Origin of the sequence: Xanthomonas translucens pv. cerealis (assembly GCF_006838285.1) — a bacterium.
Lineage (GTDB): Bacteria > Pseudomonadota > Gammaproteobacteria > Xanthomonadales > Xanthomonadaceae > Xanthomonas_A > Xanthomonas_A cerealis.
Genome location: NZ_CP038228.1, coordinates 742882 through 798126, shown reverse-complemented (window position 1 = coordinate 798126; position 55245 = coordinate 742882). Strand labels below are relative to the sequence as shown.

General features: G+C 68.8%; 58 protein-coding genes and 1 pseudogene (2 of these 59 cut by a window edge). 37 read left to right on the top strand and 22 right to left on the bottom strand.

Features of this window, described 5'->3' with window-relative positions:
- Both E4A48_RS03470 and E4A48_RS20400 read left to right on the top strand, forming a co-directional pair.
- On the top strand, nt 1 holds a 1-nt sliver of the coding sequence (locus E4A48_RS03470; RefSeq protein ID WP_312845575.1) for a phosphotransferase. The gene continues 236 nt to the left of window position 1, outside the view; a 1-nt sliver of its 237-nt coding sequence is all that appears in the window; the start codon falls outside the window, past its left edge; only part of the stop codon is in view: it crosses the left edge, with 1 base visible at nt 1.
- A 3-nt stretch (nt 2-4) separates the two neighbouring features.
- Nucleotides 5-163, top strand: coding sequence for a hypothetical protein (locus E4A48_RS20400; protein ID WP_155521924.1), 159 nt, complete (start codon nt 5-7; stop codon nt 161-163).
- A gap of 179 nt (nt 164-342) precedes the next feature.
- Here E4A48_RS20400 and E4A48_RS03465 read toward each other — a convergent pair whose 3' ends face one another.
- The 3 genes from E4A48_RS03465 to E4A48_RS03455 all read right to left on the bottom strand — a co-directional run bounded on the left by E4A48_RS03465 (nt 343) and on the right by E4A48_RS03455 (nt 2655).
- A complete protein-coding gene (locus E4A48_RS03465; protein ID WP_230812606.1) occupies nt 343-1053 on the bottom strand; it encodes a response regulator transcription factor in 711 nt (236 codons plus the stop codon).
- Nucleotides 1054-1173: 120 nt separating this feature from the next.
- Nucleotides 1174-1770 carry a HutD/Ves family protein gene (locus tag E4A48_RS03460; RefSeq protein WP_058196400.1) on the bottom strand — a complete coding sequence of 199 codons (597 nt, stop codon included), beginning with the start codon at nt 1768-1770 and terminating at the stop codon, nt 1174-1176.
- A gap of 477 nt (nt 1771-2247) precedes the next feature.
- Nucleotides 2248-2655 carry a ComEA family DNA-binding protein gene (locus tag E4A48_RS03455; RefSeq protein ID WP_170874286.1) on the bottom strand — a complete coding sequence of 136 codons (408 nt, stop codon included), beginning with the start codon at nt 2653-2655 and terminating at the stop codon, nt 2248-2250.
- A 133-nt stretch (nt 2656-2788) separates the two neighbouring features.
- On the opposite strand from E4A48_RS03455, the gene E4A48_RS03450 reads away from it, so the two are divergent.
- From E4A48_RS03450 to murU, 4 genes are all read left to right on the top strand, one after another.
- On the top strand, nt 2789-4279 hold the full coding sequence (locus tag E4A48_RS03450) for a M20 family metallopeptidase (protein ID WP_039005469.1): 1491 nt from the start codon (nt 2789-2791) through the stop codon (nt 4277-4279).
- A 191-nt stretch (nt 4280-4470) separates the two neighbouring features.
- A complete protein-coding gene (locus E4A48_RS03445) occupies nt 4471-4740 on the top strand; it encodes a GlsB/YeaQ/YmgE family stress response membrane protein (RefSeq protein ID WP_039005470.1) in 270 nt (89 codons plus the stop codon).
- Nucleotides 4741-4822: 82 nt separating this feature from the next.
- Nucleotides 4823-5851, top strand: coding sequence for an aminoglycoside phosphotransferase family protein (locus E4A48_RS03440; protein ID WP_142741899.1), 1029 nt, complete (start codon nt 4823-4825; stop codon nt 5849-5851).
- A complete protein-coding gene (gene murU, locus E4A48_RS03435; RefSeq protein WP_142741898.1) occupies nt 5848-6597 on the top strand; it encodes an N-acetylmuramate alpha-1-phosphate uridylyltransferase MurU in 750 nt (249 codons plus the stop codon). The genes E4A48_RS03440 and murU overlap by 4 nt, the downstream gene beginning before the upstream one ends.
- A gap of 85 nt (nt 6598-6682) precedes the next feature.
- Here murU and hda read toward each other — a convergent pair whose 3' ends face one another.
- From hda to E4A48_RS03420, 3 genes are read right to left on the bottom strand one after another with little or no spacing between them, the layout of a single operon-like run.
- On the bottom strand, nt 6683-7408 hold the full coding sequence (hda, locus tag E4A48_RS03430) for a DnaA regulatory inactivator Hda (RefSeq protein WP_039005474.1): 726 nt from the start codon (nt 7406-7408) through the stop codon (nt 6683-6685).
- Nucleotides 7405-8574, bottom strand: a complete 1170-nt coding sequence (locus E4A48_RS03425; RefSeq protein ID WP_039005476.1) for an AI-2E family transporter — start codon at nt 8572-8574, stop codon at nt 7405-7407. The genes hda and E4A48_RS03425 overlap by 4 nt, the downstream gene beginning before the upstream one ends.
- Complete coding sequence (locus tag E4A48_RS03420; RefSeq protein ID WP_039005477.1) at nt 8571-9689, bottom strand: DUF2066 domain-containing protein; 1119 nt, start codon at nt 9687-9689, stop codon at nt 8571-8573. The genes E4A48_RS03425 and E4A48_RS03420 overlap by 4 nt, the downstream gene beginning before the upstream one ends.
- A 127-nt stretch (nt 9690-9816) precedes the next feature.
- Here E4A48_RS03420 and purM point away from each other — a divergent pair, with 127 nt between their 5' ends.
- The 5 genes from purM to E4A48_RS03395 all read left to right on the top strand — a co-directional run bounded on the left by purM (nt 9817) and on the right by E4A48_RS03395 (nt 13608).
- Nucleotides 9817-10842 carry a phosphoribosylformylglycinamidine cyclo-ligase gene (gene purM, locus E4A48_RS03415; RefSeq protein ID WP_142741897.1) on the top strand — a complete coding sequence of 342 codons (1026 nt, stop codon included), beginning with the start codon at nt 9817-9819 and terminating at the stop codon, nt 10840-10842.
- A gap of 107 nt (nt 10843-10949) precedes the next feature.
- On the top strand, nt 10950-11357 hold the full coding sequence (locus E4A48_RS03410) for a hypothetical protein (protein ID WP_237655818.1): 408 nt from the start codon (nt 10950-10952) through the stop codon (nt 11355-11357).
- A complete protein-coding gene (gene purN / locus E4A48_RS03405; protein WP_039005480.1) occupies nt 11354-12007 on the top strand; it encodes a phosphoribosylglycinamide formyltransferase in 654 nt (217 codons plus the stop codon). The genes E4A48_RS03410 and purN overlap by 4 nt, the downstream gene beginning before the upstream one ends.
- 66 nt (nt 12008-12073) lie before the next feature.
- Complete coding sequence (locus E4A48_RS03400; protein ID WP_142741895.1) at nt 12074-12922, top strand: DUF3108 domain-containing protein; 849 nt, start codon at nt 12074-12076, stop codon at nt 12920-12922.
- Nucleotides 12923-12924: 2 nt separating this feature from the next.
- Nucleotides 12925-13608 carry a DUF3108 domain-containing protein gene (locus E4A48_RS03395; RefSeq protein WP_142741894.1) on the top strand — a complete coding sequence of 228 codons (684 nt, stop codon included), beginning with the start codon at nt 12925-12927 and terminating at the stop codon, nt 13606-13608.
- Nucleotides 13609-13617: 9 nt separating this feature from the next.
- Here E4A48_RS03395 and E4A48_RS03390 read toward each other — a convergent pair whose 3' ends face one another.
- Nucleotides 13618-13833, bottom strand: a complete 216-nt coding sequence (locus tag E4A48_RS03390) for a hypothetical protein (protein ID WP_142741893.1) — start codon at nt 13831-13833, stop codon at nt 13618-13620.
- Nucleotides 13834-14232: 399 nt separating this feature from the next.
- Here E4A48_RS03390 and E4A48_RS03385 point away from each other — a divergent pair, with 399 nt between their 5' ends.
- A complete protein-coding gene (locus E4A48_RS03385) occupies nt 14233-14916 on the top strand; it encodes a DUF3108 domain-containing protein (protein ID WP_039005484.1) in 684 nt (227 codons plus the stop codon).
- 106 nt (nt 14917-15022) lie between these two features.
- Here E4A48_RS03385 and E4A48_RS03380 read toward each other — a convergent pair whose 3' ends face one another.
- Genes E4A48_RS03380 through E4A48_RS03370 form a run of 3 tightly spaced genes read right to left on the bottom strand, consistent with a single transcriptional unit; the run spans nt 15023 to nt 16907 of the window.
- The gene (locus tag E4A48_RS03380; protein ID WP_039005485.1) at nt 15023-15352 is read right to left on the bottom strand and encodes a hypothetical protein; all 330 of its coding nucleotides are present in this window, start codon (nt 15350-15352) and stop codon (nt 15023-15025) included.
- Complete coding sequence (gene murA, locus E4A48_RS03375) at nt 15349-16623, bottom strand: UDP-N-acetylglucosamine 1-carboxyvinyltransferase (RefSeq protein ID WP_142741892.1); 1275 nt, start codon at nt 16621-16623, stop codon at nt 15349-15351. The genes E4A48_RS03380 and murA overlap by 4 nt, the downstream gene beginning before the upstream one ends.
- Before the next feature lie 53 nt (nt 16624-16676).
- A complete protein-coding gene (locus E4A48_RS03370; RefSeq protein WP_003478139.1) occupies nt 16677-16907 on the bottom strand; it encodes a BolA family protein in 231 nt (76 codons plus the stop codon).
- 52 nt (nt 16908-16959) lie between these two features.
- On the opposite strand from E4A48_RS03370, the gene E4A48_RS03365 reads away from it, so the two are divergent.
- From E4A48_RS03365 to E4A48_RS03285, 17 genes are all read left to right on the top strand, one after another.
- Nucleotides 16960-17961 (top strand): KpsF/GutQ family sugar-phosphate isomerase, encoded by a 1002-nt coding sequence (locus tag E4A48_RS03365; protein WP_058196689.1) that lies wholly within the window; start codon nt 16960-16962, stop codon nt 17959-17961.
- Between the two features lie 91 nt (nt 17962-18052).
- On the top strand, nt 18053-18601 hold the full coding sequence (locus E4A48_RS03360; protein ID WP_039005488.1) for a KdsC family phosphatase: 549 nt from the start codon (nt 18053-18055) through the stop codon (nt 18599-18601).
- Entirely contained in the window at nt 18598-19164 is a 567-nt protein-coding gene (lptC, locus tag E4A48_RS03355; RefSeq protein WP_039005489.1) for an LPS export ABC transporter periplasmic protein LptC, read from the top strand. Before E4A48_RS03360 ends, lptC begins: the two co-directional genes overlap by 4 nt.
- Nucleotides 19142-19741 carry a lipopolysaccharide transport periplasmic protein LptA gene (lptA, locus tag E4A48_RS03350; RefSeq protein ID WP_039005490.1) on the top strand — a complete coding sequence of 200 codons (600 nt, stop codon included), beginning with the start codon at nt 19142-19144 and terminating at the stop codon, nt 19739-19741. Before lptC ends, lptA begins: the two co-directional genes overlap by 23 nt.
- Entirely contained in the window at nt 19741-20460 is a 720-nt protein-coding gene (gene lptB / locus E4A48_RS03345) for an LPS export ABC transporter ATP-binding protein (RefSeq protein WP_064538881.1), read from the top strand. The genes lptA and lptB overlap by 1 nt, the downstream gene beginning before the upstream one ends.
- Nucleotides 20461-20503: 43 nt before the next feature.
- The gene (locus E4A48_RS03340; protein ID WP_142741891.1) at nt 20504-21952 is read left to right on the top strand and encodes an RNA polymerase factor sigma-54; all 1449 of its coding nucleotides are present in this window, start codon (nt 20504-20506) and stop codon (nt 21950-21952) included.
- A 57-nt stretch (nt 21953-22009) separates the two neighbouring features.
- Entirely contained in the window at nt 22010-22327 is a 318-nt protein-coding gene (hpf, locus tag E4A48_RS03335) for a ribosome hibernation-promoting factor, HPF/YfiA family (RefSeq protein WP_003478125.1), read from the top strand.
- 39 nt (nt 22328-22366) lie between these two features.
- Complete coding sequence (locus E4A48_RS03330; protein WP_039005493.1) at nt 22367-22822, top strand: PTS sugar transporter subunit IIA; 456 nt, start codon at nt 22367-22369, stop codon at nt 22820-22822.
- Complete coding sequence (hprK, locus tag E4A48_RS03325) at nt 22819-23769, top strand: HPr(Ser) kinase/phosphatase (RefSeq protein WP_039005494.1); 951 nt, start codon at nt 22819-22821, stop codon at nt 23767-23769. The genes E4A48_RS03330 and hprK overlap by 4 nt, the downstream gene beginning before the upstream one ends.
- Nucleotides 23766-24644, top strand: coding sequence for an RNase adapter RapZ (gene rapZ, locus E4A48_RS03320; RefSeq protein WP_039005495.1), 879 nt, complete (start codon nt 23766-23768; stop codon nt 24642-24644). The genes hprK and rapZ overlap by 4 nt, the downstream gene beginning before the upstream one ends.
- A gap of 214 nt (nt 24645-24858) precedes the next feature.
- The gene (locus tag E4A48_RS03315; RefSeq protein WP_039005496.1) at nt 24859-25251 is read left to right on the top strand and encodes a PTS sugar transporter subunit IIA; all 393 of its coding nucleotides are present in this window, start codon (nt 24859-24861) and stop codon (nt 25249-25251) included.
- Nucleotides 25244-25513 (top strand): HPr family phosphocarrier protein, encoded by a 270-nt coding sequence (locus tag E4A48_RS03310; RefSeq protein WP_003478115.1) that lies wholly within the window; start codon nt 25244-25246, stop codon nt 25511-25513. Before E4A48_RS03315 ends, E4A48_RS03310 begins: the two co-directional genes overlap by 8 nt.
- Nucleotides 25514-25571: 58 nt before the next feature.
- A complete protein-coding gene (gene ptsP, locus E4A48_RS03305) occupies nt 25572-27281 on the top strand; it encodes a phosphoenolpyruvate--protein phosphotransferase (protein WP_039008820.1) in 1710 nt (569 codons plus the stop codon).
- Between the two features lie 278 nt (nt 27282-27559).
- Entirely contained in the window at nt 27560-28918 is a 1359-nt protein-coding gene (gene mgtE / locus E4A48_RS03300) for a magnesium transporter (RefSeq protein WP_003478109.1), read from the top strand.
- A gap of 242 nt (nt 28919-29160) precedes the next feature.
- Nucleotides 29161-29994, top strand: a complete 834-nt coding sequence (locus E4A48_RS03295; RefSeq protein ID WP_039005498.1) for a carboxylesterase family protein — start codon at nt 29161-29163, stop codon at nt 29992-29994.
- A gap of 178 nt (nt 29995-30172) precedes the next feature.
- Nucleotides 30173-30622 (top strand): hypothetical protein, encoded by a 450-nt coding sequence (locus tag E4A48_RS03290; RefSeq protein ID WP_039008822.1) that lies wholly within the window; start codon nt 30173-30175, stop codon nt 30620-30622.
- Nucleotides 30623-30934: 312 nt separating this feature from the next.
- A complete protein-coding gene (locus E4A48_RS03285) occupies nt 30935-32197 on the top strand; it encodes an arsenic transporter (RefSeq protein ID WP_176717083.1) in 1263 nt (420 codons plus the stop codon).
- Between the two features lie 389 nt (nt 32198-32586).
- Here the strand turns inward: E4A48_RS03285 and E4A48_RS03280 are convergent, their stop codons facing one another.
- Nucleotides 32587-33972 carry an amino acid permease gene (locus E4A48_RS03280; protein ID WP_039005499.1) on the bottom strand — a complete coding sequence of 462 codons (1386 nt, stop codon included), beginning with the start codon at nt 33970-33972 and terminating at the stop codon, nt 32587-32589.
- Between the two features lie 664 nt (nt 33973-34636).
- Between E4A48_RS03280 and E4A48_RS03275 the strand changes: the two genes are divergently transcribed.
- Complete coding sequence (locus E4A48_RS03275; RefSeq protein WP_039005500.1) at nt 34637-35119, top strand: hypothetical protein; 483 nt, start codon at nt 34637-34639, stop codon at nt 35117-35119.
- Nucleotides 35120-35387: 268 nt separating this feature from the next.
- Here the strand turns inward: E4A48_RS03275 and E4A48_RS03270 are convergent, their stop codons facing one another.
- From E4A48_RS03270 to E4A48_RS03245, 6 genes and pseudogenes are all read right to left on the bottom strand, one after another.
- The gene (locus tag E4A48_RS03270; RefSeq protein ID WP_039005501.1) at nt 35388-37634 is read right to left on the bottom strand and encodes a methyl-accepting chemotaxis protein; all 2247 of its coding nucleotides are present in this window, start codon (nt 37632-37634) and stop codon (nt 35388-35390) included.
- Nucleotides 37635-38161: 527 nt separating this feature from the next.
- Nucleotides 38162-38805 (bottom strand): annotated as a pseudogene (locus tag E4A48_RS03265) (pectate lyase family protein); the annotation flags it as partial.
- A gap of 56 nt (nt 38806-38861) precedes the next feature.
- Complete coding sequence (locus E4A48_RS03260; RefSeq protein WP_142741890.1) at nt 38862-40865, bottom strand: M1 family metallopeptidase; 2004 nt, start codon at nt 40863-40865, stop codon at nt 38862-38864.
- A gap of 116 nt (nt 40866-40981) precedes the next feature.
- The gene (locus tag E4A48_RS03255) at nt 40982-41929 is read right to left on the bottom strand and encodes an aspartate carbamoyltransferase catalytic subunit (RefSeq protein ID WP_003478088.1); all 948 of its coding nucleotides are present in this window, start codon (nt 41927-41929) and stop codon (nt 40982-40984) included.
- Nucleotides 41930-41948: 19 nt separating this feature from the next.
- Entirely contained in the window at nt 41949-42446 is a 498-nt protein-coding gene (gene ruvX / locus E4A48_RS03250) for a Holliday junction resolvase RuvX (RefSeq protein WP_052234971.1), read from the bottom strand.
- On the bottom strand, nt 42439-43005 hold the full coding sequence (locus E4A48_RS03245) for a YqgE/AlgH family protein (RefSeq protein WP_039005503.1): 567 nt from the start codon (nt 43003-43005) through the stop codon (nt 42439-42441). Before E4A48_RS03245 ends, ruvX begins: the two co-directional genes overlap by 8 nt.
- A gap of 107 nt (nt 43006-43112) precedes the next feature.
- Between E4A48_RS03245 and E4A48_RS03240 the strand changes: the two genes are divergently transcribed.
- Both E4A48_RS03240 and E4A48_RS03235 read left to right on the top strand, forming a co-directional pair.
- Complete coding sequence (locus tag E4A48_RS03240; protein WP_142741889.1) at nt 43113-44918, top strand: DUF4153 domain-containing protein; 1806 nt, start codon at nt 43113-43115, stop codon at nt 44916-44918.
- 15 nt (nt 44919-44933) lie between these two features.
- Nucleotides 44934-45473, top strand: coding sequence for a DNA-3-methyladenine glycosylase I (locus E4A48_RS03235; protein WP_039005504.1), 540 nt, complete (start codon nt 44934-44936; stop codon nt 45471-45473).
- A 426-nt stretch (nt 45474-45899) separates the two neighbouring features.
- Here E4A48_RS03235 and E4A48_RS03230 read toward each other — a convergent pair whose 3' ends face one another.
- Together E4A48_RS03230 and E4A48_RS03225 are read right to left on the bottom strand one after the other, a co-directional pair.
- Complete coding sequence (locus tag E4A48_RS03230) at nt 45900-47030, bottom strand: PilT/PilU family type 4a pilus ATPase (RefSeq protein ID WP_039005505.1); 1131 nt, start codon at nt 47028-47030, stop codon at nt 45900-45902.
- A 160-nt stretch (nt 47031-47190) separates the two neighbouring features.
- Entirely contained in the window at nt 47191-48228 is a 1038-nt protein-coding gene (locus tag E4A48_RS03225; RefSeq protein ID WP_003471666.1) for a type IV pilus twitching motility protein PilT, read from the bottom strand.
- A 126-nt stretch (nt 48229-48354) separates the two neighbouring features.
- Between E4A48_RS03225 and E4A48_RS03220 the strand changes: the two genes are divergently transcribed.
- The 4 genes from E4A48_RS03220 (at nt 48355) to E4A48_RS03205 (ending at nt 51974) form a co-directional block, all read left to right on the top strand.
- Nucleotides 48355-49005: a YggS family pyridoxal phosphate-dependent enzyme gene (locus E4A48_RS03220; RefSeq protein WP_039008830.1), complete on the top strand. Its 651-nt coding sequence runs from the start codon at nt 48355-48357 to the stop codon at nt 49003-49005.
- Between the two features lie 474 nt (nt 49006-49479).
- A complete protein-coding gene (locus E4A48_RS03215; RefSeq protein WP_230812424.1) occupies nt 49480-50532 on the top strand; it encodes a hypothetical protein in 1053 nt (350 codons plus the stop codon).
- Nucleotides 50533-50661: 129 nt separating this feature from the next.
- Nucleotides 50662-51504, top strand: a complete 843-nt coding sequence (gene proC / locus E4A48_RS03210; RefSeq protein ID WP_039005509.1) for a pyrroline-5-carboxylate reductase — start codon at nt 50662-50664, stop codon at nt 51502-51504.
- A 14-nt stretch (nt 51505-51518) separates the two neighbouring features.
- A complete protein-coding gene (locus E4A48_RS03205) occupies nt 51519-51974 on the top strand; it encodes a DUF4426 domain-containing protein (protein WP_039005510.1) in 456 nt (151 codons plus the stop codon).
- A 132-nt stretch (nt 51975-52106) separates the two neighbouring features.
- Here E4A48_RS03205 and soxR read toward each other — a convergent pair whose 3' ends face one another.
- Nucleotides 52107-52544: a redox-sensitive transcriptional activator SoxR gene (soxR, locus tag E4A48_RS03200; protein WP_058195935.1), complete on the bottom strand. Its 438-nt coding sequence runs from the start codon at nt 52542-52544 to the stop codon at nt 52107-52109.
- A gap of 105 nt (nt 52545-52649) precedes the next feature.
- Here soxR and E4A48_RS03195 point away from each other — a divergent pair, with 105 nt between their 5' ends.
- Nucleotides 52650-54074 carry an MFS transporter gene (locus tag E4A48_RS03195; RefSeq protein ID WP_039005513.1) on the top strand — a complete coding sequence of 475 codons (1425 nt, stop codon included), beginning with the start codon at nt 52650-52652 and terminating at the stop codon, nt 54072-54074.
- 16 nt (nt 54075-54090) lie between these two features.
- Here E4A48_RS03195 and E4A48_RS03190 read toward each other — a convergent pair whose 3' ends face one another.
- Entirely contained in the window at nt 54091-54882 is a 792-nt protein-coding gene (locus E4A48_RS03190; protein ID WP_142741888.1) for an ABC transporter substrate-binding protein, read from the bottom strand.
- A gap of 1 nt (nt 54883) precedes the next feature.
- Nucleotides 54884-55245, bottom strand: the 3' portion of a protein-coding gene (gene aac(6'), locus E4A48_RS03185; protein ID WP_039005515.1) for an aminoglycoside 6'-N-acetyltransferase. It continues 91 nt past the right edge of the window; the window shows 362 of its 453 coding nt (coding positions 92-453); the start codon falls outside the window, past its right edge; the stop codon is at nt 54884-54886.

Below are 55245 nucleotides of genomic sequence, written 5' to 3'. Positions count from 1 at the left end.
AGGCTTGCGCGACGGCGACGACGCGCCGACCCTGCGGCGCCAGCTCATGGTCGCCGCATTGATCAGGCCCGATTGCGATCTCGGCGTGTGCATGCAGCAGGCTCCGGTCAGCGGACCGCGCGCCACATGGGAACAGATCGCCTTGCAGATGTTCCGCGTGTGAGGCGCCGCCGCAGGTGAAATCGCATGCAGGGCGATCGCTGGCGATGCGAGTGACAACACGCCCCCGCAAGCGGCGCCGACAGACGACGCCACCGAAACCATGGCCGAGCGTGCAGGCTCGGCTCACAGCCATCCACACCGCTTGCCGCACGGCGCGATGCGATGCGATGCGATGCGGGATCAGCGTGCGGCGGGCATTCCCAGCCGATGCGGCTCGAACAGGTAGCCCTTGCCGCGCACGGTGCGGATCCATTGCGGCACCAGCGGATCGTCGCCCAGTTTCTGCCGCAGCCGCGAGACCTGCAGGTCGATGCCGCGACCACCCTGGGGAGCACTGCCGTCGCTGTCGCCGATCGCCGCCCGCAGGTCTTCGCGGCTGAGCACGTTGCCGGGCTGGTCGAGGAACACCGCCATCAGCCGCAGTTCGCTAGGCGACAACGGGATCGCGCGGCCGTCCGGGGTCACCGCCTGGTGACGATAGGCATCGACCTGCCACTGGCCGTCTTGCGCCGGGGCCGGCGACGGCGCCACGCGGGTACGCCGCAGCACCGCGTTGAGCCGCGCCACCAGTTCGCGCAAGTCCAGCGGCCGGGTCAGGTAATCGTCCGCACCCAGGTCCAGGCCGATCACGCGGTCCACCGGCTCGGCCTGATCGGCCATCATCACGATCGCGATGCCGCCGCCGTCGCGCAGCTGCCGGCACAGGTTCAGCCCTTCGCCGCCGCTGAGGCCGGCATTGAGCAACACTGCGTCGTAGCGATCGGCCGCCAGCTGCGCGTAAAGCTGCGGGCCGTTTTCGGCATCGTGCACCTGCAAATTGAAACGGGCCAGATAATCGCGAATCCGGTCGCGCAAGGCCGCGTCTTCGTCCACCACCACTACTTTCGCCAACCACCTACTGTTGTCCGAGGCCACCTTTCGTTCCGCTCCACGGCTCCGGGATAGCCGCGTCCGCGCATTGGACGCGGTTGGTGCCGACGCCGCAAGCGCCGCGCGCGCGCTGCCGACAGTTCAGTCGGCGGGTGTCGGCAGCGGTTCGATGCGGATCGCCAGCAGCTCGCCACCACCGCGCAAAGCGAAGCGCTGCCTGGCGTTGGCGCTCAACCAGGCGCTGTCGCCGGCAGCTAGCGGCGGCAATCCGCAGTCCGTATCGAACCGCGCCTGCCCTGCCAGAAGATGAACGACCCAACCGATTCCCGGTTCGGCGAAGAACAGCATCGGCCCAACCAGCGGCCTGTGCAGCAGTTGCGTGCGCAGGCGATCGCGGCGCCACATCAGGTTGAAGTCGTGGGTGGGGCCGTCGAGCAGTTCGCCGTGCAGCGGCCGCTCGCCGGCGAAGCGCAGCCGCGCGTACGGCGGCTCAAGCAGATGCACCGCGCCGTCGTCGAAGCGCAGGCGCAGGCCTGCGCCGCGCAGCAGCACCAGCTCCCGGTCGATGCCGGGGAAGCTGGAAAAGGCCGCGTCCTGCTCGATCTCGGCGATAGACAAGCGCAGCAGCCAGTCGTCGTTGCCGGGCTGCGGCAGGCGCAGGATCTCCCGGGTCCAACCCAGTCCGTTGCGCCAGCGCTCGCGGCGATAGTCGGTGGCGGGGATCACCCGCGAAGGCATGTGGCACCAATCCATCGGCGCATTCTGCACGATCGGGTGCGGAAACACGCATCGAGGCTGGCGGCCGTTGCCTCGTGCCCATCCGCTCGGCGGTGCGTGGGCGCAATCGGCACGCACGCAGCGCCACCCCGACACCTTGCGCGCATCGCGACTCGCCATCGGTGTCCGCCGCCAAGGCGACGGCGCACGCCGGCAAACGGGCGCACCGGCAAGTTGCGCCGGCAATCACGACGGGAGCGATGTCGGCGCGAGCACCCGGCAGGGCACTCAACAGAAACCATCGCCCATAAAAAACGTCGCCCGGCTGCACGTCACTGTGCAACACCGGGCGACGATGTACGTCCCTGTCGGCTTCCTGCCTCCCCCCCTGGGCATCCTGCTCAAGGAGGTCGCGACCGCGCGTCCTGCGCCAGCCGTATCCTTTGTCCTTATCAAATCCCTTTAATGCCTTTAAATCCTTTTAATCCTTAAATCCTTTTAACGCCTTTCCACCGGTTTGGCGGCTGCCGTCCTGGCTACCGTCGGCGTGGTCGCCTTCGTGGCTCCCACTTCGATCCGGTCGTGGTTCCGTTCGACCGTCTTGAGTCCGATTCCCTTCACCAGCGCCAGGTCCTCGACGCTTTTGAATGGCCCGTGTGCCTGCCGGTAGTCGACGATCGCCTGTGCCTTGGAGGCACCCACGTTCAACAACACCCGGTCGATTTCCGCGGCGCTGGCTGAATTGATGTTGACCTTGTCCGCGGCGAGCGCGGAACCGGTCAGCAGCAAGGCCAGCACCAGAGACTTCAGGACCACGATAAAAGACTGCATGGCAACACTCCTTGTGACTTGGATGGGGACTTCACCGGCCTCTCCTGCCGGTGTCGAAAGCATCCCTCGCCACATGGGTAAAGCCTATCGCCAACGCCCTCTGAAAACAGCAGGTAAACGGCGCGTCAACGTGTAGGAAAAACCCTACACGGGGCCGCGGCGTAGAATGGGCGCCATTGCTATTAGTGCAACAATTCCGGAGCGTTCCATGGACAGTGCCAAGATCGACCGTTTCCTCAGCGCGAAGTGGGACGAGGACATCGTCCCGCAGCTGGTCGATTACATCCGCATCCCCAACAAGTCGCCGATGTTCGATGCCGATTGGGTCGCCCACGGCTACATGGACGATGCGGTGAAGCTGATGGAGCGCTGGGCACGCGCGCAGGCGATCCCCGGGCTGCAGGTCGAGGTGGTGCAACTGGAAGGACGCACCCCGCTGATCTATCTGGACGTGCCGGCCACCGGCGCCGAGACCGGCGCGGACACGGTGCTGCTGTACGGCCACCTGGACAAGCAGCCGGAAATGACCGGCTGGGACGCCGAGCTGGGTCCGTGGACGCCGGTGCTCAAGGGCGACCGCCTGTACGGCCGCGGCGGCGCCGACGACGGCTATGCGCTGTTCGGCTCGCTGGCCGCGATCCTGGCGCTGCAGGACCAGGGCATCGCACATGCGCGCTGCGTGATCCTGATCGAGGCCTGCGAGGAATCGGGCAGCTACGACCTGCCCGCCTACGTCGATCACCTGGCCGAGCGCATCGGCAAGCCGTCGCTGGTGGTGTGCCTGGATTCGGGCTGCGGCAACTACGAGCAGTTGTGGTGCACGACCTCGCTGCGCGGCCTGGCCGGCGGCAACTTCAGCGTCAAGGTGCTCAGCGAAGGCGTGCATTCGGGCGATGCCTCCGGCGTGGTGCCGTCCAGCTTCCGTGTGCTGCGCGAGTTGCTGTCGCGGCTGGAGGACGAGGCCACCGGCAAGATCAGGGTCGAGGGCCTGTACGCGGAGATTCCGGAAGAACGCCTGGCGCAGGCGCGCAAGGTCGCCGAGGTGCTCGGCGACGAGGTCTACAGCAAGTTCCCGTTCCTGCCGGGGATGACCCCGATGGATGAGGATCTGACCGAGCTGGTGCTCAACCGCACCTGGCGCCCGGCGCTGTCGGTGACCGGCGCCGACGGCCTGCCGCCGTTGGCCTCGGCCGGCAACGTGCTGCGCCCGCAGACCGCGGTGAAGCTGTCGCTGCGCCTGCCGCCGACCCTGGACGGCAAGCACGCCGGCGAGCTGCTCAAAGACGTGCTGCTGCGCGATCCGCCTTACGGCGCGCAGGTGTCGCTGGCGCTGGAGAAGTCGTCCTCGGGCTGGAACGCGCCGGCGCAGTCGCCGTGGCTGACCGATGCGATCGAGGCTGCCTCGCAGGCCGCGTTCGGCAAGCCGGCGATGTACATGGGCGAAGGCGGCTCGATCCCGTTCATGGGCATGCTCGGCGAGAAGTTCCCCGGCGCGCAGTTCATGATCACCGGCGTGCTCGGCCCGCATTCCAACGCGCACGGGCCGAACGAGTTTCTGCACATCCCGATGGGCAAGCGGGTGACCGCCTGCGTGTCGAAAGTGATCGCCGAGCACCATGCCGCCAGCGTGCGCGGCGAGACCACTGGCAGCGCCGCGGTGGCCGGCGGCGAGCAGCACGGCGCGCACGGCTGCTGCTGAGCGAGCGACGGCCGTCGCGATGACGGCCGCTATGCGCTGGGCGCTGCCAGATCCGGCGCGTGGCCTCGGCGCATGTGCGAGCCGCGCCTGCACGGCCGCTTAAAGGTCGTCGCCGGGCACGCTTGCATGTACGCCGCAGCGCGACCGAATCTGGCACGATCCGCTTCCCTTCCACGTTCCGGTACGCCCCCATGCACACCCTGTTCGGCAGCGACAGCTGGCTGTACGTCATCCTGGTCGGGTTCGTGGTCGGCCTGCTGGCGCGTTTCCTGGGTCCGAGCAGCGGCCGCTCCGGCTGCCTGTTCACCGTGCTGCTCGGCATCGCAGGCGCGCTGGTGGCCGGCTGGTTCGGCCACTACATGGGCTGGTACAGCCGCGGCGAGCCGGCCGGTTTCCTCGGCGCGCTGCTCGGCGCCATCGCCCTGCTCGCACTGCTGCGGCTGTTCATCGGCAAACGCTGAGCCGCACTGCGGCGTCGGCACGGCTCGCCATGCCGACGCCGCACGTTTACGCTGTGCGGCCTGTTTCCGCCGCGGCGCGCCGATGAGTTCCAGCCCCGATCTTCCCGATGCCCCAGACCTGCGCGCCGCGCAGCGTCTGCAATGGGCCCGCGCCGCGCTGGACGACGCGCAGGCGACGCTGCAGCGCGCGTCGATCGACGCCGGCTGGCGCAGCTACTGGCGCAGCCACGGCATGGGCGCCAGCCGCGTGCTGATGGATTCGCCGCCCGGCCTGGAGGACGTGCGCCCGTGGCTGCGCATGCACGCGCTGTTGCAGCATGGCGGCGTGCGCGTGCCGGCGATCCTGGCGCAGGATGCGGAGGCCGGCTTCCTGCTGCTGGAAGACCTGGGCGGGCCGACCCTGGCGCAGATGCTGGACGACGCGTCGGCCGATGTGCACTTCGACGCTGCGCTCGGGCAGTTGCTGCGGCTGCAGGCGATCGCGCCGCCGCCGGAACTGGGCGTGTTCGGCGAGGCGCTGCTGCAGCGCGATGCCGGCTTGTTCGAGGAGTGGTTCCTGCAGCGCCATCTGCAGCTGACGCTGGACGCCGCCGAACGCGAGGCGCTGCACGCGGTGCAACGCCAGCTGGTGCACAATGCGCTGGCGCAGCCGCGGGTGCTGGTGCACCGCGACTTCATGCCACGCAACCTGATGCCGGTGGCCGATGGCCCGGCGGTGCTGGACTTCCAGGACTGCGTGCTCGGCCCGGTCGCCTACGATCCGGTCAGCCTGTTCAAGGACACCACGGTGAGCTGGCCGCTGGCGCGGGTCGATGCGTGGCTGGCGCGCTACCACGCGCGTGCGCTGCAGGCCGGGATCGCGCTGCCGCCGCTGGCGCAGTTCCTGCGCGATGCGGACTGGATGGGCGTGCAGCGGCACCTGAAGAACCTTGGCATCTTCGCGCGGCTGCACTACCGCGACGGCAAGGCCTGGTACCTGGACAACGTGCCGCGCTTCATCGGCTACCTCGACGAAGTGTTGCCGCGGCACCCGCAGCTGCAACCGCTGGCGCAGCTGCTGCAGGCGCTAATCAAGCCGGCGTTGGCGCAGCGCGCGGCGGCCGGCGCATGAAGGCGCTGATCTTCGCCGCCGGCTTCGGCGAGCGCATGCGGCCACTGACCGAACGCACGCCCAAACCGCTGCTGGCGGTAGGCGGCACACCGCTGATCGTGTGGCACCTGCGCAAGCTGGCGGCGCTGGGCGTGCGCGAGGTGGTGATCAATACTTCGTGGTTGGCCGAACAGTTCCCGCAGGCGCTCGGCGACGGCAGCGCGTTCGGCCTGCGCATCGCCTATTCCTACGAAGGCGCCACGCCGCTGGAAACCGGCGGCGGCATGCTGCACGCGTTGCCGCTGCTGGAGCCGGCGCCATTCCTGCTGGTCAACGGCGACATCTGGACCGATTTCGATTTCGCGCGGCTGGCGCCGGAACCGACCGGACTGGCGCAGCTGTTACTGGTCGATCCGCCGGCCTACGCCGCGCATGGCGATTTCGCATTGCAGGCCGATGCCACGCTGCGCAGCGACGGCACGCCGCTGCTGACCTACGCCGGCGTGGGCGTCTATCGGCCGGAACTGCTGCGCGACTGGCAGGCGGCGTTAGACCGGCCGCCCGCCGACCACGGCACGCCGCCGCGCTTCGCGCTGGTGCCGATCCTGCGGGCGCAGATGCGCCAGGGCCGGATCCACGGCCTGCACCATCGCGGCCGCTGGACCGATGTGGGGACGCCACAGCGGTTGGCGGAGTTGGATGACGCGCTGGCCGCGGGACCGGGGACCGGGGACCGGGGACCGGGGGAAGGCCAAATCGGTCAGTAGCTGCGTTACGCACAGCGCGGCGGGCGATCCGATTCGGTGTGACGCGCGCCCGTCGTCAGCCAAGGCATACTCACGCCAGCGCAGCTCAGCTTTTCCCGGGTCCCCGGTCCCCGGTCCCCGGTCCCCCCACCACCCGCCGCAAAAACGGCACCGTGACCCGCCGCTGCGCCGCCAACGATTCGCGATCCAGCCGTTCCAGCAGCACGACCAGGCCGGCCAGGTCGCGGCCGGCATGGGTCAGCAGCCAGTCGATCGCCGCATCTTCCAGCACCAGGCCGCGGCGTTGCGCGCGCTCGCGCAGCACCGCGGCGCGGCCGGCGTCGTCCAGCGGCGACAGCGCGATGCGCGTGCATTGCGCCAGCCGCGAGCGCAGGTCCGGCAGGGTCAGCGCCAGGCCGTCGGGCATCGCCTGCGCGGTGTACAGCAGGGTCACCCCGGCGCTGCGCGCGCGGTTGTGGAAATCGAACAGCGCCACTTCGTCCTCGCGCTGCCCGGCGCTCGCTTCCAGCCCGTCCAGCGCGACCAGGTGGCGGCCTTCCAGCGCTTCCAGCGCGTCGCCCAGGCGCCCTGACGCGGCCTGCAGCGGCAGGTAGGCGGCGCTACGCCCGGCCTGCTCGGCCGCCGCGCACAGTGCCAGCGCCAGGTGCGTCTTGCCGGTGCCGGCGGGACCGGACAGATAGATCCAGTCCACGTCGCGGCCGTCGGCGACGGCCTGCAATTGCGCCAGCAGGCCGGCCGGGGCGCCGACATAGCGGTCCAGGCGCTGTTCCGGCGGATAGCGCAACGCCAACGGCAGCTGCGGCACGCTCACGGCTGCTCGGGGCCACGCGGCGGCGGTTCGATCAGCGGCGCGCGCTCGGCGCTGCCGTCGAGCAGGATCGCCGACTTGTCGCCGGCATACAGCTCGCTCTGCCGGTACTGCTCATGCAGGTAATGCAGCAGCACGTTGGCCACCGCCGCCACCGGCAGCGCCAGCAGCATGCCGAGGAAGCCGAACAGCTGGCCGCCGGCCATCACCGCGAAGATCACCGCCACCGGATGCAGGCCGATCTTGTCGCCGACGATGCGCGGGGTCAGCACGTAGCTTTCCAGCAACTGGCCGACGGTGAACACCACGCCGACCAGGATCATCAGTTGCAGGTCGAAGCCCTTGGATTGCACCAGCGCCGCCAGGATCGCCAGCAGGATGCCGGTGGTCGCGCCCAAGTAGGGGATGAAGCTGATCAGGCCGGCGACGATGCCGATCAAAAGGCCCAGATTGAGCCCGACCAGGCTCAGCCCGCCAGCGTAGATCACCCCCAGCGCCAGCATCACCAGGAACTGGCCGCGGATGAACGCGCCCAGCACGTCGTTGGACTCGCGCGCCAGGCGACCGACGGTGGCGACGTGGTTGCGCGGGATGGTGGCGGCCACGCGTTCGACCAGGATGTCCCAGTCGCGCAGGAAGTAAAAGGTCAGGATCGGCAGCAGCACCAGGTTCACCACCCAGGTGACCATGGCGAAACCCGAGCGCGACAGGTAGCCGAAGAAAGTCGCGGCGACGCCGCCGGCCTGCTGCCAGTGGCCGCGGATCCATTCGATCAGCCGCTCCGGATCCAGCCAGGCCATCAGCTGCAACCCAGTCTTCTGCTCGGCCCAGGGGATCGCGGTACTGGTGAACCAGTCGCGCGCCTGCGGCAGCACGTCGATGAAGGTGACGATCTGCCGCTCCAGCATCGGCACCAGGATCAGTAGCGCCAGCACCAGCAGCAACAGCATCAGCACGAATACCAGGGTCACCGCCATGTTGCGCGAACGGCCGGCGCGCTCCAGGCGATCGACCAGCGGGTCGCCGAGCCAGCCCAGCAGCAGCGCCAGCGCGAACGGGGTGAGGATCGGCGCCAGCAGCGCCACCACCCACAGCACGCCCAGGATCACCGCCGCCCATTTCAGGCGGCGCAGGAACTGGGCGATTTCCGCTTCGGGGGACAGTGTCACTTGAGCCGGTACTCGGTGCGCTCGGTGTTGAGGATGATCGGCCCGCCCTCGACCGGCACCGTCACCGGCTGCAGCGGACTGTCGGGGCCGAGCATGCGATTCAGGCCGGACACGCCGCTGAGCAGGTCCAGGTCCAGTTCCAGGCGGTCGCCGCTGGCCTGGATCGGCACGATGCGCCGCACCACCGAGGTGTTCTGCAGCGCCGCGGACACGCGCAGGTAGTCGTCTGCGCTGCCGATGCCGCTGATCAGCACCCGATACACGCCGGCCGGGCCGGTACTGGCGGCCTTGGCGTAGCGCTTGACCAACGCATCGGCGGCACCGTCGGCGCCGGCGGCCATCGCGCGGCGCGCGTCGGCGTCGCTGGCCGACCAGCTCGACAGCGCCTTGCCACTGTCGACGAACACCCAATCGGCGGTCCAGCCGCCGGACTTGCCGCGGTACATTTTGCCGATCAGCTGCATCGGCGGGCTGTAGCGCGAGGAGGCGCTGGCCACCGCGGCAGTGTCCTGGCGCCAGATCGCGCCGACCAGGGCCTGCTCGGCGGCGCTACCGGTGGGCAGGCCGAGCCGGTAGCCGCGCTCGATCGCCCGGTCCAGCACGCTGCGCGCGGCATTGGACTGCTGCACGCCGACCAGGCGCGGGCCACTGCCATCGTCGATCGCCAGCCACAGCACCGGCTTGGGCCGCGGCTGCGGCCACAGCGGCAGGCCCAGCGCCGCGGCCAGGCCATCCACGTCGCTCTGCCGGAAGCGCGCGATCAAGGTGGTGCGGAAGGTCGGCGCGCCGCTCGGCGAGGTGCCCTGGTCCTGGCGGTAGTCGTAGCTGTCGACGAAATTCTTGGCGCTGCGCAGCGCCTGGGCCACTCCCGGGCGCGACATCACCGCGCGGTCGCCGGAGATCTTGCCCAGCACCACGCCCAGCGCGCGTGCCACCGCACCGTTGCGGTCGGCCTCGCTCTGGCTGTTGACCGGGACCTCGGCGTCGTAGGGGCTCTGCGCGCCGGCGACGTCGCCTTCGGTGCGCAGACCGGCCTGGGCCAGGGCGGCCGCGGCGGGCAGGCACAGCGCGAAAGACAGGAGTAAGGCAAGGCTGCGGCGCATCGAAGGTTCCATTGCTCGGCGTATCCGGGGCGAATTGTTGCCCGAATGCGGGCCTGGCGCCAATGCGGCCTGTTAAAATCGCCGTCTTTCCGCCGACGCCACCGCCCGTGACCACTCCCAAGACCCCGCCGCCGCCCCGTTGACCTACCGCGACGCCGGCGTCGACATCGATGCCGGCAATGCCGTCGTCGAACGCATCAAACCCTTGGTCAAGCGCAGTTTCCGCCCCGAAGTGATGGGCGGGCTGGGCGGTTTCGGCGCGCTGTTCGACCTGTCCGGCAAGTACCGCGAGCCGGTGCTGGTGTCCGGCACGGACGGCGTCGGCACCAAGCTGAAGCTGGCGCAACAGCTGGGCCGGCACGACAGCATCGGCATCGATCTGGTCGGCATGTGCGTCAACGACGTGCTGGTGCAGGGCGCCGAGCCGCTGTTCTTCCTGGACTACTTCGCCACCGGCAAGCTCAACGTGGAGACCACGGTGGCGGTGGTCGGCGGCATCGCCCGCGGCTGCGAACTGGCCGGCTGCGCGCTGATCGGCGGCGAGACCGCGGAAATGCCCGACATGTACCCGCCGGGCGAGTACGACCTGGCCGGCTTCACCGTCGGCGCGGTGGAGAAGTCGCAGTTGCTCGACGGTGCCAAGGTGCGCCAGGGCGACGTGCTGATCGGCATCGCCTCCTCCGGCCCGCACTCCAACGGCTATTCGCTGATCCGCCGCATCTACGACCGCGCCGGGCGTCCGGCCGCGCTGCAGCTCGGCGGCACCCCCCTGGCCGACGCGCTGATGGCGCCAACCGCGCTGTACGTCAAGCCGATCCTGTCGCTGCTGCGCGGCGAGCATGCCGACGGCATCCACGCGATGGCGCACATCACCGGCGGCGGCCTGACCGAGAACATCATCCGCGTGATCCCCGACGGCCTGGGCCTGGACATCCGCGCCAGCGCCTGGCCCCTGCCGCCGGTGTTCCAATGGCTGCAGCGCGAAGGCGCGGTCGCCGACAGCGAGATGTGGCGCACCTTCAACTGCGGCATCGGCTTCGTGCTGGTGGCCGCGCCCGACCAGGTCGCCGCGCTGGAGCGCAGCCTGGACGCGCTGGGCCTGGCGCATTGGCAGATCGGCGCGGTGGTGGCGGCCGGCGCCGGCGAACGCGTGCACATCGGCTGAGCCGGACCGCAACCTGCGCCGGCCATGGCGGCCGCGGCGCCGGTCGCTGTCGTCGCGCCTGAGACGCTCCGATGCCACTGCCTCCGCCCCTGCCCGTTCCCGGCGCCGTGTCGCCCGCGCTGCGCACCGAATCGGACCTGCGCACCCTCGCCACCCTGCACGCGGTGATGGCTTGGCCGCACGCGGCGGCGCTTGTGCTGCTGGCGGCCTTCCTCGCCTTCGGCATCCGCTACGAGGCCGCCAAGAACGCGGCCGGGCAGGCTGCGGCGCGGGCCAGCAGCGGCCAGGCGGCGATCGTCGTGTCCTCGGTATTGCTGGCGCTGGGCCCGCTCGCCTTCAACGGAAACGTGATCGCCGCGCGATGTCTGCGTCGACGCCACCGGCGGGGCCTGTGCCAGCTCGGCGCCGCGCTGGCGGCGCTGGCCTTCCCGCTCGGCACGCTGCTGAGCGCGTGGACCCTACTGGTGCTGCAGCGCCCGGCCGCTGTCGCCCTGTTCCGGAACCGCGCCCGATGACGCTCCGCCTCGCCGTGCTCGCCTCAGGCCGCGGTTCCAATCTGCAGGCCCTGCTCGATGCGATCGCCGCCGGCGCGCTGGACGCGCAGGTGGTCGGGGTGTTCAGCGACCGCGCACAGGCGCCGGCGCTGGCAAAGGTGGCGCCGGCGCAGCGCTGGTCGGCGGCGCCGAGCGGCTTCCCCGACCGCGCCGCGTTCGACCAGGCGCTGGGCGACGCAGTCGCCGCCGTGCAGCCGGACTGGATCGTCTGCGCCGGCTACATGCGCATCCTCGGCACCGGCTTCGTGCAGCGCTTCGCCGGCCGCTTGCTCAACATCCACCCATCGCTGCTGCCCAAGTACCGCGGCCTGCATACGCATGCGCAGGCGCTGGCCGCCGGCGACACCGAACACGGCGCCAGCGTGCACTTCGTCGTGCCGGAACTGGATGCCGGCGCGGTGGTTGCACAGGCACGGGTGCCGGTGCAGGCCGGCGACCGCCCGGAAGACCTGGCGCAGCGCCTGCTGCCGCGCGAGCACCAGCTGCTGTGCGCGGTGCTGCAACTGGCCACGGCCGGACGCCTGGCTGAACGGGATGGCAGCGTCTGGCTCGACGGTCAGTGCCGGTTTAGTCCGCTGCGCCTAGATTGCCAGGGCATGCTGATTCCCTGAATACGCCGCAGCCCGATTCTGCTGCGCTGCTTCCGCGCCCAACTCCCCTCCCTCGCAGCCGATCCCATGAAGCCCCTCCCGCGTCAGTTCGCTGTTATCGCCGTGGCCTGCCTCGGCCTGCTGGCGCCGGCCGTCGGCGTGCTCGCGCAGCCCCCTCCGCCGCCGGCAACCGCGCAGACGACAACCGCGCAAGCGCCGGCCGTGCCTGCCGCTCCCGCCGCAGCGGCGGCCGCGCCAGTGCTGCAGGCCGCGCCGTGGACGCCACCGCCGCTGCAGCCGTTCGTTGCCACCTACCAGGCGCTGTACAAGGGCAAGCAGGCCGGCGATGCGCGCATGGAGGTCAGCCACGGCAGTGGCGACGAATGGCGCGTGGACCTGGCCGTGCAGGGCCGCAGCGGCTTTGCCAGCATCCTCGGCCTCAACATCGAACAGAGCACGGTGTTCCGCACCCAGGATGGGCGCTACGTGCCGCGGAGCCAGAGCACGGTCAAGAAGGCGATGTTCTTCTGCAAGAAGGTCACCGGTGTCTACGACTGGGACAAGGGCGTGGCGCGCTGGGACGGCGACCTGAAGAAGGACCGGCAGCAGCCGATCCCGTTGCAGCCCGGCGACCAGAGCGCGCTGCTGATCAACCTGTCGATCATGCGCGACGCGCAGCCCGGCAAGACCATGAGCTACCGCTTCGTCGATGTCGGCCGGGTCCGCGAACATGTCTATCATGCCGCCGAGCAGACCGAGATGGTGCAGGTCGGCGATATCAGCTACGACGCGCTGCGCGTGTCGCGCACCAATGGCGGCAAGAATGAGACCATTCTGTGGATCGCCAACGGTGTGCCGACGCCGGTGCGCATCCTGCAGCGCGAGGACGGCGAAGACCGCATCGACCTGCGCCTGACCGAATACCAAGGAGTCTGACCATGACACGCATCGCCCGCCCGCTATCCGCCCTCTCCGCCGCACTGCTGGCCATGGCCAGCCTGCCTGCCCTGGCACTGGAGCCGTTCAAGGCCGACTACCAGGCCAGCTACATGGGCATGCAGGCCAACGGCTTGATGATCCTGGCCAGCGAAGGCAACAACCGCTGGCGCTACAGCCTGTCGATCAAGAACCAGGTCGCCGACCTGAGCCAGAGCACCGTGTTCGAGGAAAAAGGCGGACAACTGCGCCCGCTCAGCAGCGACGACCGCTCGCTGTTCCTGATCAAGAAGAAGGCGGTGACCGCCAACTACGACTGGGGCACCGCGCAGGCGACCTGGGCCGGCGACGTCAAGCCCGACCGCCGCGGCCCGGTGAAGCTGCAGTCCGGCGACATGGACGCGCTGCTGATCAACCTGGCGATCGCGCGCGACGTCAACGCCGGCAAGACGCCGAGCTACCGCATGGTCGACGAAGGCCGTGCCAAGCCGATGACCTACAAGGTGGCCGGCAAGGAAACCATCACCGTCAACGGCAAGAGCGAACAGGCGACCAAGGTCAGCCGCAGCGACGGCGCCAAGGAAATCATCGCCTGGATCGTGCCGGACATGCCGGTGCCGGTGCGCATCCTGCAGCGCGAGAACGGCCAGGACGCGCTGGACCTGACCATCAAGACGCTGCGCTGAGCCGCGGCGTCACGCAAAAAGGCGGGCCGCAGGCCCGCCTTGCATCAGTAACGCCGACACGTACAGGTCGGTGATCGGCGGCGGCGGCGTGCTACGCCGCCCGCCACGCGGCAGGGCATGATCGCGGCATGCCGCACCGAATGTCCATGCCCCGGCCCAGCGCTTCATCGGCGCCGACGAAAACCCGATCGAAGAGTTCATCACGCTCGCGCCATCGAGCGCCATGAACCGTGCCTGCGCCAAGCTGTCATGAAGCCTGCACATTCGAAGAGTGAAGAGGCCGCCACGCGACCACTGAACATCTAGCGCACCTCCATCAAGAAAGAAAAATGCGCGCTATCACTTTTCGCAAAAATGGACAGCGCACGAACCAGAACCCACATTGACATCAAACCTGGTTCAGCAGCATGTTTATCGCCCCGCCCAAAATGGCATGCAATTAATTAAATACCAAGCATGGAGCATCTCAGGCACGACGCGCTTTGCGTTTCACGGATAGTTGGCGGCAGAAACGCATCGCTGCAGAGTACTAATGGCATAGCAATACCGGCACGCCGTTTGCACGCATGAAGGCGGTCAAGCACCGCATCGATCTGCTTAAACCAACATAAGAGGAGTATAAAGATGTCACGCATCTCAGGTCCTTTGTCCGCCCTAACGGCCGCAGTACTGAGTCTGGCAAGCGTATCAGCCATGGCAATCGAGCCATTCCAAGCAAAATACCAAGCCAATTACCTGGGTGCGCAAGCCGCGGGCACCATGACCCTGACCAAAAATGGCAGCGACCAGTGGACCTATAACCTCGATGTCAAAAATATTTTTATCCAACTCAACCAAACCACTGTATTCGATACAGCGACTGGTCGTTTACGCCCACTCTCCAGCGATGATGTATTGAAGACCTTGGGCAACAAGAGCGAAGCGCTTGGCCAATACGACTGGAACAGCCTGCAAGCGACCTGGTCGGGCAACGTCACATCCGAGCAAAGTGTTCCGGTGCCACTGACGATTGGCGACCTGAACCCGTTGCTGGTGAATCTGGCGATCGTAAGCGACGTCAACGCAGGCAATCCTCTGAGCTACAACATCGTGAACCTGGGCAAGACGCAACAGACGACCTATGAGGTGGTCGGCACCGAAGCGGTCAGCTTCAATGGCAAGATCGAGAATGCGACCAAAATCAGCTACACCAATGGCAGCAAGCAGACCCTGGCCTGGATCGTGCCAGACGCACCGGCTCCTGTACGCGTCCAGCAAACCGACAACGGCAAACAAACCCTGCTTCTGGTCATGACCTCACTGAACTAAACAAGCAGCCATCACGGAAAAGGCGGGCCGCATGGCCCGCCTTTTTCTTTTCCCCTACTCGGGTAAGCAGCGCGCGATGCGCGGACAGCGCCAACGCACGGATGGCTCATGGCGTCTTTGTCGCCTGCGGCTGCTTGCCCGCCGGCACGAAGTTGGTGCGGCAATCCACCCGGATCTGCGCGCCGCTGTTGCGCCAGTAGAAGGTGCTGCACTGGCGCGGGCCGTCCTGGGTGCGGGTCACGCCGACCGCGTAGAACGCCTGCGCGACCTCGCTGCGGCTGACCTGGCCGTCGCCGTTCCAGTCCATGTCGCGCTGTTCGATGCCCTGGGTGATGGCGATGCCCGCGTACCAGGCATAGCCGACCCAGGCCAGCACCAGGATCACCACCGCCAGCAGCACCTTGCGCCGGCGGGTGAAGCGGCCGCTGAGGATCATGCGATGCGCCGGATCGACGCGCCCAGCGCCCCCAGCTTCTCCTCGATGTTCTCGTAGCCACGGTCCAGGTGGTAGATGCGGTCGATGGTGGTGTCGCCGTCGGCGACCAACCCGGCCAGGATCAGCGAGGCCGAGGCGCGCAGATCGGTGGCCATCACCGGCGCGCCGCTGAGCCGCTCGGTGCCGCGCACGATCGCGGTATGGCCTTCGACCTGGATGTCCGCGCCCAGGCGCAGCAGCTCGTTGACGTGCATGAAGCGGTTTTCGAAGATCGTCTCGTTGATCACGCCGACGCCGTCGGCCACGCAATTGAGCGCCATGAATTGCGCCTGCATGTCGGTCGGGAACGCCGGGTACGGCGCGGTGGTCAGGCTGACCGCGCGCGGGCGCTTGCCGTGCATGTCCAGGCGGATCCAGTCCGGGCCGGTCTCGATGCTGGCGCCGGCCTCGCTCAGCTTGTCGAGCACCGCGTCGAGCGTGTCGGCGCGCGCGCGGCGCACGGTGACGCTGCCGCCGGTCATCGCCGCGGCGACCAGGAAGGTGCCGGTCTCGATGCGGTCGGGCAGCACCGCGTGGCGGCCGCCGGACAGGCGCTCCACGCCGTGCACCACGATGCGCGAGGTGCCGGCGCCTTCGATCCTGGCGCCGAGCGCGATCAGGCAGTCGGCCAGGTCGGTGACTTCCGGCTCCATCGCCGCGTTTTCCAGCACCGTGGTGCCGTCGGCCAGGGTCGCGGCCATCAGCACGTTCTCGGTGCCGGTGACGCTGACCATGTCGAACACGTAGCGGCCGCCCTTCAGCCGGCCGTTGCTGGTGGCCTTGATGTAGCCGTTCTCGACGCTGATCTCCGCGCCCAGCGCCTGCAGACCCTTGATGTGCTGGTCCACCGGCCGCGAGCCGATCGCGCAGCCGCCGGGCAGCGACACTTCGGCCGCGCCGAACTTGGCCAGCAGCGGCCCCAGCACCAGGATCGAGGCGCGCATGGTGCGCACCAGCTCGTACGGCGCCACGTGCTGGTCGACCTTGCGCGGATCCACGGTGATCGCGCTGCCGCGCGCCAGGGTGCCTTCGTCGATGGTGACTTCGGCGCCCAGTTCGACGAGCAGCTTCACCGTGGTGATCACGTCGTGCAGCTGCGGCACGTTGGTGATCTCCACCGGCGCATCGGCCAGCAGGGTCGCGCACAGGATCGGCAGTACCGCATTCTTGGCGCCGGAAATGTTCACTTCACCGTGCAGCGCATTGCCGCCGGTCACTACGATTTTGGCCATGGGTCTCGTGGGATTGGAAAATGAAGAAACGGAACGGAACGCGGGGATGCAGCTCAGCCGGCCTGCTCGGGGGTCAGCGTGGTCAGCGCCAGCGCATGGATCGCCCCGCCCATCAGCTCGCCCAGCGTCGCGTAGACCATGCGGTGGCGGGCCAGCGGCAGCTTGCCGGCAAACGCGGCGCTGACCACGGTGGCCTCGAAGTGCACGCCGTCGTCGCCCTGCACCTGCACGCGCGCGCCGGGCAAGCCGGCCTCGATCAGTTTACGGATGGTTTCGGCGTCCAACGGGCTTTCCTAATAAAATGATCGGCCATTCTACCCTCCGACCGGCATCCGCATGGCTGCATCGCCCCTGTCCCCCGCCGCGATCGACGACGCCAGCCTGGTCGCCAGCGGCCGCCGCGTGGTCGAGATCGAGCAGGCCGCGCTGGGCGCGGTCGGCGCGCGCATCGGCGCCGCGTTCGCCGCCGCCTGCCGGCTGATCCTGGCCTCGCGCGGACGCGTGGTCGCCACCGGCATGGGCAAGTCCGGGCACGTGGCGCGCAAGATCGCCGCCACCCTCGCCTCCACCGGCACCCCGGCGTTCTATGTGCATCCGGGCGAGGCCGGGCACGGCGACCTGGGCATGATCACCGATGCCGACGTGGTCCTGGCGCTGTCCTATTCCGGCGAATCCGACGAGATCCTGATGCTGCTGCCGGTGCTCAAGCGCCAGGGCAACGCGGTGATCGCGATGACCGGCCGCGCCCAGTCCACGCTGGCGCGCGAGGCCGACCTGCACCTGGACATCAGCGTGCCGGCCGAAGCCTGCCCGCTGGATCTGGCGCCGACCTCCAGCACCACCGCCTCGCTGGCGCTGGGCGATGCGCTGGCGGTGGCGCTGCTGGACGCGCGCGGCTTCACCGCCGACGATTTCGCCCGCTCGCACCCGGCCGGCAGCCTGGGCCGGCGCCTGTTGCTGCACATCACCGACGTGATGCACGGCGGCGACGAACTGCCGCGGGTACGCGAGGACGCCAGCCTCAGCGAAGCGCTGGTGGAGATGAGCCGCAAGCGCCTGGGCATGACCGCCGTGGTCGATGGCGACGGGCGCCTGCTCGGCCTGTTCACCGACGGCGACCTGCGCCGCACCCTGGACAGCGCGCTGGACGTGCGCCAGACCCGCATCGCTGAGGTGATGACCCGGCAGCCGCGCACGATCGGCGCCGACCAGCTCGCCGCCGAGGCCGCACGGCTGATGGAAACCCACAAGATCAACGGCTTGATCGTGGTCGATGGCGCCGGCCGCGCGGTCGGCGCGCTCAACATTCACGACCTGTTGCGCGCCAGAGTGGTTTAACAGCCTGAACTTGTTCACCGCCTGCCGGCGCCCTGCGCCGCTGGCCCTGGCCTGCTGGAAAGCCGGCCTTCCCGCCCCGATATAGTGAACCATGTCCTATTCCCCGCTGGCCGACCTTTCCGCCGACTTGATCGACCGCGCCGCCCGCATCCGCCTGGCGTGCTTCGACGTGGACGGCACGCTGACCGACGGCCGCCTGTACTACGACCGCGACGGCAACGAGAGCAAGGCGTTCAACGTGCTCGACGGCCAGGGCCTGGTGCAGCTGCGTCGGCACGGCATCGAGGTGGCGCTGATCACCGCGCGGCCCAGCCTGGCGGCGGAGAAGCGCGGCCAGGAACTCGGCCTGCTGGTGCAGATCGGGGTCAAGGACAAGCGCGCCGGGGTGCAGGCGCTGTGCGACGCACGCGGGCTGAGCCTGGAGCAGGTGTGCTTCATGGGCGACGACCTGCCGGATCTGGCGCCGCTGCGCGTGGTCGGCCTGGCGGTGGCACCGGCCAATGCACACCCGTGGACCGCCGAACACGCGCACTGGCTGACCCGCGCCCGCGGCGGCGAAGGCGCCGCGCGCGAGCTGTGCGACGTGCTGCTGGCCGCGCAAGGCCACGTCCCCTCCCTGCTGCAGGAGCATGGCGCATGAACTGGCGCACCGTTCTCGGCGGCCTGTTGCTGGTCGCAGCGCTGGTCAGTGGCTGGTCGGCCTGGCACCAGCGCAGCAAGCGCGTACCGAGCACCGACGCCGAGGCCCGTTCGGACTACATCGCGCACGATTTCCAGATCGTCGCGCTGGACAAGCAGGGCAAGGAGTCGATGACCCTGCGCGCGCCGCAGATGGAACGCAGCCGCGCCGACCAGACCATGGCGATCGAGACCCCGCTGTTCCTGCTGCCGGACGCCAATGGCCAGCACTGGGAAATGCGCAGCAAGACCGGCTGGGTCAGCGCCGACGGCAACGAACTGCGCCTGCGCGGCGACGTCGCCGGCGACAGCCCCAAGGTGCCCAGCATCCCGCCCACCACCTTCCGTACCCAGAGCCTGGACGTCTTCCCGCAGACCAGCACCGCGCGCACCGCCGAACCGGTCACCATGACCCGGCCCGGTATGATGCAATCCGGCGTCGGCTTCGAGGTCGACTTGAAGTCCCGGCAGTACAAGCTCCTTTCACAGGTCAAGACCCGCTATGAACCGAACGCTGCCCGCTAAGCTCGCGCTGCTCGCCCTGCTGCTGCCCGCACTGGCGATGGCCAAGTCGACTGATCGCAATCAGCCGATGGACATCAACTCCAACGCCAGCGATTGCAACCTGATCGACGACAACGGCAAATGCCACCTTTCCGGCAACGTGGTCATCATCCAGGGCACGCTGGAAGTGCATGCCGACACCGCCGACATCTTCCGCAAGAACGGCGACATCGACCGCGTGCTGTTCAAGGGCAAGCAGGCGACGCTGAAGCAGGAAATGGATGACGGCTCGCCGATGGACGGCGTCGCCGACAACATCGATTACACCATGTCGAACGACACGGTGATCCTCACCGGCAACTACCGCATGACCTCGCCCAAGGGCACCAATGCCGGCCAGCGCATGGTCTACAACACCAAGACCGGCGACATGCAGGGCGGCGGCGACGGCACCCGCGTGCACACGGTGATCCAGCCGAAGAACGCGGCGCCAGCAGGCGCCCCGGCTGCCGGCGCCAAGCCGGCCGCCAAACCCGCTGCCAAGCCCGCCGCGACGCCGGCCAAGCCCACCACGCCGGCCAAGCAAGGAGGCCAGTGATGCTGCTCGCCGAAGGCCTGCGCAAGCGCTACAAGCAGCGCGAGGTCGTGCGCGAGTTCGCACTGACCCTGGACGCGGGCGAAGTGGTCGGCCTGCTGGGCCCCAACGGCGCCGGCAAGACCACCTGCTTCTACATGATCGTCGGCCTGGTCGAGGCCGATGCCGGGCGCATCGTGCTTGACGGCAACGACATCACCGCGCTGCCGATGTACAAGCGCGCCAAGCTCGGCGTCGGCTACCTGCCGCAGGAGCCGTCGGTGTTCCGCAAGCTCAGCGTGGCCGACAACATCCGCCTGGTGCTGGAACTGCGCGAAGACCTGGACGACGCCGGCCGCGAGCGCGAACTGTCCTCGCTGCTGGACGAACTGCAGATCGGCCACGTCGCCGAGCAGCTCGGCGCCAGCCTGTCCGGCGGCGAGCGGCGCCGCTGCGAGATCGCCCGCGCGCTGGCCGCCAAGCCGCGGCTAATGCTGCTCGACGAACCCTTCGCCGGCGTCGATCCGATCTCGGTCGGCGAAATCCAGCGCATCGTCACTCACCTCAAGCAACGCGGCATCGGCGTGCTCATCACCGACCACAACGTGCGCGAAACCTTGGGAATCTGCGACCGGGCGTATATCCTCAACGAGGGCAGCGTGCTGGCGCAGGGGGCGCCGGAAGCATTGCTGGCCGATAGCGACGTGCGCCGCGTCTACCTCGGGGAAACCTTCAGGCTGTGACCGCGCGGGCGTCGCGCCACGCCCTTTCCCGTTCGACACAGGCATGAAAGCACGGCTGCAGACATCGCTGGGACAGCATCTGGTCATGACGCCGCAGTTGCGGCAGGCGATCAAGCTGTTGCAGATGTCCAGCGCCGAACTGGAAGTGGAGATCGCCGAGGCGGTGGAGAGCAATCCGCTGCTGGAATGGTCCGAAGACGCCGCGCCCACGCTCGATGTCGCCGGCGCCGGCCGCGCCGAAGGCGAGGCCGAGGTCGCGCCGCCGGCCGGTGATACGCTGGACAACGTGCCGCAGCACGACGGCGACGACTGGTCCGATGCCGAGCCGGTCTGGAGCAGCGGCAGCGCTGGCTCGTTCGACGACGACGACGACATGGGCAGCGCCGCCGAGCGGGTCGCCGAACCCGATACGCTGATCGACCACTTGCTGTGGCAGCTGCACCTGTCGCACCTGTCGCCGCGCGACCGCAGCATCGGCGCGGCGCTGATCGACGCGCTCGACGACGACGGCTACCTGCGCGAACCGCTGGCCACGATCGCCGAGACCTTGCAGCCGGACATCGTCGCCGAGGAGGAGGAAATCGGCACCGTGCTGCACCAGATCCAGCGCTTCGACCCGGTCGGCATCGCCGCGCGTACGCTGGGCGAATGCCTGAATTTGCAGCTGAACGTGCTGCCGGCGGACACGCCCGGGCTGGAGCTGGCGCGCACGATTGCCAACGGCCCGCTGGAGAAGCTGCCGCGCAGCGGCATCGCCGGCATCGCCCACGAACTCAAGCGCCCGGCCTCGGCGGTGGAGACCGCGGTCACTCTGCTGCGCTCGCTGGACCCGCGCCCGGGCAAGCAGATCGGCGAACTCAGCGCCGACACCTACGTAGTGCCCGACTGCGTGGTATGGCGCCAGCGCGGCGTCTGGCATGCGGCGCTGGCCGGGCACGCGCGTCCCAAGGTCACCATCCACCGCGGCTACGAACAGCTGATCCGCCAATGCAGCGAAAGCGACGCCGGCTACCTGCGCGGCCAGCTGCAGGAAGCGCGCTGGCTGCTGAAGAGCCTGGAGGCGCGCGGCGAGACCCTGCTCAAGGTGACCCGCTGCCTGCTGCGCCAGCAGGCCGGCTTCCTCGAATTCGGCGAACAGGCGCTGCGCCCGCTGACCCTGCGCGAGATCGCCGGCGAACTGGGCCTGCACGAGAGCACCATCTCCCGCGCCATCGCCCGCAAGTACGTGCGCACCCCGCGCGGCACCATCGCGCTGCGCGCCTTCTTCGCCTCGGGCATCGACACCGACAGCGGCGGCGAAGCCTCCAGCACCGCCATTCAGGCGATGATCCGGCGCCTGATCGAGGCCGAGAACCCGCGCAAGCCGCTTTCTGACGCCAAGCTGGCCGACCTGCTGAAAGCCGCCGGCGTGCCTGTAGCGCGGCGCACGGTTGCGAAGTATCGTGAGGCCATGAACATTTCCGCTTCCCACGAACGCGTCCGCATCGGTTGAGCGTCGGCGGCAAGCGGCAATGGTTCATAAGCTGAATCCCGAACCAAGGAGTATCCGATGCGTATCGAGACCTACGGCCAGCAGATCGAAGTCACCCCCGCCTTGCGCGAGTACGTGGAGACCAAGCTGCAGCGGCTGAAGCGGCATTACGAGGAAACCATCGAGGTCCGCGCCCAGCTGGCGCTGCGCAAGCCCGACCATCACGTCGAGGCCACCGTCAACGTTCCCGGCCGCACCCTGCATGCCGATGCCAGCGCGCAGACCATGTACGCGGCGATCGACCTGCTCGCCGACAAGCTCGACCGGCTGATCATCAAGCACAAGGAAAAGAAACAGGACCACCACGCCGCCGAGGTGCGCGACAATATCGTGTGATCCCGCACACGTTCCTCCCGCCATGCCCTTGAGCGATCCATGCCTCTGACCGAGCTGTTAGCGGCCGTCCGCACCCAGGTGCTGCCGGCCGCCGATCGCGACACCCTGCTGCGCACCGCCGCCGGCCTGCTGGCCTGTCCGCAAGCCGGCTTCGAGGAACTCTTCGCCAGCCTGCGCGAGCGCGAACGGCTCGGCAGCACCGCCATCGGCCATGGCATCGCCATCCCGCACGGCCGCGCCCCGCATCTCGATGCCCCGCGCGGCGCCCTGCTGCGCCTGGAGCAGCCGATCGATTTCGACGGCAACGGCAGCCAGGTCGACCTGATCTTCGCCATGGCCGTGCCGGCGCACTACACCCACCAACACCTGATGCTGCTGTCGGAACTGGCCGAACAGTTCTCCGATGAGGGCTTCCGCGAGGCGCTGCGCCGCGCTCCCGACGCCGCCGCGCTGCACGCGCTGCTCGGCGGCACGCCTCAGGCCAGTGCCGCGTGAACACCAGCATCACCGCCCGCGAACTGTTCGACCAGCAACGCGAGCGGCTCGGCCTGCGCTGGCTGGGCGGGTACAAGGGCGAGCACCGCGAGCTGGAAGCCGGCAACGCGGTGTCGCGGCGCCCGTCGCTGGCCGGCTACCTCAATACGATCTACCCGAACAAGGTGCAGATCCTCGGCACCGAGGAACTGGCCTGGCTGGATTCGCTGGATGCGCGCCAGCGTTGGGAGACTATCGAGAAGATCGTGCAGGTGCGGCCGCTGGCGCTGGTGATCACCAAGAACCAGTCGTGCCCGGAAGACTTGCGCGCGGCCGCCGACGAATCCGACACGCCGCTGTGGGTCTCGCCCAAGCGCGGCCACGAACTGCTCAACCACCTCTCCTACCACCTGGCGCGCACACTGGCACCGCGGGTGATCCTGCATGGGGTGTTCATGGAGATCTACTCGATCGGCGTGCTGATCACCGGCGAAGCCGGCTCTGGCAAGAGCGAGCTGGCGCTGGAACTGCTCAGCCGCGGCCATCGGCTGGTCGCCGACGACGCCCCGGAATTCACCCAGATCGCCCCCGACGTGCTCGACGGCACCTGCCCGGAACTGCTGCAGGACCTGCTGGAAGTGCGCGGCCTGGGCGTGCTCAACGTGCGCGACATGTTCGGCGACACCGCTGTAAAGAAGAACAAGTATCTTCGCCTGATCGTGCACCTGACCCGGCCCATGACCGAACCGACCCCATATGGCTACGAGCGCCTGACCGGCGATTCCGGCACACGCCACGTGCTCGACCTGGACGTGCCGCTGATCACCCTGCCGGTGATGCCTGGGCGCAACCTGGCGGTGCTGACCGAGGCCGCCACGCGCCTGCACATCCTGCGCACCAAGGGCATCGACCCGGCGGCGATGTTCATCGCCCGCCACAGCAACCTGCTGGAACGGCGCACGCCATGAACGCGGTGGCGAACACCTCCACCCTGGTGATCGTCAGCGGCCTGTCCGGCTCGGGCAAATCGGTGGCGCTGAAGACTTTCGAGGACCTGGACTACTACTGCGTCGACAACCTGCCGCTGGAATTGCTGCCGGCCTTCGTGAAGAGTCTGGTGCGCGACGACGTCGGCCCCGGCAAGCTGGCGGTGGGCATCGACGTGCGCAGCCGCCACAGCGACCTGGCGCAGCTGGCGCGCTGGCGCGAGGCGGTGGCGCAGTTCGGCCTGGACGCGCGGCTGCTGTTCTTCGACGCCACCGACGAGGCGCTGATCAAGCGCTACGCCGACACCCGCCGCCGGCACCCGTTGTCGCACCTGGGCCTGTCGCTGCCCGAGGCGATCGAGCGCGAACGCGCGCTGACCGAACCGCTGCGCCGCGAGGCCGACGCGGTGATCGACACCAGCGCGCTCAACGTGCACCAGCTGCGCCGACGGGTGACCACCGAATTCGCGCTGACCCACGAGAACAGCCTGTCGCTGCTGTTCGAGTCCTTCGCCTACCGGCGCGGGGTGCCGGCCGAAGCCGACTTCGTGTTCGACGCACGGGTACTGCCCAATCCGCACTGGGATCCGCAACTGCGCCCGCTGACCGGCCGCGACAGCGGCGTGCGCGACTACCTGGACGCGCAACCGGAGGTGCAGCAATACACCGGGCAGATCGTCGACCTGCTCGACACCTGGCTGCCGCGGCTGCGCAACGACACCCGCAGTTACGTCACCATCGCCTTCGGCTGCACCGGCGGCAAGCACCGCTCGGTGTACCTGGCCGAACGCCTGGCCAGCCACGCGCGCGAACAGGGCTGGCCGGAAGTGGCGACGTTCCATCGGGAGCAGGACTGAAAGCCGGGACCGGGGACCAGGGACCCGGGGACTTGATCGCGAGCGCGTGCATTTTCTGCGCTCGAATAGTCGCTGTCGCTGGCATTGCAATAACGACGCGCGGATCGCCAACCGCGCCCCACACTCCAATTTTGCTTTTTCGGGTCCCTGGTCCCTGGTCCCGGCAACACCCCAACCATTCCCTGCGCCCCGCCCAACCTGTTAACGTTCCTCAATGGCCTGCGGCATTCTCCTGATTACTCATCCCGGTGTGGGCGCGTCGCTGTTGAGCGTGGCCACCGGATTATTGCGGCAGTTGCCGCTGAAGACCGAAGCGTTCGAAGTGCCGCTGGATGCCGATCTGGATGCACTGCTGCCGCAGGCGTCGGCGGCGTTGCGGCGGATCGACGGCGGCGACGGCGTGCTGGTCGTCACCGACCTGTACGGCGCCAGCCCGAGCAACCTGGCGGCGAAACTCGCGCGCCTGGGCACCCCCGTGCGGCGCGTCTCGGCGCTGAGCCTGCCCATGCTGCTGCGGATCATGAACTACCCAGAACAGGGACTGGACCAGTTGCCAGCGACCGCGGCCGCTGGCTCGCGCAACGGCGTGGTGATCGACGATGCTTGAACGCGAACTCATCGTCTCCAACCGCCTGGGCCTGCATGCGCGCGCGACCGCCAAGCTGGTGCAGATGCTGTCCTCGTTCCGCTGCAACGCCACGCTGGCGGCCAAGGGCCGCGAGGTCAACGCCAAGAGCATCATGGGGGTGATGCTGCTGGCCGCCGCGCAAGGCACGCCGGTGACGGTACGGGTGGACGGCGCCGACGAAGCCGACGCGCTGGAGGCCGTGGTCGGCCTGTTTGAGCGGCGCTTCGACGAGGACAGCTGAGCATGCGGCGCCGGCCGCCGCAGGCGACGACGCGGCCGTGCCGACGCGGGCGCGCGCGGTGAGCCTGCGCATCGCCGGCCATGGCGCCTCGCGCGGCAATGCGCTGGGCCGCGCGCGCGTGCGCCTGCCGCATGCGCTGGACGTGGCCGAACAACGCATCGCTGCCGCGCAGATTCCCGAGGAACTGGAACGCCTGCACTTGGCGGTGAACGCCGCGCGCGAGGAAATGCACGGCCTGCGCCAGCGCCTGCATGGCGCCCTGGCCAAGGAGGTCGGCGAGTTCCTCGACCTGCACGCACTGCTGCTCGACGACCCGGAACTGCTGCACGGCCTGGACGAACTGATCCGCACCGGCCGCTACAGCGCCGACTACGCCTTGCGCCTGCAGCGCGACCGCCTGGCGACCGTGTTCGACGCCATGGAAGACGCCTACCTGAAAAGCCGCATAGACGATCTGGACCATGTGATCGGGCGCATCCACGCGTTCCTGCAGAAGCGCCAGCCCGACAGCGCCGGCCTGGCTGGCGAGATCCTGGTGTGCGAGAACGTGGCGCCGTCGGAACTGGCGCAACTGCAGGCGCAGGGCGTGGTCGGCATCGTCACCAGCGCCGGTAGCGCGCTGTCGCACAGCGCGATCCTGGCGCGCAGCCTGCACCTGCCGCTGGTGGTCGGCGTCGCCGATGCGCTGCAGAAGATCAACGACGGCGACGTGCTGATCGTCGACGGTGTGCAGGGCGCGGTGATCGTCGAACCCACGCCCGACGACCTGCGCGACTACCGTACCCGCGTGCGCGACCAGGCCAGACTGCAACGCGGCCTCGGCAAGCTGCGCAGCAAGCCCAGCCGCACTCTGGACGGGGTCGATATCGTGCTGCTGGCCAACGCCGAATCGCGCGAGGACGTGGCCCGCGCGCATGCGCTCGGCGCCGACGGCCTGGGCCTGTACCGCACCGAATTCCTGTTCCTGCAACGCGACGCGCTGCCCGACGAGGAAGAGCAGTTTCGTACCTACCGCGACGCGGTGCTGGGCATGAGCGGGCGGCCGGTGACCATCCGCACCCTGGACCTGGGCGCGGACAAGGCCGACCGCACCGGCCTGACCATGAGCAACGAGCAGAACCCGGCGCTGGGCCTGCGCGGGGTGCGCCTGTCGCTGGCCAGGCCCAAGGTCTCGGACACGCAACTGCGCGCGCTCCTGCGCGCCTCCGGCTACGGCCCGGTGCGGGTGCTGCTGCCAATGATCAGCGCGCGCGAGGAGATCATGGCGATGCGCCGCCATCTCAGGCGCATCGCCGCGCAGCTGCGCGGCGAAGGCCACGCCATCGCCGAACAGGTGCAGCTCGGCGCGATGATCGAGGTGCCGGCCGCGGCGATCGCGCTGGACACTTTCATCGACGCCATCGACTTCCTGTCGATCGGCACCAACGATCTGGTGCAATACCTGCTGGCTGCCGATCGCAACAACGAAGCGCTGGGCGAGCTGTATTCGCCGCTGCACCCGGCGGTGCTGCGCCTGATCGCGCAGGTCATCGCCACCGGTCAGGCCCACGCCAAGCCGGTGGCGGTGTGCGGCGAAATCGCCGGCGACCCGGCGCTGACCCCGATCCTGCTGGCGCTGGGCCTGTGCGAGTTCAGCCTGCACCCGGCGACGCTGCTGGAAGTGCGCCGGGTGATCCGCGACACCGACCTGCAGGCGCTGCGCCTGCGCGGCGCCAAGTTGCTGCAGGCGCGGGATCGGAAGGGGATCGAGCGGTGGTTGGCTGGTTGAGTCGGGACCGGGGACCCGGGGTCTTGATCGCGAGCGCGTGCCTTCTTATGCCTTGCAACGCAGGCATCACCATCAACACAACGCGCGCCGAGGAAATGCAGATCACCTATCGCGCCCTGCAACGCGCGCGCTTTTGCGTTTGCTCTTCCGGGTCCCCGGTCCCCGGTCCCGTCTCCACAGCACTGTGCTTCCCGCAACATGCAGGCGATAATGTCGCAATGAACATCTGACCCACCGCACGCCGTCGGCGCGCGGCCTTCCACTTTCAGGAGCAGCGCATGGCCGATGCCGTCCGCCACGACAAGACCGCGCGGCAGTTGCGTTTGCTGTCCGATGCGCTGGACAGCGGGCGCCTGGGCCCGGTGCGGCGGCTGGTCAATACGCTGGCCCCGGCCGAGATCGGCAACCTGCTCGAGTCGCTGCCGCCCGGCAAGCGCGTGGTGGTGTGGGGCCTGGTCGATCCGGAAGACGACGGCGAAGTGCTGCTGCACGTCGGCGAGGAAGTGCGCGAAAGCCTGCTCGCGGACATGGACCCGGACGAGATCGTCGCCGCAGTCGAAGACCTGGACATCGACGACCTGGCCAACCTGGTCGAGGACCTGCCCGACACGGTCATCGACGAAGTGCTCAAGTCGATGGACCGCGAGAACCGCGAGCGCCTGGAACAGGTGCTGTCCTATCCCGAGGACAGCGCCGGGCGCCTGATGAACCCGGACGTGGTCACCGTGCGCGCCGACGTCAACGTCGACGTGGTGCTGCGTTACCTGCGCCTGCGCGGCGAACTGCCGGACCACACCGATCACCTGTTCGTGGTCAGCCGCCGCCACCAGTACCTGGGCCGGGTGTCGCTGGCCGCGCTGGTCACCCACGAAGATTCCACCCCGATCAACCGGCTGATCGACGACGAGCAGCCGGCCATCGACGTGGGCGAAGGCGCCGACGAGGTCGCGCGGCAGTTCTCCGACCACGACTGGATCTCCGCGCCGGTGGTGGACGACAACAACATTCTGCTCGGTCGCATCACCATCGACGACGTGGTCGACATCATCCGCGACCAGGCCGAGCACCAGGCGATGAGCGCCGCCGGCCTGGACGAGGACGAGGACATGTTCAGCCCGGTGCGGCGCGCGTTCCGGCGCCGCCTGCTGTGGCTGACCATCAACCTCGGCACCGCGTTCATCGCCTCCAGCGTAGTCAGCCAGTTCGAGGGCACCATCTCCAAGCTGGTGGCGCTGGCCGCGCTGATGCCGATCGTCGCCGGCATGGGCGGCAACGCCGGCACCCAGGTGCTGGCGCTGATGGTGCGCGGCCTGGCGCTGGGCCAGATCGGCGCCTCCAACTTCGCCGTGCTGCTGCGCAAGGAACTGGCGGTGGCGCTGATCAACGGCCTGGCGCTGGGCATCGGCCTGGGCCTGATCGTGCTGGCGTGGTTCAAGCAGCCGCTGCTGTCGCTGGTGATCGGCTCGGCGCTGACCATCAACCTGCTCACCGCCGCGCTCGGCGGCGTGCTGGTGCCGCTGACGCTCAAGCGCCTGGGCTTCGATCCGGCGCTGGCCGGCGGGGTGATCCTGACCACCTTGACCGACGTGATGGGCTTCCTCAGTTTCCTCGGCCTGGCCACGCTGGTGCTGCTGTAGCCCAATCCAGGTGGCCTACGCATTGCCGCGAACGCCAGCGCATTGCCGCGCAGCGCAGCGCACCTGTATCGGCTGTCTCGCCAGCGCCTGCCGAGCCGCGCCGACCCGCCCGCGCAAGCAGGAACGCCGCGCGGCCAGCGCCTGACTGGCGCATGTCCGGCCCCCGGCCCTGGCAGCACGCCGCTCTGTCGCCGAAGCGCCTGGACGCAGATACTGGAGCTCTCCACCGCCGAGGGCCGCCCATGTCGATGCGTTCGTTGCTGATGCTGCTGTGCCTGTCGATGGTCGGTTGCAGCAGCCTGCCCAGCGACCCGGCCAGTGGCCATTTCGTATCGCGCCAGCTGACCGTGGGCGGCCGCCTGTACCGCTACCAGGTGTTCGTGCCGGCGCCGCCGTTGCGCCGGGGTCCGCTGCCGGTGGTGCTGTTCCTGCACGGTTCCGGCGAGCGCGGCAGCGACGGCCGGCAGCAGGCCGATTCTGGCGTGGGTCCGTACCTGCGCCGCCACCTGGCCGACTTCCCGGCGCTGGTGGTGATGCCGCAGGTGCCGGACGATGAGGAATGGAACGGGATCAACGCGACCATGGCGCTGCAGGCGCTGGATGCGGCCAGCGCCGAATTCGGCGGCGATCCGCAGCGCACCTCTCTGACCGGCATGTCGATGGGCGGCTACGGCACCTGGGAGATCGCGCTGCAGCAGCCGCAGCGCTTCGCCGCGCTGGTGCCGGTGTGCGGCGCGATCCTGTCCCCGCATGAGGACCGCGAATACCTGGTGGTGACTCCGGTGGCCGAGCTGCCCGATCCCTACAGCGCACTGGCCGAGCGCCTGCAGCGGATCCCGGTGTGGATCTTCCACGGCGCCGAGGACGACGTGGTGCTCCCGCACGACGACCGCAAGATCTACCGCGCGTTCAAGAATCTGGACGCCGACGTGCGCTACACCGAATACCCCGAAGGCAACCACAACGCCTGGGACACCACCTACCGCAACCCGAAGATGTGGCAATGGCTGTTGGCGCAGAAGCGCGGCGCCGACACCGCCGACGCAGCACCGGAAACCGCGACCGGTGGCAGCTGAGCCGGCAGCGCGAACGGGCACCTCTTGCAGCGCGTCACCCCCTATAGGGCTTCAGCCGCGACCGAAACCGAACCACAGACGGCAGCCGCGACCAGCCACTGCCCCCCCTCGGCAGCGCCGCATCCACGCGCGCGACAAAGCCATGTACAGTCCGCGCTCGCTCCTTCCCGCGCCGCCCATGGCAACCGACCCCGCCTTCGCCCACGCCGACTTCCTCGCCCGGCTGCAACGCCTGGACCCGAGCGCCGCCGGCCTCGCAGATGCCGCGATCCCGCCGCTGCTGAGCGCCACTTTCAATCCCGCCGCACCCTGGCGGCTCAGCGACACTGGGCAATGGCTGCTGCAGTCGCTGCAGGCCAGGCAGGCGCTGCTGCAGGCCGCGCACGCCACCACGCTGTCCGCCGATGCCCTGCGCCGCGACCAGAAGTTCGCGCCGCCGGGACGGCCATCACTGCACTTGGTGCAGTTGCGCCAGCAGCAGGCAGCCGCGCAGCAGGCCACGTGGCGTGCAAAGCAGGACTTCGCCCAGGCCGCGGCAGGCTTCGTCCGCAGCGCCGGCCTGTCGCCGCCGGCCAGGCTGGGCCTAAGCGCCTTTTTGCAGGGGTGGATCGATCGGTACGTGCGGTAGCGGTAGCGGGACCGGGACCGGGACCGGGACCGGGACCGGCAGGAGCATGACGGCTCAAGCACCGTGTGCAAGGCGCAATCGCGGCCTATTCGCCCCCTCGCCCCCTCGCCCCCTCGCCGCTTCTCCGGGTCCCAGGTCCCGAGTCCCGCGTCTCCCAGCTTGCTATCCTTGCCGGCCATTTTCTTCCACGCCGCCGCACGCGCCGATTACCGCCATGTCCAGCCTGCCCCACGCGTCCGCCACGGACCGCGCCACCGCCCTCGCTCGCCGCCGCGTGCCGGCGCCCTGCACGACCGCACCGGCGGCATGCGCATGCTGAGCGGACACGCGGCCAATGTCGCCACCTGGAGCATCTGCGCCGCGGCCACCGCCGGGGTGATCGCGCGGCCGTTCAAGCTGCCCGAGGCACTGTGGGCGGTGGGCGGCGCGCTGCTGCTGATGGTGCTCGGGCTGATGCCCGGCGCCGAGGCCTGGCACGCGGTAGTGAAGGGCTACGACGTCTACCTGTTCCTGATCGGAATGATGCTGCTGTCGGAAACCGCGCGCGCCGAAGGCCTGTTCGACTGGGTGGCGATGCACGCCGTGAACCTCGCCAAAGGCTCGCCACGGCGCTTGTTCGCGGTGGTGTTCGGGGTCGGCATCGTGGTCACCGCATTCCTGTCCAACGACGCCACGGCGGTGGTGCTGACCCCGGCGGTGTACGCGGCCGCGCGCAAGGCCGGGGCCAAGCCGCTGCCGATGCTGTTCGCCTGCGCGCTGATCGCCAACGCCGCCAGCTTCGTGCTGCCGATCTCCAATCCCGCCAACCTGGTGCTGTACGGCGGCACCATGCCGACGCTAGGTGCGTGGATGGCCGCGTTCGCGCTGCCCTCGCTGCTGGCGATCGCGGTCACCTTCGGCATGCTGTACTGGGCCGAGCGCAAGGACCTGCGCGGGCGCTGCGCCGAACGCGTGGACACGGTGCCGCTAAGCCGCGGCGGCGCGTTCGCGCTGGCCGGCATCCTCGCCACCGCCGCGCTGCTGGTCGGCGTCTCCGCGCTGGGCCGCGACCTGGGCCTGCCCACCTGCCTGGCCGGCCTGGCCACGCTGGCCGCCGTGTGCCTGGGCGGTCGGCAATCGCCGCTGCCGCTGGCGCGGGCGGTGTCGTGGGCGGTGCTGCCGCTGGTGGCCGGGCTGTTCGTGCTGGTCGAGGCCTTGTCGCGCACCGGCGTCATCGCCTGGCTCGCGCAGACGCTGTCCGCCGCCGCCGTGCAGTCGCCGGTAGCCACGGCCGGTGCGGCCGGCACGCTGCTGGCGTTCGCCTCCAACCTGATGAACAACCTGCCGGCCGGCCTGATCGCCAGCACCACCATCGCCCAGGCGCATCCGCCGCAACTGGTCGTCGATGCGTTGCTGATCGGCGTGGACCTGGGACCGAACCTGTCGATCACCGGCTCGCTGGCCACCATCCTGTGGCTCACCGCGATCCGCCGCGAAGGCGAGGACGTGGGCTTCTGGCGCTTCCTGAAAGTCGGCGCGCTGGTGATGCCGCCGGCGCTGCTGTGCGCACTGGGCGCGCGGCTGCTGCTGGGCTGAGCCGCCACCACGCGTGTGTAGGAGCAACTGTCTTCAGCCGCGACGAGCGCAGTGGTGAATGTACCCAACCGGCATGCAGTCGGCACTGAAGTCCCTCCCACAAGCGGCCTCGCAACTCCAAGGCGCCGGTGAAGCCCTTGTGGGAGCGACTTCAGTCGCGACGAGCGCAGCGGCGGGCCTTGCGGCTTCGAACGTTGTCGCGGCGGAAGTTGCTCCTACAGTGCGCCCAGCAGGCGATCCGCAGGCCGTGTAGAAGCGGCTTCAGCCGCGACGAACGTGTGAGCCAAGGGCTTTGCGTTCTCGCAAGAAACACAGCGCTCTTCAAGCCTTCGTCGCAATGCCTGGCATCGGGTCGCGGCTGAAGCCTCCTACAGGAAAAGCGGGACGCCCTATCCTGCCCGCCCGGCGCGCCGCCGCCGCGCCACGCCGCTGATCAGCGCGATCGCCGCGGTCAGCGCGGCCATCGACAGGAATTGCGCGCGGGTGTCGGGCGAGGCCACCAGCAGGCCGAAGATCAGCGCCAGGATCGCCAGCGCCAGCACGGTCAGCAGCGGATAGCCGCGCATGCGGAACGGCAAGCGCGTCCCGGCGCGGTCGGCGCGCGCGCGCAGGATCAGCTGCGACAGCAGCGAGATCGTCCACACCAGCAGGCAGGTCGCGCCGACGATGTTCAGCAGCGTCGGCAGCACACGATTCGGATACAGCAATTCCAGCACCGCGGCGACGAAGCCGAACAGCACGCTGGCCAGCACCGCCAGCCGCGGCACCTGCTGGCCGTTGGTGGCGCCCAGCACGCGCGGCGCCTCGCCGCGCTGCGCCAGCGAAAAGATCATCCGCGAGGCGCCGTACAGATTGGCGTTGAGCGCCGACAGCAGCGCGATCACGGCGATCAGGGTGATGCCGGTGGCGGCGCCAGGAATCTTGGCCGCCTGCAGCACCGCGGCGAACGGCGAACTCAGCGCCTCGCTCTGCCATGGCACCACCGCGATGATCACGCTCAGCGAGCCGATGTAGAACACCAGGATGCGCCAGGCCACGGTGCGGATCGCGCGCGCGATGCTGCGCTCCGGGTCAGCGGTCTCGGCCGCCGCCACCGCTACGATCTCGGTGCCGCCGAAGGCGAACACCACCACCAGCAGCGCTGCGCCGATCCCGGCCAACCCTTTGGGCGCGAAACCACCGTTGCCGGTGACGTTGGACCAGCCCGGCGCGGCCACATTCGGCAACCAGCCGGCCAGCAACGCCACGCCGACCAGGATGAAGCCGACGATCGCCACCACCTTGAGGATCGCGAACCAAAATTCGAACTCGCCGAAATTGCGCACGCCGAGCAGGTTGATCGCGGTGAAGGCGGCCATGAACACCACCGCGACCAGCGGCACCGGCAACGCCGGCCACACCGTGGCCAGCAAGCCGGCCGCACCTACCGCCTCGGCGGCGATCACGATCACCAACTGTAGCCACCACAACCACCCCACCGTCGCTCCCGCAGTGGCGCCCATCGCGTCGGCGGCATACACCGAGAACGCACCGCTGGCCGGCTTGGCCGCGGCCATCTCGCCCAGCGCGTTCATCACGATGATCACCAGCGCGCCGGCGACCAGATAGGAGATCAGCACCGCCGGCCCCGCCGCGTGCACGCCGACGCCGGAGCCCAGGAACAAGCCGGCACCGATCGCGCTGCCCAGCCCCATCATGATCAGTTGCCGCGGCTTCAGCGCATGGCGCAAGGTGGACGCGGCGGCGGGACCGGGAGGCATGGACGGATGCGGCATCGGGTTCGTCGATTGACAGGAATCCGGACACGATACCGCGTCGCGATGGCGCCGTGCTCGCCGTGCGCAGCAGCCGATCCTGAGCGGGTCGCGCCACGTCTTCGAATCCCGCAGCGGCCGATGGACGCGCATGGCCTGCGCTCAGCGGCACCGAGCGTGCAGCGCAGCGTCTGCGCTGGCGAGCGGCGACTGGCCCGCCCCATCGCGATACGCTGGTCGCGCCTGGCGGACCGCCGCTGCGTCGCTGCCACTGGCGCATGCCCATCGCTCCGTCCTTCGCTCCCCTCCCCTGCCCTCCCGCCCTTCGCAACCCGCCTGCGCACGCGCAAGCGGGGCACGACCTGCACGGCCGACAAGCGGCATCCGAAGTTCGGAGATACAAAACCGCAGGATTTCTCCATATTCTCCGCAAATCATTGATTTTACATATTGACAGCGATACTAACGTCAGAAATACTGAACAAAGCGTCGAGTTGGAAGCAGTGCTCGACGACCGGCGTAGCGCCGCCCAAAGGCACTACGCCGGTCGCCCGGTACGGCTCCGCCCGCACGCGCGACGGCAGGCCAGGAGATGGCCTGCACCGAGCGGCTCGGCCGGAATGGACCACGGCTGCCGCCCGACCCATGCGCAACGGTCCGCTGCATCCAGACAAGGAGAGACACCATGAACAAACCCCTGTTGACCCTGGCCGTTCTGGCCGTCGCATTCACCGCGACGCAGACCCATGCCACCGGGCAGAAGCTCGAAGCCAACGACACGATCCAAGGCCTGGGCGAACGCGTCCCGGCCGGCAAGAAGAACGTCAGCCTGTCGCCGCTGTTCAAGGTCTACACGTTCGAGAAGTCCGGGCTGACCTTCGCCCAGATCAACTCGTCGAAGGACGAGGTGATCACGGTCATGGCGGTCACCCCGGGCGCCCAATCGCGCCTGCCGATCGGCTTGGCCGCACAGGAGCCGCTGATCGTCGTCAACGACGAGAAGGACCGCCCGCTCGGCATGGTCACCGCCGCCGCGAGCTGCCCGTGCAGCGCCACCGTGGTTTACCAGGACTCCAAACAGATGATCGTCGTGGTCTACGGCTCCAACGGCGAATACATCACCTCGTACGTGCTCCCGCGCACCAATTCGACTGCTCCGACGGGTTGACACGGCCACACCTGCAGCAGCGCCGTGGCCGGCAACGGTCGCGGCGTTTTCGTTGTGGGCCAGGCGTTCCATGACAATCCGTCGCCATCCGCATTCTTGATCACCAGCAGACGGCCTTGGTCGGTCGGAACGATCGGGTCATGAATCACGAAGACCTGACAGGGGACACAGCAGATCATGCCGATCCAACGCCATTCGCCACGCGGCAGATGTGCCGCGACGATGGGCCGCCCTCGCGCTGGAAGGCGGCAAACAGCGCATGCGCGGCTCAGAACTCCTGCCAGTCCTTGTCGGTGCCCATGGCAGCGACGGCCGACAGGCGACGCGCAGCGGTCGGCGCCGGCGCCGGCGCTGCACGGGCATAGCTCCTCGGCTTCGGTGCGATCGCCAGGGTCGGCTGACGCAGCGGTGCTGCGGTCTCCTCCAGCTTGAACAGGGCCACCGCCTGCGAAAGTTCGGTCGCTTGCTGTTCCATCGACCGCGCCGCGGCGCTGGCCTCTTCCACCAGGGCCGCGTTCTGCTGAGTGCTCTCGTCCATCTGGGTCACGGTCTGGTTGACCTGCTCGATGCCGGCGTACTGCTCCTGCGAGGCCGAGGAGATCTCGCTCATGATGTCGGTGACGCGCTGCACCGAGGACACGATCTCATGCATGGTCTTGCCGGCCTGGCCGACCAGCGCCGAGCCTTCGGCGACGCGGCTGACCGAGTCGTCGATCAGTTCCTTGATCTCCTTGGCGGCGCTGGCCGAGCGCTGCGCCAGGGTACGCACTTCCGAGGCGACGACGGCGAAGCCGCGACCCTGTTCGCCGGCGCGCGCCGCTTCCACCGCGGCGTTGAGCGCCAGGATGTTGGTCTGGAACGCGATGCCGTCGATGACGCTGATGATGTCGGCAATCTTCTTGGACGAGGTCTCGATGCCGCTCATTGTGGTCACCACCTGGCCGACCACGTCGCCGCCCTGCGAGGCGACCGAGGCGGCGCCGACCGCGAGCTGATTGGCCTGGCGCGCGTGCTCGGCGTTCTGCTTCACGGTGGAGGTCAGTTCCTCCATTGAGGCTGCAGTTTCCTCCAGGCTCGCGGCCTGCTGTTCGGTGCGCCGCGACAGGTCGTCGTTGCCGGTCGCGATCTCGCTGGCCGCGGCATTGATCGACACCGCCGAATGCTTGATCCGGCCGACGATCTCGGCAAGCTGCTCGGCCGTGGCATTGGCGTCGTCGCGCATCTGCGCGAACACGCCGCGGAACTCGCCGTGCATGCGCGCGGTCAGGTCGCCGGCGGCGATGGACTGCAGCAAGGCCGACAGCGACTGCAAATTGCCGTCGGCTGTGGTCATCAGCTGGTTGAGGCTCTCGACCATGACCCGGAAGTCGAACTGGAAACGCTCGGCGTCGCCGCGGGCGCTGAAGTCGCCGTTGGCAGCGGACTGCGCCAGCTGCCTGATCTGGCCGTTCATCGCCGACAGGTTGGCCTTCACCTCGTCCATGGTCTGGGTGAATGCCGCTTTCTCGCCGGGCAGGCGGTCCATGTCCTGGCTGAGGTCGCCGATCGCGTAACGGCCCATGATCTGCGCCAGCTTCAGCTGCACCGAGACATGCGAATCGACCACGCTGTTGGTTTCCGCCGCCATGCGACCGTAGTCGCCGGGGAACACCGCCACATCCATGCGGTAGCTGATCTGGCCGGCGTCATGGCGCTTGGCCATGTCCAACTGTGCGGCGATCAGGTTGCGCAATTGTTCCTGCATGCCATGCATCGCGCTCAACAAACGGCCAGTTTCGTCGTTGGACGATGTTTTCACGTCGTTGTCCAGTTCGCCGCGCGCGATCGCTTCCGCGGCGCGCGTGGCGCGGCCCAGCGGCACGGTCAGGCTGCGGGTGATCAGCCAGGCAAGCAGCGCGCTGACCACAACCACCGCCACGCCGCCGCTGATCAGCATGACGCGGCCGCGATCCATCGCCAGATTGGCATCGGCATAAGCCTTGGCACCACGCTTGTGCTGCCGCTCCGAATACACGTCGATCGCCTGCTGCCACTTCTCGGTGGCGGGTCCGGCCTCCTTCATCAACACCGTGAGCGCCAGATCGTCCTTGTCCTCCATGCCGAGGTCCAGCACCTTTTGATTGGCCGCGCGGGTAAGCGCGTAGCGGTCATCGATCTCCTTGCGCATGTGCGCGGCAGTGGAATCCGAAACCGGAATCGCATAGAGCCTGTCGTGGTTATCGCTGTAGCGCGCACGCTCGCGCTCGATGGCTTTGGCGAACTGGAGGTTCTGCCCGCGCGTGGTCGGCAGGACGATGTTGCGCAGGTTGATGGCCACATCCGAACTGGCCTTCTGCATCTCGCCGACGTAACCGAGGATGGTCAGGTTGCGCTTGACGATGGTTTCCATGCGGTCGCGCGCCTGCGCCAGGGTCATCAACCCGGCGACAACGAGCGCGCAGGAAAGCAGGATGAGCACACCGAACGCCGCAGAGAGCCGCGTGCCGACGTTGTAGCGCTGAAGAAATCCGATCATGGGACACCTATTTAGGGGAAAGGAAGTGAGACTGCGCCACGGCTTACAAACATGCGGAACCTGGCACAAAATAGAAAATGCACAACAGTGCTGGCACGGCTGGAAAACAGTTAAAATTGGTTAAGCTTAGGCCTGCCGAGCATAAGACCGCTGTCGATGCTTGGGCGATGTAACGGCGGCGGCCACAGATTCTTGATGCGCAATTGCGCATGTTTTTTTGAATGCCGTTACATAGGTGAGCGGCATGTGCAGACAGCTCGGCGAGGCCGCCGCGACATGCGCGGATCGATCAAATCCATGTGAAAAGGGCAGCCGGCAAGCGCGACTGCGACGCGATCGCGTTATGCGCCGGCGTCGCATTGCGACTCACATTCAATGCGGAGCCTGACATGAGCCGATCCGCCGATGCGACCCGGCTCCGTGCACGCGCCATGCGCAGCGCATGCGTGGCGCGCATGCGGAAGGACGGCCAGCGGCAATGCCCCGGACCGGACCGGACCGGGGCGGCCGCATGGCGGTTGGACGGCTTATTCGGCCAGGTTGGTGCCTGCGCCCGCCATGGCGATGACCTTGGCCTTGACCTGCGCGGCCGGGATTGCGGTGTACCGGTAGGCAAGCGGCTGCGGGACGGTCCTCGACGAGATCCAGCGGTTGGCGTGGCGCATGGCTTGCTGTCGCTGTCCGGCACGCTCCAGGTGATGCCGTTGCCGACGTAGTTGTTGATCAGATCCCAGTAGCCGATTTCGCTGCTGTCGCGCGAGGTCACCGGTTTCTTCGCGTTCTCGAAGTAGTTGGCCTCGATCAGCGCCACCGCACACATCCGCGCGTTGATGCCGGAGGTGAGCACGTTGTTGAAGTCGTTGTTGTAACTGTGGCTCAGCCCGCGGCGTTGCGGCGGCAGCCGCGACTCCACGTTCTCGAAGCGGTCGTGGCGATAGGTGGTGCGCGCGGCGGCGTTCTTGGTGTCGTTGTCGCTATAGCCGTTGAGCGCGACCTTCTGGTAGTCGGGCACGTCGTTGTACGACCCGGTGACGTGGTGAGCGCACTTCTTCATGTCGATGCCGCCGTCGAAGGAGGCGTCGCCGGCACACTTGCTCAGCGACGCGAACAAGGTGCGGTGGTCGATCCAGATGTTGGACGGTTCGCCGCTGGAATTGCCTTCCAGCGAAATTTCCCTGCATACGATCGCACGCACGCACGCGGGCGCGTGCGGCGCGGCCAGTGGGCTCAGCTCACCGCGTCGATCTCGTTGTCGCCGCGGTCGGCGTCGGGCAGTTTGTGCTCGGGGTCCAGGGTCACGTGCACCACCTTCTGCGTGCTCGGCACCCGGATCTGCGGCTGGGTCTGCTGGATCCAGGCCTCCACCGGCACGCGCTGGTCGAGGTGGCTGCCGTCGGCGAAGTCGATGCGCAAGGTCGCCGGCATCACCAGTTTCTGCTGGCTCTGCAAGGTCACCAGCAGGCCCTTGGCCGGGTCGTGCTCGACATAGCTGGCCGTGCGCACGCCCATGTCCAGCTGCCAGTTATTGAGGTACCAGCCGCGCCACCACCACGACAGGTCTTCGCCGGACTCGCTTTCCATCAGCCGGAAGAAATCCGACGGGGTCGGATGCTTGTACGCCCAGGTGGCGATGTACTTGCGGAACGCCGGGTCGAAGCGCGCCGGGCCGAGGATCTGTTCGCGCAACAACACCAGGCCCAGCGCGCCCTTGAAGTAGGTCAGCGAATGCCGGTAGGTCTCGCTGGTGGCGTCGGCGCGGTCGAGCAGGTTCGGCGCCTGCGCATCGGCCAGCAGCCGCAGGATCTCGTCGACCGGGTTGCCGCCCTTGGACGCGTACTCGCTGTCGCGCTTGGGCGCGAATTCGCCATGGTTGACCGCATCGGAGGCGTAGACGTCGATGAACGTGTTGAAGCCCTCGTCCATGAATGCGTAGCGGCGCTCGTTGGAACCGACGATCATCGGGAACCAGCCGTGGCCCAGTTCGTGCGCAGTGATCCAGAACAGGTCCTTGCCGCCGTCGTGCATGTCGTCGAAGACGATGCCCGGATATTCCATGCCGGCGCCGTGGCCGCCGAGGTTCACCGCCACCGGCCACGGATAGGGGTACCACTGCGAGAAATGCTCGATCGACGCCTTGACGAACTCGGTGGAGCGGTCCCACTTGTCGGCGCCGACGCCTTCGCGCGGATACACCGACATCGCCAGCGCGTGCTCGCCTTCCGGCAGGTTGATGCGCGCGGCATCCCAGACGAACGCCGGCGAGGCGGCGAAAGCCACGTCCCGGGTGTGCGCCATGTGGAAGCGCCAGGTCTGGGTGCCGCTGGCGGTGGGCCGGCTGGCTGCATCGCCGATTTCGGCGGCGCTGCGGATCGCCACGGTGCGGTCGCTGGCCGCGGCCTGGGCCAGGCGCTGGCGCTGCGTGGCGGTGAGCACCTGCGCCGGGTTCACCAGCTCGCCGGAGCCGGCGACCAGGTAGTTCCACGGCACCGTCACCGCGTAGTCGAAGTCGCCGTATTCCAGGTAGAACTCCGCGCCGAGATACGGCTGCGTGTCCCAGCCGCGCAGATCGTCGTACACCGCCATGCGCGGATACCACTGCGCGATCTCGTAGATGTCGCCGTCGCCGGTCGGGGTGACCGCGGTGCGCCCGCCCCAGGTGCCGGGCACCGTGTAGGCGTAGTCGATATGCAGCTTCAGCACCGTGCCTGCGCCGGCCAGCGGCCGCGGCAGGTCCACGCGCATGCGCGTGTCGTCGATCAGGAACCTGGCCGGCATGCGCTTGCCGCCCTGCTCCACTTCCACCTTGGCGATGCGGTAGCCGTCGCTGGATGGCGCCAGCGGAGGCTCCTCGCGTGCCGGGCGCACGCCGCGGGCGCGCGCGTCGGCGCGGTAGATGTTCTGGTCCAGCTGCAGCCACAGCACGTCCAGCGTGTCCGGGCTGCGGTTGCTGTAGGTGATGGTTTCCTGGCCGCTGAGCGTGCGCGTCGCCGGATCGATGCTGGCGTGCAGGTCGTAGTCGGCGCGGTTCTGCCAGTACAGCGGCCCGGGTACGCCGCCGCCGCTGCGATAGGCGCTGGCCGGCTGCGGCAACTGCAGCGGCGCGAACAGGGCCAGCGGATCGTAGCCGCTGGCGGGTGCGGCAGCGGCCGGCGCGGCGGCGCTGGCCTGGGCGAAGCCGACGAGGGAAGCGCAAGCCGCGGCGAAACCGGCGCGGCGCAGGGCATGGATCATGTGGGGCGTCCGTGGGGAGGATCGCCTCCGATGGTAGGACGAAACGCGGTGGTGTGGATGTGCCGGTAAGCCTGTGGTCGCTCCCACAAGGTCCGTCGCGGTCATACATCCACGCCTCATCCCAACAACGTTTCAAGCACCGCCATGCGCACCGCCACGCCGTTGGCGACCTGGCGCAGCACGCACGACTGCGGACCGTCGGCGACGTCGTCGGTGATCTCCACGCCGCGGTTGATCGGTCCCGGATGCAGCACCACCGCGCCCGGCGCGGCGCGGCGCAGACGCTCGGCCGTGAGGCCGTAGTGCGCATGGTAGCCCTCCAGCGAGGACACCAGGCCTTCCTCCATACGCTCGCGCTGCAGGCGCAGCATCATCACCGCGTCCACGCCGTCGAGCATGGCGTCGAAGTCGTCGCCGACCACGCAGCCGTCCAGGGTGCCGTCGTCGGGCAGCAGCGCCTGTGGGCCGCATACGCGCACCTCGCCGGCGCCGAGCGTGCGCAGCGCGTGCAGGTCCGAACGCGCCACGCGCGAGTGCTTGACGTCGCCGACAATGACCAGCTTGAGCTTGGAGAAATCGCCGCCCTTGGCGTGGCGCAGGGTCAGCATGTCGAGCAGGCCTTGGGTGGGATGGGCGCTGCGGCCGTCGCCGGCGTTGATCAGCGCGGTACCCTCGCCGGCCGCTTCGGCCAGGCGCTCCACCGCGCCGTCCTCGGGATGGCGCACGACGAAGCCGCGCACACCCATCGCTTCAAGGTTCTTCAGCGTGTCGCGCGCGGTCTCGCCCTTGCGCGTGGACGAGGTCGAGGCGTCGAAGTTCAGCACGTCCGCGCCGAGCCGCTGCGCGGCCAGCTGGAACGAGCTGCGGGTGCGCGTGGACGGTTCGAAGAACAGCGTGCACACCGCGGTGCCGGCCAGCACATTGCGCTTGCCGACCCGGCCCACCGCCGCGTCGCGGATCTGCCCGGCGCGGTCCAGCAGTTGCAGCAAGGTCGCGCGCGGCAGGCCTTCCAGGGTCAGCAGGTGGCGCAAGCGCCCGTTCGAATCGAGTTGCGGATCAGTCATGGCGGGTCCGGGAAAGGAATCAGGAAATGGGAGTGGCGTCGTCGGGCGCGGCCAGCCAACGCTCGATGATCACCGCGGCGGCGACCGCGTCCAGCGCCGCGGCGTCGCGGCGGCGCTTGCGCCCGGCGGCGCGGTCCCCGGCGAAGCGCTGGGCCGCTTCGACCGAACTGGAGCGCTCGTCGACCAGCACCACCGGTAGCGTGTAACGGGCGCCGAGTTCGCGGGCGAAGGCATGCGCGCGCTTGCGGTTGGGTTGGTCGGCGCCTTCCAGTGTCAGCGGATCGCCGACCACCAGGCCGTGCGGGCGCCATTCGGCATGCAAGCGGTCCAGCGCCGGCCAGTCCGGCCCCTGCGCATGCACGTCGACCACGGCCAGGGCGCGCGCGCCGCTGCCGAAGCTGCTGCCCACGGCCACACCGATGCGGCGGTGGCCCACGTCGAAGCCGAGCACGGTGCCGTCGCGGCGGATCGTGCCGGCAGCGGAGCTGTCCGCAGCGGGCGCGCCGGGCTCAGGCATGCCCGCTGTAGTCGGTGAGGCGGAACAGGTCCACGCCGATGCGGCCGGCGGCGGTTTGCCAGCGCCGCTCCAGCGGCAGCTCGAACAGCAGTTCGGCATCGGCCGGCGCGGTCAGCCAGCTGTTCTCGCCCAGCTCGTATTCGAGCTGGCCGGCGCCCCAGCCGGCACAGCCCAGCGCGACCACCGCGTTGCGCGGGCCGTCGCCGCGCGCCATCGCTTCAAGCACGTCGCGCGAGGTGGTCAGAAACAGGCCGTCGCCGAACGCCAGGCTCGAATCCCAGGCGCGTACGCCGTCATGGATCACGAAGCCGCGCTCCGGATGCACCGGCCCGCCGCTGAGCACTACCTGCTCGCGCAGGGTCTCATCGATGGTGTCGATGCCCATCTGCTCCAGCACTTCGCCCAGCGTGTATTCGGAGGCGCGGTTGACCAGCACGCCCATCGCGCCGCTGGCGTCGTGCTGGCAGATCAGTGCCAAGCCGCGCGCGAAATGGGGATCGGACAGCGCCGGCAGCGCGATCAGCAGTTGGTTGGCCAGGGGTGTAGGCAAAGCGGACATGACCTCATTCTATCGTCCCTGCCGGCCCGGCGCTGCGCCGGGCCGGAGCGGACTACCATAATCGTCCCCGATCGCGCACCACCGCGCCGCCAAGGATGCTGTCCCGCATGGAAACCGCCCCCGACCTCCCGCGCCAGAGCCGCGCCTTCATCGTCCTGGTCGCGCTGCTGCAGGGTGCGCTGCTGTACTTGGCCCAGCGTGGCGCCGATGCCGGGTGGTGGCCGTTCGCGGCGCCGGGCGGCCGGGTGTGCTGGTACACCCTGGTGCTGACCGTGCCGACGCTGACCCTGCTGTCGGTGCGGCGCCTGAGCGAATTGCGCCTGTGGCAGCACCTGATCGCGCTCGCGCTGCTGGTGGCGGCGCTGTCGGCCTGGGCCGCGTGGAGCGCCACCGGCGCGCCCGGGCTGCGCAGCGAAGAAGTGCTGGTCCCGTTCGGCATGGCCATCGCGCTGAGCATGTTCGTGCTGTTGCCGTGGCTGCAGTGCCGGCTGCAGCATGGCCACTGGCTGGCGCCGTACCGCGAATTGTTCGAACACGCCTGGCAGAACGCGCTGACCCTGGCCCTGGCATGGCTGTTCGTCGGCATCTGCTGGCTGGTGTTGTGGCTGTGGGGCGCGCTGTTCGCGCTGGTGAAGATCGATTTCTTCCGCACGCTGTTCCGCGAGACCGCCTTCGTCTATCTCGCCAGCGGGGCCATGTTCGGCCTGGGCCTGCTGATCGGCCGCACCCAGCAGCGTGCGGTGCAGGTGATGCGGCAGATCCTGTTCGCGATCTGCACCGGGCTGCTGCCGTTGCTGGCGTTCGTGGCGGTGCTGTTCGCGCTGAGCCTGCCGTTCACCGGCCTGCAGCCGTTGTGGGAGACTCGCGCCGCGGCGAAAATCCTGATCTGCCTGATGACGGCACTGGTGGTGTTTGTCAATGCGGTCTACCAGGATGGCGACGCCACCGTGCCCTATCCGCAATGGCTGCGGCGGCTGATCGACGCCGGCTTGCTGAGCCTGTCGCTGTACGCACTGCTGGCGTTGTACGCGCTGTGGCTGCGCATCGACCAGTACGGCTGGAGCGCGGAGCGCTTCAACGGCGTGCTGGTGGCGGTGGTCGCCTGCGGTTACGCGTTCGGCTACGCGTGGGCGGTGCTGCGCCGGGACCTGGGCTGGTTGCGGCCGCTGGCGCCGGTCAACCGGGTCATGTCCTGGGTGGTGATCGCATTGGCGTTGGCCACCAGTTCGCCGCTGCTGGACCCCTACCGCATCGTGGTCGGCAACCAGCTGCAACGCTTCGCCGACGGCCGCACCGCGGCCGTGGACGTGGATCTGTCCTACCTGCGCTTCGACAGCGGCCGCCGCGGCTACCAAGCGGTGCAGTCGCTGCGCGACGCGCCGGGCTTCGCCGAGGATCCGGCGCAACGCGAACGGCTGCAACGTATCCTGCAACGCACCCAGCGCTGGGGCGGCGACGACGCCAGCGGCGAGCAGCGCGCGCAGGACCGCATCGCCGCTGCGGCCGAACTGCACCAGCACATCCCGCTCGCTGCCGGCAGCGCCGATCCTGGCGATGGCTGGTGGCAGGCGTTGCTCGCCGGCACCCTGCACGACGGCGGCTGTCGCCAGCGCGACAACCGCTGTGTGCTGCTGGTGCGCGACCTTGACGGCGACGGCAGCGGCGAAGCGCTGCTGTGCAACGACAGCGACACCTTCGGCATGGAATGCCGGATCCATGCGCAGCGCCAGGACCGCTGGCAGGATGTGGCGCGTGTGCATTTCTCGCCCAGCTCGCCCGATCGCGCGGATGCGCCGTTCGACGCGCTGCGCGCCGGCAAGCTGGAACTGGCGCCGCGGCGCTGGCCGGACCTGACCTTGCCGGATGCGCGACGCGCCGAAATCTCGCCCGAAGACCATGACCAGGACGACTGACGGAGTCCGCCCGACATGACCAGCTATTGCGACATCGCCCCCGGCCACGCGCTGCACGGCCCCTACCACGACGCCGAATACGGCGTTCCGCAGCGCGCCGAACCCGAGCTGTTCGAGCGGCTGGTGCTGGAGATCAACCAGGCCGGGCTGAGCTGGGAGCTGATGCTGAAGAAGCGCGCCGGCTTCCGTGCCGCCTACGCCGGGTTCGTGGTGGACACGGTCGCCGGCTACGGCGAGGCCGACGTGCTGCGCCTGCTCGCCGACCCCGGCATCGTCCGCAACCGGCTCAAGGTGCACGCGGCGATCCACAACGCGCAGGTGATCCAGGGCCTGCGCGCCTCGCACGGCGGTTTCGCTGCCTGGCTGGACGCGCACCATCCGCGCGACAAGGCCGAGTGGATCAAGCTGTTCAAGCGCACTTTCCGTTTCACCGGTGGCGAGATCACCGGCGAGTTCCTGATGAGCCTGGGCTACCTGCGCGGCGCGCACCGCGAAGACTGCCCGGCGTTCGCGCGCATCGCGCGGCTGGATCCTGCCTGGATGCGCAGCGCGTGAACCTTCCGCTGCAGGCACATCGAGAGCGCGGCTGCATCCGGTGGCGCATTTTCGACACTGATGATGGCGTTCCACAGCCCTTGAACAGCAAGGCATCCCCTGCTACAGATCGGTCACCCCGCCATCTGGGCCTGCCAGAACGGCGCCTGCGGCCAGCGCCGCGCGCCTGCATACAGCGCGTGGCGCAAACGTCGCTGCGCCCTGCTGCAACCAGCGCGCGACATGCTGCCCCTCTCCCGCCGGGAGAGGAGTTGGGGTGAGGGTACGACGCGAAGCGACGCGCGCTGTTTGGGTGCGCGAGGCTGCGCCCGTACCCTCATCCGGCGCTACGCGCCGCCTTATCCCGTTGGGAGAAGGACAAAGCACCTCTACCGGCGGGAGAGTGATGGCGTCAGGGTACGGCATGCCATGGCGCTTTTCGGTCGCTCAGCGCACCTCCGCGATCTCCACCCCGTCCATGCCCTGCGCCAGGGTCCTGGCGTCGCCGCCCTGGGCGAGCTTGATGCGCAGGCGCACTTCGTTCTGCGAGTCGGCGTGGCGCAGCGCGTCCTCGTAGCTGATCTCGCCGGCCTGGTACAGCTCGAACAGGCTCTGGTCGAAGGTCTTCATGCCCAGGTTGGTGGATTCCTTCATCACGTCCTTGAGCTTGTGGATCTCGCCCTCGCGGATGTAATCCTGTATCAGCGGCGTGCCGAGCATGATCTCCATCGCCACGCGCCGGCTCTTGCCGTCGGGGGTCGGGATCAGCTGCTGGGCGACCACGCCGCGCATGTTCAACGACAGGTCCATCAGCAGCTGGCTGCGGCGGTCCTCGGGGAAGAAGTTGATGACCCGGTCCATCGCCTGATTGGCGTTGTTGGCGTGCAGGGTGCACAGCACCAGATGGCCAGTCTCGGCGAAGGAGATCGCATGGTCCATGCCTTCGCGGGTGCGCACCTCGCCGATCATGATCACGTCCGGCGCCTGGCGCAGGGTGTTCTTCAGCGCGTTCTCCCAGCTGTCGGTATCGATGCCGACTTCGCGCTGGGTGATGATGCAGCCTTCGTGCTTGTGCACGAACTCGATCGGGTCTTCGATGGTGATGATGTGGCCGGTGGAATTCTGGTTGCGGTAGCCGATCATCGCCGCCAGCGAGGTCGACTTGCCGGTGCCGGTGGCACCGACGAAGATGATAATGCCGCGCTTGGTCATCGCCAGGGTCTTGATCACCGGCGGCAGGTTCAGTTCGTCGACGGTGGGGATGCGCGTCTCGATCCGGCGCAGCACCATGCCGACCTGGTTGCGCTGGTAGAAGCAGCTGACGCGGAAGCGGCCGACCCCGGACACGCCGATGGCGAAGTTGCACTCATGGGTCTTCTCGAATTCCTCGCGCTGCGCCGGGGTCATCACGTTCAGCACCAGGTCGCGGCTCTGCGGCGCGGTCAGCGGCGTCTGCGTGATCGGGGTGATCTTGCCGTGCACCTTGATCGCCGGCGGCATGCCCGCGGTGATGAACAGATCCGACGCCTTCTGGTGCGCCATCAGTTTCAGGAACGAGGTGAAGTCGATGGTGCTCATGGTTTGAGGCTCCGGGACCGGGGACCGGGGACCGGGGACCAGGAACAGCCGCGGCTGCCCCCTTCCCGCCACCCAAGTCTTCCACGATCCACTCAGTGGAAAATCACGTCGCGTCGCTGTTGCTTTCCGGGTCCCCGGTCCCTGGTCCCCGGTCCCGGCCTCACTCGAAGACCCGCTTGTCCTTGGCGTAGTCGCGGGCCTGGTTGCGGGTGATCAGGCTGCGCTTGACCAGATCCTGCAGGTGCTGGTCCAGGGTCTGCATGCCGTACTGCTGGCCGGTCTGGATCGCCGAGTACATCTGCGCCACCTTGTCTTCGCGGATCAGGTTGCGGATCGCCGGGGTGCCGACCATGATCTCCCACGCCGCGGTGCGGCCGCCGCCGACCTTCTTCAGCAGCGCCTGCGAGATCACCGCACGCAGCGATTCGGACAGCATCGAGCGCACCATCGGCTTTTCGCCGGCCGGGAACACGTCGATGATGCGGTCGATAGTCTTGGCCGCCGAGCTGGTGTGCAGGGTGCCGAACACCAGGTGGCCGGTTTCCGCCGCGGTCAGCGCCAGGCGGATGGTTTCCAGGTCGCGCAACTCGCCGACCAGGATGATATCCGGGTCTTCGCGCAGCGCCGAACGCAGCGCCTCGTTGAAGCCGTGCGTGTCGCGGTGCACTTCGCGCTGGTTGATCAGGCACTTCTGCGAGGTGTGCACGAATTCGATCGGATCCTCGACGGTGAGGATGTGGCCGTATTCGTTCTTGTTGATGTAGTCGATCATGCCGGCGAGCGTGGTCGACTTGCCCGAGCCGGTCGGACCGGTGACCAGGATCAGGCCCTGCGGCTGGTCGATCAGCTGGCGGAAGATCGGCGGGCAGCCGAGGTCTTCCAGGGTCAGCACTTCGGACGGGATGGTACGGAACACCGCACCGGCGCCGCGGTTCTGGTTGAACGCGTTGACGCGGAAGCGCGCCAGGCTGGGAATCTCGAACGAGAAGTCCACTTCGAGGAACTCTTCGTAGTCGCGGCGCTGCTTGTCCGACATGATGTCGTACACCAGCGCATGCACCTGCTTGTGGTCCAGTGCCGGGATATTGATGCGGCGCACGTCGCCATCGACCCGGATCATCGGCGGCAGGCCGGCGGACAGGTGCAGGTCGGACGCTTTGTTCTTGACCGAAAACGCCAATAGTTCAGCGATATCCATACGCTGCTTTTTTCCCCTTGGGCTGCGACTGGAAGGATGATTCCCCGGGCGGCAGTATAGCGCCCTTCCCCATTGCCAGAAGCGCCGCCCGTGCCCCTCTCCCCCTTGCAGCAGATCCACCTGGACATGGACCGCGCCGCGGCCTCCGCGCAGCGTCCCCCGGCCCGCTTGCTGGCCGTGTCCAAGACCCAGCCGGCCGCGGCGGTGGCCGCCCTCGCCACGCAGGGACAGCGCGCGTTCGGCGAGAACTATGTGCAGGAGGCGGCGGGCAAGATCGCCGAACTGGCGCCGCTGCAGTTGCAATGGCATCTCATCGGCCACCTGCAGTCGAACAAGGCCGAGCAGGCGGCGCAGTTGTTCGACTGGGTGCAGACGCTGGACCGGGTCAAGCTGGTCGGCGCCCTGGCCAGGTACCGCCCCGCGTCGCGGCCGCCGCTGAACGTGCTGATCCAGGTCAACATCGACGACGAGGCCAGCAAGCACGGCTGCGCCCCTGCCGAGGTGGAGGCGCTGGCCGCGGCCATCGCCGCGCAGCCGGCACTGGCGCTGCGCGGGCTGATGGCCATTCCCGCGCCATGGCCGGACGCCGAGCGCCGCGGCGCCGCCTTCGCGCGCATGGCCGCGCTGTTCGAACGGCTGCGCGCCGCGTATCCGCAGGCCGATACGCTGTCGATGGGCATGAGCGGCGACTTCACTGCGGCGATCGCGGCCGGCGCCAATCTGGTGCGCATCGGCACCGCGCTGTTCGGCAGCCGCGCGCCGCGCGCGGCGTCCTGAAAACACGCACCGCGGCCAGCGATGGTGCCAAGGCAAACGCAGGCGCGAGCTTGTCTACGAAATATTCAACTGCGATGACTGTGGCGTCGGTCATTCGCTAAAGGCAGAGAGGGTCGTCGCGGTATCCGGCAGCAGCCATGCCTGCGTGTTTGTGCGCGCCAACGCCATGAAGCGACATGCCGATTCACACGGCGATCCGGTGATCTCGCCTGTCGGCACCGAATTGTCTACAAAGTCCCTACTGTTGATTTGCGCACGCCAAACCGCCGCGAAATTCCAAACGATTGAAAAATTTGGACTTTCCAATCCCAATCGAGGGCCGTCCCGAGGACGGCGACAGGGCATGGCATGCAGCGTCACGATCCTTAGAAAAGATCACACTACGGACGGAGGCATTCGGTTCCGATAGGCACCGGCGGTGGCTGCTCCACCGCCCATATCGCCGTATGCGCTCGGCTCCGACAAGGTCATAGAATGAAAATGGAAGCATCAACGAAATTGCTGTTTGGCGCGTGCTTTATCGCGCTGCTGCATGTCCCCACGGCGATCGCTGCGGCTGCGGCGACGTCGGCATGGCAGACCGACGAAGCGCTGATGACACCCGGCGAAGCGCAGGCACATGCGGCATGGCGCGAGACCATGGCACATCAGAAGACACCGGCCGTGGGCTGCTTCCACGCCAGCTACCCCGGCACCGCCTGGCAACCGGATGCCTGCACGCGCCTGCCCCGGCATCGGCTCGTGCACGCCATCGCGCGCAACACCATCATGGACACCACGGCGCCCGTCGGCAACGGCAACGACTACGTGCTGAGGTCCCAAACCCTCATCAGCAAGACCATCGGCAGCTTCCCCCAGGTCAGCGGCGTGACCTCCGAACGCAGCATCGGCGTGCCTCCTTTCGGCAGCGGCGGCATCATCGGGCCCAACGAGTACAGTCTTCAGCTGAACACCAACGTTGACAGCAGCAGTGTCTGCGCAGGGCGTTCGGGCTGTGCCGTCTGGCAGCAGTTCATCTATGCCACCGGCTACAATGCGCCAAAGCACCCCGCGGTCTTCATCGAATACTTTCTATATGGCTACGGCACCGACTGTCCCAAGGACTGGATAAGCGAAAAAGGCTTCTGCTACCGCGACAGCCAGGCCCTGTCTGTACCGGATGTGCCGATCACGCGCTTGGCCGACCTCAAACTGATCGGCTCGGCCACCGCCAACGGCCAGGACGTCGTGACCTTCATCGACGGCAACACCGCCTACAGCGTCAGCGCCAGTGACGATGTCCTCAAGATCGCGACCGTGTGGAAAGAATCGGAATTCAACGTGTTCGGCAATGAGGAAGGCGCGAGAGCGGAGTTCAACCGGGGCTCGTCGATCACGGTGAAGCTGGCCGCGACCAATGACGACACCGCCGCCCCGATCTGCGCCGCCCACGCCGGCACCACCGGCGAGACCAACAACCTGTACCTGGGCAGCTGTTCGGTGGCCGGCGGCAGCACGCCGTCGATCACCTTCACCGAGGCCAACTGAGCCCGCCGCGCCGGCACGGCACACGCGGCCGGCGCCGTTGCATCGCCCGACCCGGCCGCGCCGCCGCGCAACACTGCGGCGCGGCGCAGCCGTTACCATGGCACTCCCTCTCCGCGACGGTGTTGCGCCATGTCTTCCGCTCCTCCCGATCTGCGCACCGCCGACATCGCCTTCGTCGGCGGCGGCAACATGGCGCGCAGCCTGATCGCCGGCCTGCTCCGGCAGGGCGCCGATCCGCGCCGCATCCGCGTGGCCGAGCCGGTGCCGGCATTGCGCGAGGCGCTGACCGCCGAGTACGCCGTGCGGGCGGTCGCCAGCGCGGCCGACGCGGTGAATGGCGCGGCGCTGTGGATGTTCGCGGTCAAACCGCAGGTGTTGCGCAGCGTCTGCACCGAGCTGGCGGCGCTGGCGCTGACGCAGCGGCCGCTGCTGGTGTCCATCGCCGCCGGCATCACCACGCAGCAACTGAACCGCTGGCTCGGCGGCGGCCACGCCCTGGTGCGGGCGATGCCGAACACGCCCGCGCTGCTCGGCGCCGGCGTCACCGGCCTGTACGCCAATGCCGGCGTCGACGCCGCGCAGCGCAGCCACGCCGAACGCGTGCTGGCCACTGCCGGGGTCACCGTGTGGGTCGAGGACGAGGCGCTGATCGATGCGGTCACCGCGGTGTCCGGCAGCGGCCCGGCCTATGTGTTCCTGCTCGCCGAAGCGATGGAAGCGGCCGGCATCGCGCAAGGTCTGCCGGCCGCCGCGGCGCGCACGCTGGTGCTGCAGACCGTGCTCGGCGCGGCGCGCATGCTCACCGAATCCGGCGAGGCGCCGAGCGAACTGCGGCGGCGGGTGACCTCGCCCAACGGCACCACCCAGGCCGCGATCGAGACCTTCCAGGCTGGCGGCTTCGAAGCGCTGACCGCCACCGCCATCGCCGCCGCCGCCGCACGCGGCCGCGCACTGTCCGCCGCCAACGACTGAGCGGGCCCCCACCGATGCCCAACCTGCCCACCGCCGCGCTGTTGTGCCTGGCCCTGATCGCCTGCTCGGCGCAGGACGCGCCGCGCCCCGCCACGCTGGTCGCGGCCACGCCCGCGCTGGCCGACCTGGGCACGCTGCGCGTGCACTACAACGCACTGCCGACGCTGGCGATGAGCGATGGCGCCGCGCGCCGCTACGGCATCGCGCGCGACGCCGAGACCGCTTTGGTGGTGATCGCCCTGCGCCGCGTGCAGGACGGCGAAGAACTGCCGGCCAGCGGCCAGGTCAGTGCCGTCGCGGCCGACCTCAGCGGCCGCCGGCAACCCATCGCCTTGCGCGAAGCGGTCACCGACGCCTATACCGACTATGTCGGCACTGTGCGCATCAGCGAGCACGACCAGCTGAATTTCCAGGTGGACGTACGCAGCGCCGATGGTGCGGGCACGGTGCGCTTCGCCCGCACGTTCTAGCGCGCCAGCGTTGTCTGTTTGCCGCTGCGCCGACTGTAGGCGCATCAGCCGCGACAGGATCTATCGGTAAGGCCGGTCGCGACTGAAGCTCCTACAATGTCCCTGCGCTTTTTCCCGCCGCGCGCAAGCCGCTCAAGGCGCTGTCCAGCGCTGCGGCCCATCGCCCTGTGCGCCCAGCGCATCGGCCGGATTGCTCAGGCGGCAGCGGCGCAGCGACAGGCAGCCGCAGCCGATGCAGTCGGTGAGCTGATCGCGCAACTGGGTCAGCTGCGCGATGCGCGCGTCCAGTTCCTGGCGCCAGGCCGCCGACATCCGCGCCCATTCCGCGCGCGTGAGCGTGCGCGCATCCGGCAGTTGCGCGAAGGCGGCCTTGATGCTGTCCAGCGGCACGCCGACGCGCTGCGCGACGCGGATCACCGCCAGCCGCCGCAGCACGTCGCGCGCATAGCGGCGCTGGTGGCCGGCGCTGCGCAGGCCGTGGATCAGGCCCTTCTTCTCGTAGAAGTGCAGTGCCGAAACCGCCACGCCGCTGCGTCCGGCCACCTGCCCCACGCTCAGTTCCTCATGCATCGCTTGACGGCAAGTGCGGTTGAGGTTGCATGCTGCGCGCCCATCGCCTACGGCGCAACGTCGCGCCGGCAGGCGATCATTCCATTCCGCCATCAGGACGCACCGATGCATCAGCATGCTTCACCAGCAGGCGACCGCCGCAACGGCACGCTGGCGGCGATGACCTCCGCCCGCACCGCTGCCGCCACTGCCGATTCGGTCCTGTCGCCGCGCTATCGCGCGACCACGCTGGGCATGGTCGCGCTGATCTCGCTGATCGCGTTCGAGGCACTGGCGGTGGCCGCGGCGATGCCGACCGTGGCGCGCGAACTGGATGGACTGCGCCTGTACGCGCTGGCGTTCGGCGGCAGCCTGGCGACCAGCGTGATCGGCATGACTGTGGCCGGGCGCTGCAGCGATGCGCGCGGCCCGGCGCTGCCGCTGTGGGCCGGGCTGGCCTGCTTCGTCTGCGGGCTGTTGCTGGCCGGGTTCGCCGGCGGCATGCCGATGCTGCTGGCCGGGCGCCTGGTGCAGGGGCTGGGCGCGGGCGCGATCTCGGTGGCACTGTACGTGCTGGTCGCACGACTGTACCCCGAGGCGCTGCGCCCGCGCATCTTCGCCGCATTTTCGGCCGGCTGGGTGGTGCCGTCGCTGCTCGGCCCCAGCATCAGCGGCCTGATCGTGGAGCATGTCGGCTGGCGCTGGGTGTTCCTGGCGGTGCCGCTGCTGGCGCTACCGGCGGCGTTGCTGTTGCGGCCGGCGTTGCGGCGCCTGCCCGCACTGACCGCGGCACCGTCGCGCAGCGCCGCGCCGATCCTGTGGTCGGCAGGGGCGGCGGCCGGCGTGTGTCTGTTGTACCTGGCCGGCCAGCAGCGCGGACTATGCCTGCTGGCCACGGCGGTGCCGGCGCTGGGCGGGTTGCTGCTGTGCGCGTGGCGACTGTTGCCGGACGGCAGCTTGCGCGGCGCGCGCGGCCTGCCCAGCGTGATCGCCTTGCGCGGCGTGGCGGCGGCGGCGTTCTTCGGCTGCGAAGCGTTCCTGCCGCTGCTGCTGTCGCGCGAACGCGGCCTGTCGCCGACCTGGGCTGGGATCGCGCTGAGCATCGGTGCGCTGGGCTGGTTCGCCGGCTCCTGGTACCAGGGCCACTACGGCCAGCGCGGTTCGCGCCTGCGCCGGCTGCGCGGCGGCAGCGTGCTGATGCTGCTGGGCATCGGCAGCACCGCGCTGGCCGTGCTGCCCAGCGTGCCGGCCGCGCTGGCGATGCTCGGCTGGGCCGCCACCGGCATGGGCATGGGCCTGATCTACCCGACCCTGTCGGTGCTGACCCTGACCCTGTCGCCGCCGGCGCAGCAGGGCGCGAACAGTTCGGCGTTGCAGTTGAGCGAGGCGATCGCGGTGGCGACCACGCTGGCGGTGGGCGGCTCGCTGTTCGCGGCGCTGCTGGCGCAGTCGGTGGTGGCCGCGTACCTGTCCACCTTCGCGGTGGCCGCCGTGCTGGCCTTGCTCGGCCTGGGCATCGCCGGCCGTACTCAGCCGGTGGCGCCGCGCTAACTCTGCAGCGGCGCAGCTAGCGGCGCTGCGCCCAGGCATGCACGATGGCGGCGATCGCGCGCACGCCGTCGGTCAGCGCGGCCGGGCCGGGCTGCAGGATCAGCGGCGACTTGATCTCGAACAGCTGGCCGTCGCGCACCGCCGGGATCGCCGCCCAGCCCGGCCGCGCCGCCACCCGCTCGGGGCGGAAGCGCTTGCCGCACCATGAGCCGAGGATGATATCCGGCGCGCGCCGCACCACGTCCTCGCCATTGGCCAGGATCCGCGCCTTGGCCAGCGGTTCGGCCGACAGCTCCGGGAACACGTCGTCGCCACCGGCGATGCGCACCAACTCGGCGACCCAGCGGATGCCGGTGATGATCGGTTCGTCCCATTCCTCGAAATACACCTTGGGCCGCCGCGGCAGCGCTGCGGCCTGCGTGGCGATCGCGTCCAGGCCGCGCTGCAGTTCATCGGCATAGGCCGCGGCGCGCGCGCCGGCGCCGACCAGCGCGCCGAGCCGGCGCACATAATCGAGGATGCCGTCGACGCTGCGGTGGTTGGCGATCCACACCTCCACCCCGTTGCGCACTAGTTCGGCGGCGATGTCGGCCTGGATGTCGGAGAAGCCGATCGCCAGATCCGGCTGCAGCGCCAGGATCGCGTCGATCCTGGCGCTGGTGAAGGCACTGACCTTGGGCGTGTCGCGGCGCGCCTGCGGCGGACGCACGGTGAAGCCGCTGATGCCGACGATGCGTGCCTGCTCGCCGAGCGCGTACAGCGTCTCGGTGGGTTCCTCGGTCAGGCAGACGATGCGCTGCGGACCCACCTCAGTCCGCCAGCGGCATGCGGAAATACACCACGCGCTCGCTTTCCTCAAAGCCGCAGGCGTGGTGCGCGGCCTGCGCCGCAGCGTCGTCGAGCAGCGCATCGGAGGCCAGCTCGCTGCAGCCCTGCGCGCGGGTCCAGTCCTGCACCTCGCGCAGCAGCGCACGGCCGACGCCGCGGCCGCGCCATTCCGGCACCACGTACCAGCCTTCCAGAAACCCCACCGGCGAACTGTCGGTACCGTTGACGTAGTCCTGGCGCAAGGTCACGTCGGCGAAGCCGATCGCGTAGCCGGCGCCATCGAAGGCCAGGAAATTGGCCGCGTCCTCGCGCTGCAGCGCTTCGGCGACGCCACCGAAGGCAT

Excerpts from the sequence above, each read along its gene's own strand:
- E4A48_RS03460 (WP_058196400.1), bottom strand. The coding sequence starts at position 1,770 with ATGCCTTCGCGGGTGATCCCCGCCACCGACTATCGCCGCGAGCGCTGG.
- E4A48_RS03455 (WP_170874286.1), bottom strand. The coding sequence starts at position 2,655 with ATGTGGCGAGGGATGCTTTCGACACCGGCAGGAGAGGCCGGTGAAGTC.
- E4A48_RS03450 (WP_039005469.1), top strand. The coding sequence starts at position 2,789 with ATGGACAGTGCCAAGATCGACCGTTTCCTCAGCGCGAAGTGGGACGAG.
- E4A48_RS03445 (WP_039005470.1), top strand. The coding sequence starts at position 4,471 with ATGCACACCCTGTTCGGCAGCGACAGCTGGCTGTACGTCATCCTGGTC.
- E4A48_RS03440 (WP_142741899.1), top strand. The coding sequence starts at position 4,823 with ATGAGTTCCAGCCCCGATCTTCCCGATGCCCCAGACCTGCGCGCCGCG.
- murU (WP_142741898.1), top strand. The coding sequence starts at position 5,848 with ATGAAGGCGCTGATCTTCGCCGCCGGCTTCGGCGAGCGCATGCGGCCA.
- E4A48_RS03420 (WP_039005477.1), bottom strand. The coding sequence starts at position 9,689 with ATGGAACCTTCGATGCGCCGCAGCCTTGCCTTACTCCTGTCTTTCGCG.
- purN (WP_039005480.1), top strand. The coding sequence starts at position 11,354 with ATGACGCTCCGCCTCGCCGTGCTCGCCTCAGGCCGCGGTTCCAATCTG.
- E4A48_RS03400 (WP_142741895.1), top strand. The coding sequence starts at position 12,074 with ATGAAGCCCCTCCCGCGTCAGTTCGCTGTTATCGCCGTGGCCTGCCTC.
- E4A48_RS03395 (WP_142741894.1), top strand. The coding sequence starts at position 12,925 with ATGACACGCATCGCCCGCCCGCTATCCGCCCTCTCCGCCGCACTGCTG.
- E4A48_RS03390 (WP_142741893.1), bottom strand. The coding sequence starts at position 13,833 with ATGGCGCTCGATGGCGCGAGCGTGATGAACTCTTCGATCGGGTTTTCG.
- E4A48_RS03385 (WP_039005484.1), top strand. The coding sequence starts at position 14,233 with ATGTCACGCATCTCAGGTCCTTTGTCCGCCCTAACGGCCGCAGTACTG.
- E4A48_RS03380 (WP_039005485.1), bottom strand. The coding sequence starts at position 15,352 with ATGATCCTCAGCGGCCGCTTCACCCGCCGGCGCAAGGTGCTGCTGGCG.
- murA (WP_142741892.1), bottom strand. The coding sequence starts at position 16,623 with ATGGCCAAAATCGTAGTGACCGGCGGCAATGCGCTGCACGGTGAAGTG.
- E4A48_RS03365 (WP_058196689.1), top strand. The coding sequence starts at position 16,960 with ATGGCTGCATCGCCCCTGTCCCCCGCCGCGATCGACGACGCCAGCCTG.
- E4A48_RS03360 (WP_039005488.1), top strand. The coding sequence starts at position 18,053 with ATGTCCTATTCCCCGCTGGCCGACCTTTCCGCCGACTTGATCGACCGC.
- lptC (WP_039005489.1), top strand. The coding sequence starts at position 18,598 with ATGAACTGGCGCACCGTTCTCGGCGGCCTGTTGCTGGTCGCAGCGCTG.
- lptA (WP_039005490.1), top strand. The coding sequence starts at position 19,142 with ATGAACCGAACGCTGCCCGCTAAGCTCGCGCTGCTCGCCCTGCTGCTG.
- lptB (WP_064538881.1), top strand. The coding sequence starts at position 19,741 with ATGCTGCTCGCCGAAGGCCTGCGCAAGCGCTACAAGCAGCGCGAGGTC.
- E4A48_RS03340 (WP_142741891.1), top strand. The coding sequence starts at position 20,504 with ATGAAAGCACGGCTGCAGACATCGCTGGGACAGCATCTGGTCATGACG.
- hpf (WP_003478125.1), top strand. The coding sequence starts at position 22,010 with ATGCGTATCGAGACCTACGGCCAGCAGATCGAAGTCACCCCCGCCTTG.
- E4A48_RS03330 (WP_039005493.1), top strand. The coding sequence starts at position 22,367 with ATGCCTCTGACCGAGCTGTTAGCGGCCGTCCGCACCCAGGTGCTGCCG.
- rapZ (WP_039005495.1), top strand. The coding sequence starts at position 23,766 with ATGAACGCGGTGGCGAACACCTCCACCCTGGTGATCGTCAGCGGCCTG.
- E4A48_RS03315 (WP_039005496.1), top strand. The coding sequence starts at position 24,859 with ATGGCCTGCGGCATTCTCCTGATTACTCATCCCGGTGTGGGCGCGTCG.
- E4A48_RS03310 (WP_003478115.1), top strand. The coding sequence starts at position 25,244 with ATGCTTGAACGCGAACTCATCGTCTCCAACCGCCTGGGCCTGCATGCG.
- mgtE (WP_003478109.1), top strand. The coding sequence starts at position 27,560 with ATGGCCGATGCCGTCCGCCACGACAAGACCGCGCGGCAGTTGCGTTTG.
- E4A48_RS03295 (WP_039005498.1), top strand. The coding sequence starts at position 29,161 with ATGTCGATGCGTTCGTTGCTGATGCTGCTGTGCCTGTCGATGGTCGGT.
- E4A48_RS03290 (WP_039008822.1), top strand. The coding sequence starts at position 30,173 with ATGGCAACCGACCCCGCCTTCGCCCACGCCGACTTCCTCGCCCGGCTG.
- E4A48_RS03285 (WP_176717083.1), top strand. The coding sequence starts at position 30,935 with ATGCTGAGCGGACACGCGGCCAATGTCGCCACCTGGAGCATCTGCGCC.
- E4A48_RS03280 (WP_039005499.1), bottom strand. The coding sequence starts at position 33,972 with ATGCCGCATCCGTCCATGCCTCCCGGTCCCGCCGCCGCGTCCACCTTG.
- E4A48_RS03275 (WP_039005500.1), top strand. The coding sequence starts at position 34,637 with ATGAACAAACCCCTGTTGACCCTGGCCGTTCTGGCCGTCGCATTCACC.
- E4A48_RS03270 (WP_039005501.1), bottom strand. The coding sequence starts at position 37,634 with ATGATCGGATTTCTTCAGCGCTACAACGTCGGCACGCGGCTCTCTGCG.
- E4A48_RS03260 (WP_142741890.1), bottom strand. The coding sequence starts at position 40,865 with ATGATCCATGCCCTGCGCCGCGCCGGTTTCGCCGCGGCTTGCGCTTCC.
- E4A48_RS03255 (WP_003478088.1), bottom strand. The coding sequence starts at position 41,929 with ATGACTGATCCGCAACTCGATTCGAACGGGCGCTTGCGCCACCTGCTG.
- ruvX (WP_052234971.1), bottom strand. The coding sequence starts at position 42,446 with ATGCCTGAGCCCGGCGCGCCCGCTGCGGACAGCTCCGCTGCCGGCACG.
- E4A48_RS03245 (WP_039005503.1), bottom strand. The coding sequence starts at position 43,005 with ATGTCCGCTTTGCCTACACCCCTGGCCAACCAACTGCTGATCGCGCTG.
- E4A48_RS03240 (WP_142741889.1), top strand. The coding sequence starts at position 43,113 with ATGGAAACCGCCCCCGACCTCCCGCGCCAGAGCCGCGCCTTCATCGTC.
- E4A48_RS03235 (WP_039005504.1), top strand. The coding sequence starts at position 44,934 with ATGACCAGCTATTGCGACATCGCCCCCGGCCACGCGCTGCACGGCCCC.
- E4A48_RS03230 (WP_039005505.1), bottom strand. The coding sequence starts at position 47,030 with ATGAGCACCATCGACTTCACCTCGTTCCTGAAACTGATGGCGCACCAG.
- E4A48_RS03225 (WP_003471666.1), bottom strand. The coding sequence starts at position 48,228 with ATGGATATCGCTGAACTATTGGCGTTTTCGGTCAAGAACAAAGCGTCC.
- E4A48_RS03220 (WP_039008830.1), top strand. The coding sequence starts at position 48,355 with ATGGACCGCGCCGCGGCCTCCGCGCAGCGTCCCCCGGCCCGCTTGCTG.
- E4A48_RS03215 (WP_230812424.1), top strand. The coding sequence starts at position 49,480 with ATGAAAATGGAAGCATCAACGAAATTGCTGTTTGGCGCGTGCTTTATC.
- proC (WP_039005509.1), top strand. The coding sequence starts at position 50,662 with ATGTCTTCCGCTCCTCCCGATCTGCGCACCGCCGACATCGCCTTCGTC.
- E4A48_RS03205 (WP_039005510.1), top strand. The coding sequence starts at position 51,519 with ATGCCCAACCTGCCCACCGCCGCGCTGTTGTGCCTGGCCCTGATCGCC.
- soxR (WP_058195935.1), bottom strand. The coding sequence starts at position 52,544 with ATGCATGAGGAACTGAGCGTGGGGCAGGTGGCCGGACGCAGCGGCGTG.
- E4A48_RS03195 (WP_039005513.1), top strand. The coding sequence starts at position 52,650 with ATGCATCAGCATGCTTCACCAGCAGGCGACCGCCGCAACGGCACGCTG.